Raw genomic sequence first — 49,422 nt, 5'->3', positions numbered from 1 at the left:
GTCCACGTGGGCGTAGTGGCGGTTCGCGGTTTCGTATTCAACGTGGGCGGTATTAATCGTAATACCGCGCGCTTTTTCTTCGGGCGCCGCGTCAATTTGGTCGTAGCCCTTGGCTTCGCCGCCGAACTTGGACGCCAGAACGGTCGTGATCGCCGCCGTCAGCGTCGTCTTGCCATGGTCCACGTGGCCGATCGTGCCTACGTTGACGTGCGGCTTGGTCCGCTCAAATTTGCCTTTTGCCATTTTTCAACTCCAGAAATTTATAAAGAGTTACAAAACCAGTGAATCACTACCGCCGGCCGCAGCGCTTTGCGCGCTGCGCCGGCTCAAAATATGGTGCCCTTTGCGGGAATCGGACCCGCGACCTCTCCCTTACCAAGGGAGTGCTCTACCACTGAGCCAAAAGGGCCTAAATTCTTCAAAAAGTCAAAAGACTTCAAAACTCTCTCACTGCAGTCCGGCGCAAGATCAACCAGCAGAGCCCGCAAACACCCCAAAACCGGAGCCTCGTGGAGCGGGAGACGGGAATCGAACCCGCGTCATTAGCTTGGAAGGCTAGGGTTCTACCATTGAACTACTCCCGCGCAGCTCTGCCAAATTCAACTCACATCAAACCACTCACAGCCCAAAACCCGCTTTACGCGACTGCCTTGCACTGGCCGCTTGCCAAAAATCAAACAAAATCTGGTGGATGAGGCTGGATTCGAACCAGCGTAGGCGTTAGCCAACAGATTTACAGTCTGCCCCCTTTAGCCACTCGGGCACCCATCCTTCAAGCGAACCTCGGATTATGCCACGGTTTTATGTCGGACGAAATGCCGGGGCCCCGCAAAAACATTAAAAAATGCCGTCCGGGCTGCTTCCGGGGCCGGTGGGACTTTGCGCCTGTCAAACTAGCGCCATGAGCGCCTCACTTCCCCCCTCTTCGCCACCAGAACCATCCTCCCAGCGCCGGGTCAACCTGGCGCTGCAGGGCGGCGGTTCCCACGGCGCGTTCACCTGGGGAGTCCTGGACGCCCTGTTGCAGGATGAACGCATCCAGTTCGATGGCATCAGCGGCGCCAGCGCGGGCGCAGTCAATGCCGTGGCGCTGGCGCATGGATTTGCCGTCGCCTCGCATAAAGACAGCGGGACACCGAATCCCCGGGAAGCGGCCCGCGCATCGCTGGCCCGGATCTGGCAGGGCGTGGCTGCCATGGGCAGCCTTGGCTCCATGGCCGACGGAATCAGCAAGATGTTGCTGGGTGGCTGGTCCTCAGACAAAGTGGGCGCTAACTTTTTTAATGGCGCAATGAGCCAGTGGCTCTCGCCCTACCAGTCCAATCCGCTGGACATCAATCCCCTGCGCAAGCTGCTGCAGGCGGAAATCGACTTTCACGCCATCGCCGGCCTGGAGGTGCCCAGGGCCTTCGTGTCCGCGACCCATGTGACCACAGGCCGGGCAGAAATCTTTTCGGGCAAACGCCTGACTTTGCAGGCCGTGATGGCCTCCACCTGCCTGCCCACGCTGTTCCAGGCGGTGGAAATTGACGGCCAGTCCTACTGGGACGGGGGATTTTCCAGCAATCCGTCCCTGCTGCCCCTGATCAGCGAATGCAGCAGCCGCGACATCATCGTGGTGCAGATCAACCCCCTGCGGCGGCCCGAGGTTCCCCACACGCCGCACGACATCATGGACCGGGTGAACGAGCTGACCTTTAATGCCAGCCTGCTGTCCCAGATGCGCACCATCGACTTCATCAACCGACTGCTGGCCGATGGGCGCCTGCAGGAGGGCGTGAAGTACAAAAGCCTGCTGCTGCACCGCATCGACGGCGGCGAGGCCCTGGAAGACCTGCCGTCGTCGAGCAAGATGTCGGCCGACGGTGCCATGATTGAAAAGCTATTTGACATGGGCCACGGCGCGGCCAAACGCTGGCTGCGCCGCCATTTTGAGGCGCTGGGCCAGCAAAGCACGGTCAATATCCGGCGCGACTACGTCGGCAGCCTTCCCCAGGAGTTTTAGCGGGGCCGCTTGGCGCCTCACGCTTCTTGTATTAGTGCTTGCCCGCCGCGCGCACTTTGCCGTGCCCGCTAACTTTTAGGGTGCGCGTCGCGCCACTCGCGCGCCTGCGAGAAATGGCCGCAGCCGATAAAAGGCAGCGGCGGCCGCAAGGCGGACAGCGGCGAGGGATGGTTGGCCACAAGTACCTTGTGGCGCTTCACATCGATCAAGGCCCGCTTGCTTTGCGCATGGGCGCCCCACAGCATGAAGACCACCGGATGGTCGCCGTCGGACACCTGGCGGATCAAGGTGTCGGTCAGCACTTCCCAGCCTTTGCCGGCGTGGCTGGCGGGCTGCGCTTCTTCCACCGTGAGGCAGGTGTTCAGCAGCAGCACGCCGTGCGTGGCCCACTTCACCAGGCTTCCGCCGGGCACCGGAAAGGCGGGAGGCGGCGTGCCCAGGTCGCGCTGCAATTCCTTGAAGATGTTGCGCAATGAGGGAGGCAAGGCCACGCCGGAAGCGACGGAGAACGCCAGCCCTTCAGCCTGGCCCCGGCCGTGGTAGGGGTCCTGGCCCAGGATCACGACGCGCACCTCATGGGGCGGCGTGAGTTCGAGCGCACGCAGCGGCTGGGGCGGAAAAATCACCGCGCCTTGCGCGAGCCGGCCTTGCAGAAAATCCAGCAGCCTGCGTCCGGTAGAGCTTTCAAAAAAAGCCTCCGTCGTGGGTCGCCAGCCTGGCGCGACCGGCCACTCCGCGGGGTCCGCGCCTGCCAGCTGGTCAGGTGGGCTTTTTGAGGTGCCGGGCGGGAAGTCCATGTGCTTGCCTAATCGGATTGCTTAATTTCCAAACAGCTGGGCCAGCGCCAGTCCCGGCTCTTCGGCCCGCATAAATGCCTCGCCGACCAGGAAGGCATTCACACCGGCAGCGCGCAGGCGTTTGACATCGGCCGGCGTGGCGATACCCGATTCGGTGACCAGCAGTCGGTCCGCCGGCACCTGGCCCAGCATGCCCAGCGTGGTGTCCAGCGAAACCTCGAAGGTCTTGAGGTTGCGGTTGTTGATGCCGATCAGCGGCGTCCTGAGCTTGAGCGCGCGCTCCAGTTCACCCTTGTCGTGGACTTCGACCAGCACCGCCATGTCCAGTGACATCGCCAGCGCCTCGAGCGACTTCATCTGCGCGTCGTCCAGGCAGGCCGCGATCAGCAGGATGCAGTCGGCGCCCATGACACGCGCTTCGTACACCTGATAAGGATCGACCATGAAGTCCTTGCGCAGCACCGGCAGGCTGCAGGAAGCCCGGGCCTGTTTCAGGTAATCGATGCTGCCCTGGAAGAACTGCTTGTCCGTCAGCACCGAAAGGCAGGCCGCGCTGAGGGTGCCGTCGCCCTCGGCATAACTTTGTGCGATATCGGCCGGAATGAAATCGGCGCGCAGTACGCCTTTGGACGGGCTGGCCTTTTTGACCTCGGCGATCACCGCGGGCTGGCCCGCCGCGATCTTGGCGCGCAGCGCGCCCACGAAGTCGCGTGTCAGCACACGCGACTCGGCGTCTTCACGCATCACCGCCAGCGGTTTTTTGCGAATCGCTTCGGCGATTTCCTGGCGCTTGACGGCGATGATTTTGTCGAGGATGTCGGACATGTTGTTCAGGCTGCCAGTTGTTGGGTGGTGGAAATCAGTTGCTGCAGGCGGGCCTTGGCCGCGCCCGACGCCAGCGCCTCGCGGGCCAGCACGATGCCGGCCTTCATCGAGTCGGCCACATTGGCGGCATACAGCGCCGCGCCGGCATTGAGGATCACGATATCGCGCGCCGCGCCGGGCTGGTTGTCCAGCACGCCCAGCAGCATGGCCTTGGACTGTTCGGGCGTCTCCACGCGCAGCGCGCGGTTGCTGGCCATGGGCATGTCGAAGTCTTCGGGATGGATCTCGTATTCGGTGATTTCACCGTTCTTGAGTTCACCGACCACGGTGGCGGCGCCCAGGCTGACTTCGTCCATGCCGTCCTTGCCGTAGACCACCATCGCATGCTCGGCGCCCAGGCGTTGCAGCGCACGGACCTGGATGCCCACCAGGTCGGAATGGAACACGCCCATCAGGATGTTGGGCGCGCCGGCCGGGTTGGTCAGCGGGCCCAGGATGTTGAAGATGGTGCGCACGCCCAGTTCCTTGCGGATGGGTGCAACGTTTTTCATCGCCGGGTGGTGGTTGGGCGCGAACATGAAGCCCACACCGACCTGCTCTATGCACTTCGCAATGGCTTCAGGGGAGAGGCCGATGTGGATGCCCAGGGACTCGATCACGTCGGCGCTGCCGGACTTGCTGCTCACGCTGCGCCCGCCGTGCTTGCTGACCTTGGCGCCCGCGGCCGCGGCCACAAACATGGAGCAGGTGGAAATGTTGAAGGTGTGCGAGCCGTCGCCGCCGGTGCCGACGATGTCGACCAGATGGGTCTTGTCGGCGACGTTGACCTTGGTGGAGAACTCGCGCATCACCTGCGCGGCGGCGGTGATCTCGCCTATGGTCTCCTTCTTCACGCGCAGGCCGGTGATCAGCGCAGCCATCATCACGGGCGACATTTCGCCGCTCATGATCAGGCGCATGATGTGCAGCATCTCGTCATGGAAGATTTCGCGGTGCTCTATGGTGCGCTGCAGCGCTTCCTGCGGGGTGATCTTGTGGGTATGGGGCATGGCGTGTCTCGTTTGCAGTGTTGCTTTATGGATGCTGGACGGGATGGCTCAGTTCGCCGGATTATCGGTAAAGGCAAGCTTGAGGCCAAACGCGATGAACATGACGCCGGCCGCGCGGTCCAGCCAATGCATGCCGCGCTGCACGGCATCGCGTTTGGCCATCCAGGCGGCCGCCAGGGCCCAACCCGAATTGACCGGGATGGCGTTCAGGTTGAACAGCACGCCCAGCAGCACAAAGGCAAGGGCTTTGTTGTCGGTGTCGGGAGCGATGAACTGCGGCACGAAGGCCAGGAAAAATATTGCGACCTTGGGGTTCAGGACATTGGTCCAGAAGCCCCCCATAAAGACCGCTTTCAGGCGCCGCTCCGGCTGGGCGGCAGCCGCCGCGACAAGATCGGTGGTGGCCTGCGGTGCTTTGGAAAACAGGATCTTCGCGCCTACCCACAGCAGGTAGGCCGCGCCTATCCACTTGAGCACGGTAAAGGCCATCGCTGAAGTGGCCAGCAGCGCGCCGACGCCGACAGCCGCTGCGAAAATGTGGACAAAGCAGCCGGCCGTGATGCCCAGGCCGGCCACGATGCCGGCGCGCGCCCCCGAACGCAGCGAGTTGGTCACGATGTACAGCACATCGGGGCCCGGCGTCAGGTTGAGCAGCCAGCCGGCCGCAATGAACAGCAACAGGTGTTGGAAGTCGGGCATGGCGTTGTCCTTTCAAGCCTTGAGATGGAAGAACTGCCGGATGGCGGCCACGGCACGGTCCACGCCGGCGGCGTCCACATCGAGGTGCGTCACAAAACGCAGGCGATACAAGCCCGTCGCCTGTATGCCCTGGCTGCCCAGGTGCTTGAGCAACGCCGCCGATTGCTCGCGCGCCGCGCCCGTCAAATCGACAAACACGATGTTGGTGTGCGGCGGCTCGACCTGCAAGCCCTCGATGCCGGCCAGCCCGTCGGCCAGGTGTTTGGCCAAAGCATGATCCTGCGCCAGGCGACCGACGTGGTGGTCCAGCGCATGCGATGCCGCAGCCGCCAGCACGCCGGCCTGGCGCATGCCGCCGCCCGCCATCTTGCGGATGCGATGCGCCCGCGCGATGAACTCGCGCGAGCCGCACAGCGCCGAGCCGACGGGCGCGCCCAGCCCTTTGCTGAAGCAGACGGAGACGCTGTCAAAACAGTCCGCAATGCGGCGCGCTTCGGCCAGCGGGTTGCTGCCCGTTTGCGCGGCCTGCGCCACCGCGGCGTTGAACAGCCTGGCACCGTCCAGGTGGCGGGCCAGGCCATGTTTTTTTGCGAGCGCGGTGGCCTGCTGCACGTAGTCAAACGGCAGCAGCTTGCCGCCCAGGGTGTTTTCCAGCGCCAGCAGCCGGGTACGCGCGAAATGCGCGTCATCGGGCTTGATGGCCGCCTCGATCTCGGACAGGGCCAGGGTGCCGTCGCTGTGGTGGTTCAGCGGCTGCGGCTGCACGCTGCCGAACACCGCCGCGCCGCCGCCTTCCCAGCGGTAGCAATGCGCCATCTGGCCGACGATGTACTCGTCGCCGCGCTGGCAATGGCTCAGGATGCCGCAAAGGTTGCTCTGCGTGCCGGTGGGCACAAAAAGCGCGGCCTCGAAACCCAGCAGGCCGGCGATTTTTTCCTGCAGCGCGTTGACGGCCGGGTCGTCGCCGAACACGTCGTCGCCCAGCGGCGCGGCCAGCATGGCCTCGCGCATCGCGGCCGTCGGCCGGGTCACGGTGTCGCTGCGCAGGTCAACGAAAGCTTGGCTCATGCGGTCTGCTCCAGGAAGTTTTTCAGCATGGCGTGGCCGTGCTCGGTGAGTATCGATTCGGGGTGGAACTGCACGCCCTGGATGGGCAGCTCCTTGTGGCGCACGCCCATGATCTCGCCGTCGTCCGTCCAGGCCGTGACGACCAGGGCCTTGGGGCAGGAGGATTTTTCAATCGCCAGCGAGTGGTAGCGGTTGACGACGAACTGCTCGGGCAGGTCGGCGAACACCCCCTGCCGCGTGGTGGTGATCACGCTGGTCTTGCCGTGCATGAGCTGCTGGGCGCGGATGATGTTGCCGCCGAAGGCCGCGCCTATCGCCTGGTGGCCCAGGCAGACGCCCAGGATGGGCAGCTTGCCGGCGAAGTGCTGGATCGCCGCGACCGAGATGCCGGCCTCGGCGGGCGAGCACGGCCCGGGCGAGACCACCAGCAGGTCGGGCGCGCGTGCGGCGATGTCGGCCACGCTGATTTCATCATTGCGGAACACTTCGACCTCGGCGCCCAGTTCACCGAAGTACTGGACGATGTTGTAGGTGAAGCTGTCGTAGTTGTCGATCATCAAGAGCTTGTTGCGCTTCATGGTTCAGGCCTCCTGGCGCAGGCGTTGGAATTCGCCGCGCTCAAAATCAATGGATGCGGCAATCATGGCGCGGTAGGCCGCTTCCAGGATGGCCTCGGGGGCGCCGGCCGCACGAGCCTGGGCACGCACGCGGTCTACGATGAATTCGATGCGCGCCCGGTCGACGATGTCGCCGGCGCTTTGTTTGATGCGCGCCGCTTGCGCGACATAAGCGCTGCGCTCGGCGACCAGCGCCACGATGCGGTCGTCAAGCGCGTCGATGTTGCGGCGCACGTCGGCCATGCTGCGGCAGTGCTCGACGGTTGGACGGTTGGACGTGCTCATTCCAGGCCCTCCTCGACGAGTTCGGAAGCCCGCAGCAGCGCGCGCGCCTTGGCCTCGGTTTCCTTCCATTCGAGCTCAGGCACCGAATCGGCGACCACGCCGGCCGCCGCCTGCACATAAAGCGTCTGGTCCTTGATGATGCCGGTGCGGATGGCGATCGCAACGTCCATATCGCCGGCATAACTGAGATAGCCGCAGGCGCCGCCATAGAGGCCGCGCTTGGTGGGCTCGAGCTGGTCGATGATTTCCATGGCGTGGACCTTGGGCGCGCCGGTCAACGTGCCGGCCGGGAAGGTGGCCTTGAGTACGTCCATGCTGGTCATGCCGTCCAGCAGCACGCCTTCGACGTTGCTCACGATGTGCATCACGTGGCTGTAGCGCTCGACGGCGAAGGCCTCGGTGACCTTCACCGTGCCGGTCTTGGCGATACGGCCTATGTCGTTGCGCGCGAGGTCTATCAGCATGACGTGCTCGGCGCGCTCTTTCGGATCGTTGACCAGTTCGTGCTCGACGGCCTTGTCGGCCTCGGGCGACGAAGCGCGCGGGCGGGTGCCGGCAAGCGGCCTGATGGTGATTTTTTGCCCTTCGCTGACTTGCTCCTGCCGCACCAGAATTTCGGGCGAAGCCCCCACCACATGGAAGTCGCCGAAGTGGTAGTAATACATATAGGGCGAGGGATTGAGCGAACGCAGCGCGCGGTACAGGCTCAGCGGCGACTCGGTATAGCGCTTTTTGATGCGCTGGCCGACCTGCACCTGCATGAAGTCGCCGGCTTCGATCAGGCGCTTGGCTTTTTCCACGGCGGCGATGTAGTCGGCCTTGGCGAAATCGCGTTCGGCGGGGTAGCCCTGCGAAGGCTTGACCACCGGGGCGCTGACCGAATACTTGAGCTTTTCCCTGAGTTCGCGCAAACGCTTCTTGGCGTTGGCATAGGCCTCGGGCTGGGCCGGGTCGGCATAGACGATCAGGTAAAGCTTGCCCGAGAGGTTGTCGATCACCGCCAGCTCTTCGCACTGCAGCAGCAGGATGTCGGGACAGCCCAGGGTGTCGGGCGGACAGCTGGCTTCGAGTTTTTTCTCGATGTGGCGCACTGCGTCATAGCCGAAATAACCGGCGAGGCCGCCGCAAAACCGCGGCAGTCCAGGCCGCAGCGCGACCTTGAAGCGCTTCTGGTAGTCGGCGATGAAGTCCAGCGGGTTGGCCGCCGAGGTCTCCACGACACGGCCGTCCGTCACCACCTCGGTGACCCGGTCGGCGCCAAAGCCCGAGGCGCGCACCAGCGTGCGGGCCGGCAGGCCGATGAAGCTATAGCGGCCGAAGCGTTCCCCACCGACGACGGACTCCAGCAGGAAGCTGAATTTTCCGCCGTCCTTGGAGTGCGCGAGCTTGAGGTACAGGGATAGAGGCGTTTCAAGGTCGGCAAACGCTTCCGCCATCAGTGGAATACGGTTGTAGCCCTGGCCGGCCAGGCTTTTGAATTCGAGTTCAGTGATCACGGTCAATCCTTTTCAGGGAGGCAAGACGCATAAAAGCGCTGCCGCCTGTCATTCAACACGCCCCGAAGACCGGGGCCGGGATGCTCCCGCGGGCTGCGGAGGGCATCAACAAAGAAAGGGGGGTGTCGCAGAACCTGCGGCAAGTGCACGGGCCGGGGCAGCGCTGTCAGCGTGCCGGCCCGCATGCGCCTCAGGCGAGCGGGAAATGACAGGTACGCCAGGGCCAGGCTCCCCGGTCGCCACAACCTGTTTGAATGACGCGATGAATGAACATGTAGGCCAAAGTGTAGCAAAGACCGGAGCCGGCCAAACCTCGCCGGACATCAAAAAAACCGAACGGCACCTGACAGGAGTCGGTGGACGGGTCCCTAGTACTAATGCTTATCTCGCAAACCCTCTTGCGAGGGGCTGCCCCTGAACTCGAAAATGAGGAGATAAAAAAGAACGCTCGTTCTATTCCAACCATTCTTTGGAGACAACCCATGACTTTGACAACGCGATGCCTTGCGGGCCTGGCCGGCCTGATGCTCTCATTCGGCGCCTTTGCTGCGCCGATGGAGGTGTCGGGCGTCAAGCTCGACGACCCGATCGAGGTTCACGGCACCAAACTGCAGCTCAACGGGGCCGGCATTCGTTACAAGGCGGTGTTCAAGGTCTATGTGGCCGCGTTGTACCTGCCCAAAAAGGCCGCTACCCCCGAAGAGGTCTACACCATGGCCGGCCCCAAGCGCATCAGCATCACCCTGCTGCGCGATATCGACTCCAATGAACTGGGCAAGAGCTTCACCACGGCCTTCACCGAAAACGCACCCAAGGCGGAAATGTCCAAGCTCATCCCCGGACTCATCAAGATGGGCCAGCTCTTTGCCGACCAGAAGAAGCTGGTGGCCGGCGAGGGCTTCACCATCGACTGGATTCCCGGAACCGGAACCGTCATCTCGGTCAAAGGCAAACCGCAAGGCGAGCCCTTCAAGGAAGTCGAATTTTTCAATGCCCTGGTGCGCATCTGGCTGGGCCCCCAGCCCGCCGACTGGAAACTCAAGGATGCGATGCTGGGCAAGACGAACTAAACAGCTGTTCACGGTCCAAAGCGACCGCGGCTTTCACACGATCAACGGGGCGCAAGCCCCGTTGCCGTTTTTACCGCGTCATTTTTGAAAACGCAGCCCGGCCAGCGAGTCGAGAAAGCCGTCGGCGTCCACCTCTCGCACCGGCTCGCCATGGTTATAGCCATAGGTCACCAGCAGCACGGGACAACCAGCCGCCCGCGCGGCCCGCGCGTCATTGCTGGAATCACCGATCATCAGCGTGCGCGCAGGGGCGCTGCCCAGCGCCTCGCAGGTCTTGAGCAAGGGCAAGGGATCGGGTTTCTTGCGCGCGAAGGAATCACCACCAAAAACCTCGCTGAAAAATCCGTCCAGGCCCTTGAGCTTGAGCAGTTGGCGCGCCATGGCGAGCGGCTTGTTGGTCAGGCAGGCCAGCTTGAGCCCGGCTTGCTGCAAGGTGTGCAGCCCTTCCAGCCCACCCGCATACACCGTCGAGTGCAATCCGTTGATGGCCGCGTAATGCCGCTGGTAGCTGGCAAAGGCTTCGGCATAGCGCGCCGGCAAGTCCGCCGCCGCATGCGCCAGCACCGCCCTCACGAGGTTTTCAGAGCCCTTTCCCACCATGCGCTCCACGGTCGCCGCATCAAGTTGATGGTGCGCCTGGCCCGGCCGATGCAGGTCGGCCAGCATCGCGTTCACGGCGGCCACGAAGTCTCCGAGCGTGTCCACCAGCGTGCCGTCCAGGTCCACCATGGCGGCATCGAAGTGAGTGCGGGTCAGAACAGGAGGATTCATGCGACAGACTGAGAAGGGTATAGCTTGAGCGGCTCTCAAGAGGCGCTCTGCCTGGCGCGGCGCCTTGCCTCTATCGCGCGGTCCAGGCTGTCGAGCAGGCGTTGCTCATCGAGGGGCTTTTCCAGCCAGCCCGAGATGCCCAGCGCCTGACTGCCGGCATGCTGGCGCGCCTCCGCAGCGGTGACCGACAGTACCAGCACAGGCAGGCGCGCCGTGTGCTTGTTCGCCCGCAGCTCACGTATCAGCGAGAACCCGTTCTCGTAGGGCAGCCTGACGTCCACCGTCATCGCCGCGTACGATTCCATCTTGAGGTAGTCGCGCGCCTGTTCGGGGGTGTGCGCCATGTCTGCGTCATAACCGCCCTTGTCCAGCATCATGCCGATGAGCTTGGCCACGTCGGGGTCGTCTTCGTATACCAGCACGCGCGGGCGCATTACGCCGTCGAGCCCCATGGGCGCCGTGACCGGCGGCGCTTCCCGCCACACCGGCAGCTCGAAAAAGAATGTGCTACCCACCTGGCTTTCCGTGGTGAAGCCTATGGTGCCATCCATGCGCTCGATGATGGCTTTGGAAATGCTCAGGCCCAGGCCGGTGCCGCCTTTTTTCCGCGTGTCGGAGGAGTCGGCCTGGGAAAATTTCTGGAAGATTCGCTGGCGGAATTCATCCGGAATGCCGGGGCCGTTGTCGATGATTTCCACCCGGGCGCGTCCCGCATCCGTGCGCAGCGCCACCTGCACGGCGCTGCCAGGCATCGAAAACTTGATGGCATTGGACAGCAGGTTGGTCATCACCTGGATCAGCCGGTCGCTGTCGACGCAGACCTGAACAGGCGCTTCCATCCTGCCCATCACCAGCTTCACGCCGTGCTGCTCCGCGAAACCTTCATTGGCGGCAAGGGCCTGCTCCAGCAGAGGTTCCAGTTCCATCGGCCGCAACTCAAAGCTCATCTTGCCGGACTCGATCTTTTCGCTGTCGAGAATGTCGTTGATGAGCCGGATCAGGCGCTCACAGTTGCTCTGGGCGATGCCCACCAGGTTTTTGGCCTGCGCCGGCAGCTCGCCTGTCACGCCGCCCCAGACCAGGCCCAGCGAACCGCGTATGGAGGTCAACGGTGTGCGCAGTTCATGGCTGACGGTGGAGACGAACTCGCTCTTCATGCGGTCTATGCGTTTGAGTTCGGTGACGTCGTTGCCCAACGAGGAGAAGCCGATGACGGTGCCCTGCTCGTCTCCCTCGCCGTAGCGCGGAAAATAACTCATGACGTATTCGCGCCGTTCGCCGCCGAGGGGCGCCAGCTCAAATTCGTAGCGCACCGAATAACCGGCCAGCGCCTCCTCGACATGGCCTTTGACCTGGTCGTACAGCTGCGGTCCCAGGACTTCCAGCAGGGTCCGGTTCTGTATCTGCTCGCGCCCGAGGCCCAAGGCCTCTTCATAGGCCCGGTTGTGGAACTGGAAGCGCTCCTCCCTGTCGACATAGGCGATCAGGGCCGGCACGGCGTCGGTCAGCTCGCGCAACTGGGCCTCGCTGTCGCGCAGGGCGTCGCTGATGCGGTTGCTTTCGGTGATGTCGTGAATGATGGCCGTGAACAGCCGGCTGCCGCCCACGTTGACGTCGCCGAACGATGCGTTTACCGGGAACTCGGTGCCGTCGTGGCGCAGGCCCAGAACCTTGACGTCCCATTCGCGAAAGCCGCGCTGGCGGTTTGTCAGGCTGGCGAAGAAGGCCTGGAAACCCATGCGGTAGCGCGTGGGCAGCAGCATGGTCACCTCCCGGCCCACCAGGTCGTCGAGCCGGTAGCCGAAGAGGTGGCGGGCGGCGCTGTTGGCATTGACGATGATGCCTTCCTGGGTGGCGGTCACCAGGCCTTCGGCCATGCTTTCAGTCACGGCCCGGCTCATGGCCTCGCTGTCGGAAAGCCTGGCCTCGACGCGGCGGCGCTTTTCCTGCGACCGGACAATCATCTGGATGGCCCAGCCGAACACGCTCAGGCACAACAGCCCGCCCAGCAGGATCAGTTGCTTGACGGTCTGGGCGCTTTGCCGCGTTTCCTCTTTCGAACGCTCCAGGGCCTGGGTTTCCGCCGTCTTGATACGCGTCACCAGCGTTTCGATCTCGTCATAAAGCCGGCGGTTGGGCTCGCCGCCGATGATGGCGGCAGCCGCTTCCAGTCCGGTTTGCTGCCGGACGGCGATGGCCTGCTCCATCAGCGCGAAGCGGCGCGTCATGGCGTCCTCCAGCGTGCGCCAGTCCTGGCTGGTGCCGGCGGCCGCGTGCACCCTCTGCTGCGCCTGCTGGCTCAGCGTGCGGGCCTCCTGGTATGCGGCGAGGTCGGTGGCGGTATTGGTCAGCAGGTAGCGCCGCTGCGAGGACTCCGCCGCCTTGAACTCCGCGACGACCTGCTCCAGAAGCAGCACTGTTTCACGCGCCTGCGTTTCGCTTTGCGTGCCGCTGAGCAGCGTATTGATGGTGAAGTAGGAAGCCGCGATGCTCAGGATGATCAGGATCATCCCGGTGAACAGGGCGACATTGATGGTCGCGCGAAAAGGCGACTTCATGGCGCTTGAGCCGGCAGGCCTGGTTTGCCAGAAAAGCGGCTCATTTCGCCATGCCTGTGCGCTACTGCGAGCCCAGCACGGTGCGGACCGCCTGGATCAGCGATTCAGTCTCCACGGGCTTGGTGATGTAGCCGTCCGCGCCGCTGGCCAGGCCCTTGAGCACCGCCTCGCGGGTCGCCTTCGCCGTGAGCATGATCACCGGGATGTCCTTGAGCTGCGGGTGCGAGCGGATGCGCAGCAGGATGTCGAACCCGTCGGCATCGGGCAGCATCACGTCCAGCAGCACCAGGTCTGGAATCGGCGGTTTGCGGAACTCGGCCACCACTTCGGCGCGGGAGCCCGCCACCCGTATGTCAAAACCCTCGAAGGTCAGGTAGTGGCTCAGAAACTTTGCCAGGTGCTCATCGTCGTCCACGACGATGGCCGACAGGCGTTCGCCGGGCGCGCGCTGGCGCGGCTGCTCGCGCTTGCGTGCGATGCGGACGTAGTAATTGGATTTCTTCAGCGTGGCCGCGCAGAAATCGGCCTCGGCGCCGGCCTCGGTGAGCGCCGTGGGGCTCAGCTGGAACTGCAGGGAGGCGGCGAACGGGTCCGGCTCGACCTGGGTCACGAGCCCCTTGGCCAGCAGCAGTTTCACGGTGTTGTCGAGCGTCGCGCCGACAGCTTCGCCCACGCTCTGGCGGATCTGGGCCAGGGACAGGATGCCGTCGAGGCGCACCAGCAGCTCCAGTTCAGGCGGCGAAATCGTGGTGGCGGCGCTGCGCAATTCCTGCTGGCCTTTGGGCGTGACGGCGTAAATATCGTTGTATTGCACGGTGTAGCTCCTCTCTGTGGTAAGGGGCATGACATACGCCGAAGCGCTGCCTGATTCTAAGGTCCGGGGCCCGCTCAAATGGTGCACGCCCTCAGGAAGAAGATACACCAACTGGGTGGGCCCCGGCATTCACGGCGATTCCGCGGGCGGCGGCGGCAAGGCGGACCGCAGCGCCGCCATCAATTCCCCCAGCGAGGCCTCCATGCGCAGCAGCAGGTCGTCAATGCCGGCGCGCGGCCCCTTGTCATGAAGCGCCTGCTCCAGCGCGCCTGCGTCCAGCGGCAATTGCGTGGCGCCGATCTGCGCCGAAACACCGCGCAAGGAATGGCTGAGCAACTCCGCCGCCTTCAGGTCATCTGCCGCCAGCGCCTCGCGGATGCGTGCCGGCGTGTCCGCGCGGCCGTCCACGAAGCGGCGCAGCATCGAGATGTAAAACCCTTTCATGTTCATCGCCCGGCTCAGCCCCAGGGGCACGTCGAGCCCGGCGATGCTGTCGGGCAGCGCCTCCTCGGCGGAACCTGCCGCATCCGCCGCCTGCACGGCGGCGAGGCGGGCCGCCGGTGTGCCGGTTTCGGCCACCGGGGCCGGCCCGTCGGCGCCCTTCCCGGCCTCGCTGTTCCCAGCCTCCGCAAGCGCCTCCAGGCTGCCCAGCGCCCTGCGCAACTCGGCGGCGGCGTCCACGCGCTGCTCGGGCGTAAGGCGTCCCGGATCCAGCTCCAGGCGCAGGCCGGGCCGGTCGCATTGGATGACCCCCGCCCCTGCTGGCGCCGCCGGGGTTTTGCGGACCGCATAGACCGTGATCGGTTCGGCGAATCCCTTGGCGACGACCGGCTCGCGCGCCTCGACCTCGATCTCGTCCTGCACAAGGTCGTGGGTATCCCTCGAAATCAGGATGCCGCCGGGCTCCGCGGCCTGTTCGAGCCGAGCGGCCAGGTTCACTTCACGGCCGATGATGGTGTAGTCCATGCGCAGATTGCTGCCGAAGTTGCCGACGTCGCAGAAGCCGGAGTTGATGCCTATGCGTATCTCGAAGGCCTTGGGAATGCCCATGGCCTTCCAGCGCCGCTGCAGCTCGGCCATGCGCTGCTGCATGGCGACGGCCATCTTCACGCATTGCACAGCGTCCTGGCGCGGGCCCAGGGTGTGGGGGTCGCCGAAGAAAATGACAATGGCGTCGCCGATGAATTTGTCCAGGGTTGCGCCGTATTCGGCGGCGATCTGCGACATTTCCTCAAAGTAACTGTTGAGCAAAAAGGTAACTTCTTCGGGCTGCCACTGCGCCGTGGAGGCCGTGAAGTTCTTGATGTCCGAGAAAAACACCGTCAGCCGCTTGCGCTGGGTCTGGATCTCGGCCTGGCGGGAACCGTCAAACAGCGACTGGTAGACCTGCGGCGCGAGGTAGCGCGACAGCTGCTCGGACAGGGTCTTCAGGCGCTTGGCATTGGCGCTGCGCTCCAGGTGCAGCCTCACGCGTGCCAGCAGCACGGGCGGGCTGATGGGTTTGGTGATGTAGTCGGTGGCGCCCAGGTCCAATCCGAACTGCTCTTCCTCCACGCTGCTGAGCGCCGTGAGAAAGATGACGGGAATGTCGGCCGTGCGCGAATCGCGCGCCAGCCGCCGCATGACCTCGTAACCGTCCATACCGGGCATCATCACGTCCAGCAGGATGATCTCGGGGCGCCTGTCGGACAGCGCCACCTGCAAGCCCTCTTCACCCGACTCGCAGGCCTCCACCTCATAACCGTCCCGCAACAGGGCCACGAGGAAAAACCGGACGTCCGCCGTGTCGTCCACCACCAGGATGCGGGAGCGGCGCGCGGGGCCCCGCCCGGCTTGCTCGCTTACGGCTTCAGTCATGCGGCTCCTCCATGGGTGGCGAGGCCGGCATCCGGCCCGGCCGGTTACCGGGGTTGGCGCGCGCGGGTCCGCATCGACGCGCGCCGGCCTATTTCACCAGTTCCGCCCGCATGGCGTCAATCACCGCCTTGTAATCGGGTTTTCCAAAAATAGCGCTGCCCGCCACAAAAGTGTCGGCGCCCGCGGCGGCCACGCGCGCGATGTTGTCGGTCTTGATGCCGCCGTCGACTTCGAGGCGGATGTCCTTGCCCGAGGCATCGATGCGCTTGCGCGCCTCCTCGATCTTGCGCAGCGCGGAGTCGATGAAGCTTTGCCCGCCGAAGCCGGGGTTGACGCTCATGATGAGAATCAGGTCGATGTCCTCGATCACCCAGTCCAGCACGTCCAGCGGCGTGGCCGGGTTGAACACCAGCCCGGCCTTGCAGCCCTTGGACTTGATGGCCTGCACGCTGCGGTGCACATGGCCGGAGGCTTCAGGGTGGAAGCTGACCAGGTCGGCGCCCGCGTCGGCAAAGGCCGCGGCCAGCGCATCGACGGGCTGCACCATCAGGTGGACGTCCACCGGCACCGGCGTGCCGTCGGCTTTTTTGGCGTGCGGCTTGAGCGCCTGGCAGATCATGGGCCCGAACGTCAGGTTGGGCACATAGTGGTTGTCCATCACGTCGAAGTGGATCCAGTCGGCGCCGCCGGCGACGACGGCCTTGATCTCGTCGCCCAGTCGGGCGAAATCGGCGGACAGGATGGAAGGGGCGATGCGGTAGGTGGGCGGCTGGTTTTTAGGCATGTCAGGATTGTCGCAGCAAGCCGCGGCCCGCGCCGGGCCTCGACGGCGCAGGCTGTTTCGCCCGGCCAACAGCCGCAGCAGGCGGTTAACATGGTCGCTGAGAACCTGTTCACGGTCTAAACGGGGCCTCGTTTAGACCGTGAACAGGTTTCAATACTTTCAGCCATGCCCAAATACCAATTTTCCTGCGAAGCCGTGCCCCAGTACCTGCCCGAACAGTCGGCGCCGGAAGACCACGTCTACGGGTTTTCCTATACCGTCACGGTCACCAACACCGGCGAGGTCACGGCCCAGCTGATCTCGCGCCACTGGGTCATCAGCGATGCCAACGGCCACAACGAAGAGGTCAAGGGCCTGGGCGTGGTCGGCCACCAGCCGCTGCTCAAGCCCGGCGAATCCTTCCAGTACACCAGCGGGTCGCGCCTGCGCACGCCCAGCGGCACCATGCACGGCAGCTATTTTTGCGTGGCCGAGGACGGCGAGCGTTTCGAGGCGCCGATTCCCATGTTCGTGCTGGAGGCGCACAGCGGCAACGGCAACGGCGCCACCCCGCCCGGCCGTGTCCTGCATTGAGCCCACGGCCCTGACTGCCCGATGAAAGACCTGGCCTCCCTGCTCAAGGCGCTGGACCCGGACGCCGGACTGGCACAGCGCCATGTCTGGCTGATCAAGCTCTTCGAATGGATACGCGGCGACGAGACCTCCGTCGCGGCCGCCGTCTCGCGGGTGCAGGCCCTCATGGATGCCGTCGAGCGGCAGCCCGAGATCCAGGCACGCATGCGGGCCTGGTGGCAGACACTGATCCAGACGGTCGACATCACCACCTTGCTGGCCGATTTCGGCTTCGCGCCGCGCACGGCTTTTGTCAGTGAACTGGCCGAGCGCCTGCGCCGCAAACTGCTGCCCGGCACGCCAGAAACCGTCGACGCCTCCGAGCTGTTCCCCCTGGTGGCGCCCACGCGCTTCGACGCGCAATGGATGGGCGCGCTCGAAGAGCTGCAGGTCGCCCGGCTGGCCCTGATGCTATCGGCCAGTCCCGACATGGACACGCTGCACTGGCACTACAGCCTGATGGACGCGTTGACCTACTGCACGGCCCAGATACGCGCCACGGGTTTCGCGCCAGAGCTGCGCCTGCGCATGAACCGCGCCACACCGCACGCGCGCGCCTTCCACGCGCTGCCGGCCGACATCGACGGGCTGCGCAACGCCTTCTTCAAGCCCGAACGCGACGAGGCACAGCTGCAGGCCGCGATCGCGCAATACCGTGAGCGGCTGGACGCCTGCCGCCAGGCCGTCAACAGCATCTACACGCACCTGGAGGACAACGGCATCTCGGTCGGCATGGTGTTTCGGCTGCGCCAGCTGCGCGAGCGCATGCTGCGCGTGCGCGAACTGCTGGACAGCCTGGTCTCGCCCAAGCCCGCCATGGCGGCCGTCAAGCTGCTGGGACGCCGCGTCATCACGGCGCAGGAAGGCAAGAGCATCAGCGCGCTGATCAGCGCCAACTCCACGCTGCTGTCGGCCAAGGTGGCCGAGCGCAGCGCCGAAACCGGCGAAACCTACATCACCCGCACGCGCGGCGAATACCGCGAAATGCTGGGCAAGGCCATGGGCGGTGGCGCCATCACGGCCTTTACCACGCTGCTCAAGTTCATGATCGTGGCGGTGGGCCTTTCGGCCTTCTGGAGCGGCTTCTGGTCCGCCGTCATGTATTCCGCCAGCTTCATCCTGATCCAGTTGCTGCATTTCACGCTGGCCACCAAGCAGCCCGCCATGACGGCGCCGGCCATGGCGGCCAAGCTCAAGGACCTCGGCTCGGCCGATGCGAGCAGCACCATCGCGGCCTTTGTTGACGAGGTCACGCACCTGGTGCGTTCGCAGGTGGCCGCGGTCTTCGGCAACGTCTTCATGGTGGTGCCGGCTGTGCTGCTGGTCAACACGCTGGTCCTGCTGCTGCTGGGCCGGCCCATGATCAGCCACACCGAGGCCGAGCACGTGCTGGGCACGCTGACGCTGCTGGGCCCCACGTTGATGTGGGCGGGTTTCACCGGCGGCATATTGTTCGCGGCCAGCATGATCGCGGGCTGGACCGAAAACTGGTTTGTGCTGCATCGCCTGGACTCGGCCATGCGCCACAACCCGCGCATCACCGCATTCCTCGGCAGCGAGCGCGCGGCGCGCTGGTCCGCCTTCATGCGCGACAACATCTCCGGCTTCGCCTCCAATATCGCGCTGGGCTTCATGCTGGGACTGATCCCGGCCTTCACCGGCTTCTTCGGCGTGGAGCTTGAAGCGCGCCACGTCACGCTGTCGACCGGCCAGTTGGCCGCGGCCGGCGCCTCGCTGGGCCTGGAAGCGTTCAAGCACCTGACCATCTGGTGGTGCATCGCGGCCATTCCGCTGATAGGCGCGCTGAACCTCGGCGTGAGTTTTTACCTCGCGTTCCGCCTGGCCCTGCAGGCGCACAACGTGAGCAATGTCGACCGTGCGCGTATCCGCGCCGCCATCTGGGCGCGATGGCGCAGCCACCCCCGCAGCTTCTTCATGCCTGAGTAACTGGCGCCCCCCTGTCCAGGCTCACTGCGTGTAGCCTGTTCTCCCCTCGAGGGGACGGCGCCTGCGGTCTGGCAAAGCCAGTCCCGCGGCCCCTGCTGGTCTGTTCACTGGACTCTTCGAGCAACAAGCGTGGGGCCAGATTTCCGGCCTTGTCCTACAGGCCTGGCAACAGCGCGCCTGTAAATTAATGCAACAACTTTTCTTTCGCGCAAACCCACCGGGCCTCACGCCACCAGGCTGGCCGACCAACGTGCAACATGCCGCCTTCAAGGGCTTGTCTGCAGAAGTTCCCATCAGAGTGGAGACCCCTTCCTCATGAACGAAATCCTGGCCATCTGGGCTGAATGGATCAAGCCTTCGGCGGGCTTGCCGACCGTGCAGTGGTCCGTGCTGCTCGCGCTGGCTGCCGCCGCGGGCCATCTCCTGAACCGCTACACCGGCCTGCCCAAGGTGGTCGGCTATTCGCTGGTCGGCGGCTTTGCCGGCCTGGCCGGTTTCAGCGGCGCGGCCTGGCCGCTCCAGGGCACCGGGCTCTTCCTGCTGGAATTGGGCGTGGCTGTGGTGCTGTTCGAAGCCGGTGGGCGCATTCCGCTGCGCTGGTTTCGCCACAACCCCATGGTGCTGGTTCAAAGCCTGGCCGAAGCGTCCTTGACCTTCATCCTGGTGTACTGGGCCCTGCACGCGATGAGCGTGCGTGAGGCCGTGGCAGAACCGCTGGCCCTGCTGGCCATGGCCGCCTCGCCCGCCGTGCTGTCGCGCGTGGCCATAGACACTCGCGCCGCCGGCCCCGTCACCGAACGTGCATTGGTGCTGTCCACGCTGGGCACGCTGTATGCGCTGACGCTATGCAGCGCACGCGCCGGCATGATGCACCGGCCCGACTCGGGCGTGGCCGGCGTGCTCAGCACGCTGTACCCGGTGCTGGTGGTACTGGGCCTTTCCGTGGTGGTGGGCGCGGCGTTGGCCCTGATGCTGCGCACCGCGCTGCGCGTGATGAGCCCCACCAGCGAGAACACCGCCATCCTGCTGCTGGCCCTGATCGCCGCGGGCGCCGCGCTGGCCGCCCACTTCGGCGGCTCGGCGCCGCTGGCGGCGCTGCTGGGCGGCATGCTGCTCAAGCAGCTCAATCCGCGCCCCTGGTCGTGGCCGCGGCAGATGGGCACGGCCTCGTCCATGCTGACCATGCTGATGTTCGTACTGGTCTCGGTGGTGGCGGCGCAGGCCGACTGGAGCGGCCCGGTGGCGGGCCTGGTCATCGCCATGGTCGTCGCGCGCATGGTGGCAAAGATCGCCGGTGTCGCTCTCGGCAACGTCGGCAGCGGCGCCAGCTGGAAGCAGGCCCTGTGGGTGGGCTGCGCGATGTCGCCGATGTCCTCGGTCGCGCTGCTGCTGGTGTCGCAGTTCGCCACGGCCTCGGGCGCTTTGGGCCGCCAGATCGCCAGTGTGGCCCTGCCCGCCATCCTGCTGATGGAGGTGCTGGGCGCGGTGCTGGCCACCTTGGCCATTTACCGCGCCGGCGAAAGTTCCAAACCCTGGGCGCCGCTCACGCGCGGCCCCGCATCCGGACCCGTCCATGAGCCTTGAACCCTTTCACAAATCGGCCGCATTGTCGCTGGGCGTGGAGCTTGAGCTGCAGCTGGTGAACACGCACGACTACGACTTGGCGCCTTACGCCGAGGACATGCTGCGCCTGATGTCCAAAATCCCGCTGCCGGGCGCCGTGGTGCCCGAGATGACCTCCAGCATGATCGAGATCTCGACCGGCGTGTGCCGCAACGCGTCGGAGGTGCTGGGCCAGCTCTCGCAGATCCGCGATGCGCTGGTCAAGAGCGCTGACAAGCTCAACATTGCCGTGGTCGGCGGCGGCACCCATCCCTTCCAGCAGTGGCATGAGCGCCGCATTTACGACAAGCCGCGCTTTCGCGAGTTGTCCGAGCTCTACGGCTACCTTTCCAAGCAGTTCACGATTTTCGGCCAGCACGTGCACGTGGGTTGCCCCGACGCCGACAGCGCGCTGCTGACGCTGCACCGCATGTCGCGCTACATTCCGCACTTCATCGCGCTGTCTGCCTCCTCGCCCTATGTGCAGGGCCAGGACACGGCCTTCGATTCGGCCCGGCTCAACTCGGTGTTCGCCTTTCCGCTGTCGGGCCGTGCGCCCTTCGCGCTGACCTGGGACGACTTCACCGTCTACTTCGACAAGATGACGCGCACCGGCGTGGTCAAGAGCATGAAGGATTTCTACTGGGACATCCGGCCCAAGCCGGAATTCGGCACCATCGAAATCCGGGTGTTCGACACGCCGCTCACGGTGGAGCGCGCCACCGCGCTGGCCGGCTTCGTGCAGTCGCTGGCTTCCTGGTTCATGCACGAGCAGCCCTTCATGCCCACCGAGGACGATTACCTGGTCTACACCTACAACCGTTTCCAGGCCTGCCGCTTCGGCCTGGACGCGGTCTATGTGGACCCTGCCACCGGCGGCCACATGCCGCTGCGCGAGCACATCCTGTTGACCATGGCACAGATCGAGCGCCATGCCACCGGCATGGGCGCGGGCGCCTCGCTGCACCTGCTGCGCAACAGCGTGGAGCGCGGCGACAACGACGCCCGATGGCTGCGCGAAAAACAGGGCGAGGAGCACCTGCTGGCCGAAGTCATACGCCAGGCGGCCGACCGCTTCCGCGGCGGCGTCGCGCACCAGCAATATCCCTGACCCTGGTGCCCGGGGCGCAGCCTGTATGCTCTGCGCCATGGGTGAATTTGACCTGATCGCACGCTACTTCACACGCCCCGCCGCGCGCGCCGCGCTGGGTGTGGGCGACGACTGCGCGCTGCTGCAGCCGGCGCCCGGCACGCAGACAGCCATCTCCAGCGACATGCTGGTCGAGGGCCGGCACTTCTTCGCGGACGTGGATCCTTTCACGCTGGGCCACAAGGCGCTGGCCGTCAACCTCAGCGACCTGGCCGCCTGCGGCGCCAAGCCCCTGGCCTTCACGCTGGCCCTGGCCTTGCCGCGGGTCGACGAAACCTGGCTCGCCGCGTTTTCGCAAGGCCTGCTGGCGCTGGCCGATACGCATGGCTGCGAACTGGTGGGCGGCGACACTACACAAGGGCCGCTCAACATCTGCATCACCGTGTTCGGCGAAGTCCCGGTGCTGAACGGAAAGAGCCAGGCGCTGCTGCGTTCGGGCGCCAGACCCGGTGACGACGTTTATGTCAGCGGCACGCTGGGCGACGCCCGGCTGGCGCTGGAGGCGCTGCGTGGCGCCTTGACCTTGCCGTCCGGCATGCTGGCCCAGGCCAGGCGAAGGCTGGAGCAGCCCACGCCGCGCATCGCATTGGGCCAGGCGCTGCGCGGTATTGCCTCGGCGGCCATCGACGTGAGCGACGGTTTGCTCGGCGACCTTAGCCACATCCTGCACGCCTCGAAAACAGGCGCCACGCTTGAAACGGCACTCGCGCTCAATCTGGTCGCTGCTTCTTCACGTTCCGATTGGGCAGCGGCCGGAATCGATGCTGAAAAGCAGATGGCGTTCGCGCTGGCGGGCGGCGACGACTACGAGCTCGCCTTTACCGCTCCGGCCTCGGCCCGTGAGGCCGTGCGGGCCGCTGCTCGCCAGGCACAAACACCCGTCAGCCGGATAGGCCGCATTGACAAGGATCCCGGCCTGCGCCTGCTGGATGCGGGGGGGGCGCTGCTGGAGCGGCACTACGCCTCCTTCGATCACTTCGCCTGAGGGCGCGGATTGGCCCCCAGCTGCGTGCGGTGCGCAAGCCGACCGGCCGCGCTGCAGGCCCAGTTGACAATGGCGGACCAGAACTCAGCCGCGGCCAAGGCGCGCAAACGGCGGGCTTCGGTTTCGGCGGCGGTTGCCAGGCGGTTTTCTTCGGCTGCGGTGTAGAGGTAGTTCATGAACGTGTCCTTTCGAAGTAGCCCGTTTTCCTGATAACGGGGCTACAGGGCTACTGTGCGCAAAACAGCCACCGGCGGAAACCACCCGCGCCGCAAATCCGTCTTGCACCAGACGCAAAACAGAAAACCCCGGCCCTGGGTAATATGGCCGGCATGCGGAACCTGAACTTTGACGACATGCACTTGTTCGCGCGCGTGGCCGAACTGGGCAGTTTCTCGGCCGTAGCCCGTGCGCGGGATGTGCCTGTCAGCCAGGTATCACGCGCCATCGCCCGCATCGAGAAAACCTGCAATGCACGGCTGGTGCAGCGCAGCACGCACGCGCTGACCCTGACGCCCGAGGGCGAAACCTTCCTCGGCTATTGCCGGCGCATGACACAGACGCTGGACGACCTCGAAGGCGAGTTCGCCAGCCAGAGCGGCGAGGCCAGCGGCTGGGTGCGGGTGGCGGCCAGCACTGTCATGGCCGAATACCTGCTGGTGCCCAGCCTCGAAGGGCTTCACCAGCGCCACCCGCATGTTCGCGTGGAACTGAAAGTGGACGACCGCCTGGTGGACATGGTGCGCGACGGTGTCGACATCGCGATCCGCAGCGGCATGCATACGAACGAAAACTCGGTGATGCGCCAGATAGGCACACATGGGCGGCGGCTGTACGCCACACCGGCTTACCTGGAGGCCCATGGTACGCCGGAGCATCCCGACGACCTGGGCCGGCACCGCCTGATCAGCAATAGCGCCGCGACCTCGCTCAACCGCTGGCCTTTCATCATCGAAGGCCAGCCCGTGGTGGTCACGGCAGACGGCTGCTGGCGCGCCGACTCCACCGGCACGACCAGCCAGCTGGCCCTGCAGGGCCTGGGCATTGCGCGCTTTGCCATGCTGGCGGCCGAGCCGCTGGTGCGGCGCGGCCTGCTGGTGCCGGTGCTTGCGGGCTTTGTCGACGAGCAGCCCGTGCCCATCCACGCCGTGACGCTGGGCGGGCGCCACCGGCTGCCGAAAATCCGGGCCTGCATCGACTATTGGGCCGAGTGGTTCAGCCGCGAAAGAGACCTGGTGAGCGGCCCGCCCGCCAGTTGACCGATTCGCTTATTTGGCCTCAATCAGCGCACGGATATCCAGCAGGGTCAGCTCATTCGCATCGGGCTTGCCGATCTCGCGGCCGGATGAAAACGGGAAATTGTTGTCGTTGACCAGCACGATGTGCGTGGCATCGACCACCGCAAGCCCTTCGGGGCCCAGGTGCGGCAATGCAAAGACCGCTTCGTTAGAGCCCAGTTTGGCCAGGCGCTTCGGGTTGGCGATGCGAGTCAGGTCGATGTAGGCGACCTTGCGCACAAAGCCGTCCGCATCGGCGGCTGCCAGGTCGATCTTGTAGACGCGCTTGAAACGCGCGGGCCGGGTAAAACAATCGGTGCGCGCTTCATTGGGGCATGCCGGCGCGATGCCTTCGGTGCTGTCGTCACGCTCGATAACCAGGCCTGTGGTGAAGTCCAGCAACTGAAAGTCGGCGGCCACATTGCCCACTTCTTCGAGCAGGTATTTCCACTGCTTGCCGGTGTAGCTGTGCGTGGCGACGTCCAGTTCATTGATGCGCACATAGGTTTTGTCGCCGGCCTTCTCCACGCTTTTGGTCGCGGCATCGAACAGCGGGCCTTCAAACATCGGGTAGAGCTTGCTGCCGTCGGGTGATTTGGCCATGGACTCAAAGCCGTTGGAGCGGCGCACCTCGAACAAGGCCTCGCCGGGGAGATTCGGCAGCCGCCCCTGCATATAGTGGTCTGGCGAGGCGTGCAACTTGCCGCTAATGACCGTCTCGATCACGCCCAGCACGCGGCCCTGGAAGTCGGTGCGCAGCACGTAAGGACCGAACTCGTCGCCTATCCACCATTCGTTGCCCACCACTTGCAGGGATTCGGGATCGAAGTCGATGCCGGTGAGATAGCGGCGCTGGGTGTTTTCATTCTGGATGTGAAAAGGCACGCGCTTGTCCGGGTCGCTCAGGAAGGTCGTGCCGCGGCGCAGAACCTGGCCCTTGTTCCAGTCGGCCGAGAGCCGGTGCACCATCAGCAGCGCGTCCTGCGAGTTGACCTTGTTGCCGAAGCCGTTGTCGGTCAGCGCCAGGAACTCGCCCTTGCCCAGGAAGACGATGCCCGAAAATCCCTGCACCGACTGGCCTTTCATCGGCAGCGTGCCGCCGGAAGCGCGCGGGTATTTGGGGTCTCCGACAAAGGTGTTGGCGCTTTCGCTGCCGAGCTGCTCATTGCGCTGGCGCCTGGCGTTGGCGAATTTACCCGCCGTGGCGAAGAAGGCGCCCGCATCGCGAGGGGCGGCCACCGAGGCATCGGCAGCCAGCGCCGCATGGCCCGCCAGCGTGGCCTCCACCGCCGGTGCGGTTTGCGCCCGGCCGCTGCCGGCCGCGAGGCACAGCGCGCAAGCGGCGGCCAGGGTCAATGCGTTCATCTTGCTTAAAACCTGCTTGTGTTTGCTCATCCGAAATCCCTCTTGCTGGTGAATCGCTGGACTGTGCAGGCAGCGTGTGAAACCGCTGTGACAAAATCAGCCAATAGCCCGGGGCCTTCCCGGGCATCCGCGCCTGGCAACCCCCACCATGACCGACACCACGCCGCCGCCCGCCTTCCGGCCCACCGCGAAATTTTTGCTGTCGCATCCCGCGCATTTCATCGCCCTGGGCTTTGGCGCCGGCCTGAGCCCGGTCGCGCCCGGCACGGCCGGCACGCTGTGGGCCTGGCTGGCCTTCCTGGTGCTGCAGCAGTGGCTCACGCCGGCTGAAATGGGCTGGCTGATCGCCGCCTCCACCCTGGTGGGCTGGTGGGCCTGCACCGTAACGGCCAAGGCCATGAACGTCCTGGACCCGGGCAGCATCGTCTGGGATGAGGTGGTGGCCTTCTGGCTGGTGCTTTGGCTGGTGATGCCCGCGGACTTCTGGTCGCAGCTGGCCGCTTTTGTGCTGTTCCGCTTTTTTGACGCCGTGAAACCCGGTCCCGTGGCCTGGGCCGACCAGGCCTTCAAAGGCTTTAACTGGCGCGGCGGTTTCGGCATCCTGTTTGACGATTTTGTCGCGGCCTTTTGCGCGCTGCTGGTGATCGCCCTCTGGAGGTTCTGGTGAACGGCGTACTCGAGCTGGCCGGACAACTCGCCGTCCTGCTGCAGGCCCAGGGACGGTTGCTCGCCACCGCCGAGAGCTGTACCGGCGGCATGATCTCCGCCGCCTGCACCGACCTGGCCGGCTCCAGCAACTGGTTTGAGCGCGGCTTCGTCACTTATTCCAACGAGGCCAAGACGGAATTGCTGGGCGTCCCGGCCCCACTGATCGCCAGGCACGGCGCGGTCAGCGAAGAAGTGGCGCGCGCCATGGCCTCCGGCGCGCTGGAGCGTTCACGCGCCCAGGTGGCTGTGGCCGTCACGGGCGTTGCCGGCCCGACGGGCGGTAGCGCGGCCAAACCCGTGGGTACGGTATGGTTTGCCTTTGCGCTGCCGGGGCGGCTGGTGTCGGAGGTCCGGCGTTTTGACGGCGACCGGGCCGCGGTGCGCAGCGCCACGGTGCGTCATGCGTTGCAGCGGCTGCTGGAGTTGCTGGAAGAACCGGGGGAACCGGAAAAGGCCGGCTGACGCGTGAGCGACGCTTGCATGGCAGCGAGCGCTATAGAGTTCGCGGACCCGTCCATCACCCGAGACCCCGACAATCCCGACCAGGAGACAGCATGCATCCCAACCAGATCACCCTCGAACACTTCTACGCATCCTTCGCCCGCCTCGACTCCGATGCCATGGCCGCCTGCTATGCGCCCGACGCGCAGTTCGATGACGAGGCCTTTTCGCTGCGGGGCCACAAAGAGGTCACCGGCATGTGGCACATGCTCTGCGACGTGACCAAAGCCAAGGGCGCCGACGTCTGGAAACTCAGCTGGAGCGGCATTGAAGCCGATGCGCGCAGCGGCAAGTCGCACTGGGAGGCCGACTACCGTTTCAGCACCACCGGGCGCATGGTGCACAACGTGATCGACGGCGAGTTCGAATTCAATGAACAGGGGCTCATCAGCCGCCACCGCGACCACTTTGATTTCTGGGCCTGGTCGCGCCAGGCGCTGGGCGCGCCCGGCCTGCTGCTGGGCTGGACGCCCTTTCTGCGCACCAAGGTGCGGGCAGGGGCGGCGGCAAATCTGCAAAAATACCTGTCCCAACGCAAGACTTAACCCCGACGGGAGTTGCCCATGACCTGGTTTGACGGTTTTGAATCGCGTAGTTTTGAGGTCAACGGCGCCTCCATCAATGCGCGGGTCTCTATAACCACGCTGGGCGAGCCGCAGCGACCAGCGCTGCTGCTGTTGCACGGCTTTCCGCAATCGCACGTGATGTGGCACCGCGTGGCCCAGCGCCTGGCCGGTGATTACTTCCTGGTGATGCCCGACCTGCGCGGCTACGGCGACTCCTCCAAAACCGCAGGCCTGCCCGACCACAGCAACTACAGCAAGCGCAACATGGCGCACGACATGACAGGCGTGATGGACGCGCTGGGTATCAACCGTTTTTTCCTGTGCGGCCACGACCGCGGCGGGCGTGTGGCGCATAGGCTGGCCCTGGACCACGCCGCGCGCGTGCACAAGCTGTGCGTCATCGACATCGCGCCCACGCTGGACATGTACGAGGGCCGCAGCATGACCGAGCCCTACATGGCCTTTGCCCGCGCCTACTACCACTGGTTCCACATGCTGCAGCCGGCGCCGCTGCCCGAGATCATGATGGGCGCCAACCATCCCGAAACCGCCAAAGCCTATTTGCACGCCAAGCTGGGCGGCTGGGGCAGCGCGGGCATGAGCTACATCGAGCCTCAGGCGCTGGCTGAATACGAGCGCAGCTTTTGCAACGCCGAGGCGCTGCACGCCGCTTGCGAGGACTACCGCGCCAGCGCCGGCATTGACCTGGAGCACGACCGCGACGGCCGCGCGCAAGGCCTGAAGCTGGCCTGCGACCTGCTGGTGCTCTGGGGCGAGCGCGGCGTGGTGCACCGGATGTTCGACCCGCTGGCGCTGTGGCAGGCCCAGTGCAGCGGCGAAGTCACCGGCCGGGGCATGCCGGCCGGCCATTTCATTCCCGAAGAGCAGCCCGAGGCGACAGCCCGGGCGCTACGGGATTTTTTCAACTGATTCACTCCGGACCTTCAGACCATGTCGCACTACGCCGCAGAAACCTTGTGGGAACGCAAGGACGCCGACTTCCTGGACAACCGCTACAGCCGCCGCCACCTGCTGCGCTTTGACGGCGGGCTGGAGGTGCCGGGCTCATCCTCGCCGTCCGTCGTGCCGCTGCCCATGTCCGACGCGTCGGCACTGGACCCGGAAGAAGCGTTTGTGTCTTCGCTGTCGAGCTGCCACATGCTGTGGTTCCTGACCATGGCCGTCAAGCGCAAGTTCCGCGTGGACCGCTACTTCGACGCGGCGACCGGCGTGATGGAAAAGAACGCCGAAGGCAAGGTCGCCATGACCATCGTGACCCTGCACCCCGAGGTGACGTTCTCCGGTGAGCGCCAGCCCAGCCGCGAGGAGCTGGACAAGCTGCACCATGACGCGCACGAGGCCTGCTTTATCGCCAACTCGGTGAAGACCGAGGTGCGCTGCGAGCCGGTATACGCAGGCGCCTGAGCGCCGCGACTACTTCAGCCAGCCGCGCTTCCTGAAGTACCACATGGGCACCACGGCGCTCGCCACCATCAGCAGGATGGCGTAGGGATAGCCCAGCGACCAGTCGAGCTCGGGCATGAGCTTGAAGTTCATGCCGTAGACGCTGGCGATCAGCGTGGGCGGCAACAGCGCGACGCTGGCCACCGAGAAGATCTTGATGATCTTGTTCTGGTTGATGTTGATGAAACCGACCGTGGCGTCCATCAGGAAGTTGATCTTGTCGAACAGGAAGGCGGTGTGCGAGTCCAGCGAATCGATGTCGCGCAGGATCTGCCGCGCTTCCTCGAACTGCTCGGCGTTGAGCATCTTGCTGCGCATCATGAAACTGACGGCGCGGCGCGTGTCCATCATGTTGCGGCGTATGCGGCCGTTCAAGTCCTCGTGGCGGGCGATGGCGCCCAGTACCTCGCCGGCCAGCGCGTCGGTCACGTCGCCCGACAGCACCTGGGCACTGACTTTTTCGAGCTCGACGTAAATGCCTTCGAGCGTGTCGGCCGAATATTCGGCGTCGGCGTCGAACAGCTTGAGCAGCACTTCCTTGGCATCCTCGATCAGGCCGGGCGCGCGGCGCGCGCGCATGCGCAGCAACCGGAACACCGGCACGTCCTCGTCGTGGATGGAAAACAGCACGCCCTTGCTCTTGAGGTCGTCGTTGACGAGGTTCAGGATGAAGGCCACGCGGACGGTGCGCGGTTCGGCGTCGTCGGCGATCAGGAAGTCGGAACGTATGTGCAGCTCGCCGTTGTCTTCCTCGTAAAACCGCGCGGACTCTTCGATGTCCTCATCCATCGCGTCTTCGGGAATGGACAGGCCGTAGTACTGCTTGATCCAGCGTTTTTCTTCGAGGGTGGGGGATTCCAGGTCCACCCAGATCGGCTGGAACTTGGAGAGTTCTTCCAGGGATTCGATTTCTTCCTGGAAAAGCCGGCCGTTGGCGAGCGTGAAAATATTGAGCATGGCTGACTGCCTATCGGTTCAAGGGCCCGCGCAAGGCATGCGCTCGGGGCCTTGCGCGAAAGCGGGGTAAAGGGGCGGTGGGATGGTGCATCGCTTTCAACCCCCTTTTTGAACGTGAGCTTTTGCAAGCCTGCGTCAGTCTGCGGCGTTGAAAGCTAGCGACTAGGGCTGCTTTCCAAGGATTTCTCCGTAATTGAATCAGCGGCGATTATGGCATTTCAAGCCCGGCTTATCCACCGCTCAAACTACATAAAAAAGGCCAGCAACTCGTCCTTGCGCGCATAGGCGTCGTGCTCGCCCAGCGCCATCAGCGCCTTCACAAAACCCGGCTCGAACAGCAGGTAACTGGCCAGCGCGGCACCGCCGGGACTGCCCTTGGCGCCCAGCGCACCAAGGCCCGCGAGGGCGTTGTAGGTACCCGTGGGCAACTCGGCCGCATGGGCCTGCGCCAGTGCGTCCAGCGACTGCGAAGGCGCGATCGCGAGGATGTCCACCGGGCGGTAGGGCATGACGGCCGCGATTTCCCGCGGCATCTGGCGCACGGTCTTGCTCACGCGCTGGGCCTGCTCCACGTCGGCCTGCAGCGTGTCCTGGAAAACGCTGGCCATGGCATGGCCGGCGATGGCGCCCAGCGTGGGCCGGCCGGTGACGCTGGCGCCGTTGCCGCCGCCGACAAAACCGGCCCGCTCGGGCTGGCCGACGCCTATCACCAGCACCTTGCCGGCGCCCAGGTGCAGCGCGGGTGACAGCGGTGAGCTCTGGCGCATGGAACCGTCGCCGAAAAATTCGGGATGGCCGTCCACCCACAGCGGCGTGGATGGAAACAGGAAGGGGATGGCGCTGGACGCCATCAGGTGCTCGATGGTGATGGGCTGGAATTCGGCACGGCGGCCGGGCCGGCTCCACAGGTCGGACTGGCGGCCCGCCGCCATCTGGCAAAACGTCCAGTGCACGCCGCTGCTGTAGCTGGAGGCCGTGACAGCCAAGGCGCGCAAGGTCCTGTCCTGCAGGGCCTGCTCGATGCGGCCCAGCGAAATCACGCGATGCAGCGTGTCCACCAGTGGTGTGTTATCCAGCAGGGCCTGCTGCGCCCGCATTTGCTGCGACAAAAACAGCGCCGCCGCAATGCGGCTCGAGCGTATCCACGCCGGCACCTTGAGCTTGTAAACCTGCGAGGAACGCAGCGTGGTCCAGAAGCTCGCGAGTTGGGAAAAGGCCTGCAGGCCTTCGCCGGCGCGGCTGGCCAGGAAGGCGGCATTGAGCGCGCCGGCCGACGTACCCACCAGGATGCTGAACGGAAAACGTTCGCCGGCCCCACCGCCCTGCAGGCTCAGCATGGTCGACAGCGCGTGCAACACGCCCGCCTGGTAGGCGGTGCGCGCGCCGCCGCCCATCAGCACCAGGGCGTTGCGATCCTCGTCGGGCCGGGTCAATGCGGAGGAAATAATGGTCTCAAGCGACATGGCCGGGCCGGGTCTGCGGCGAATGGGATAGGAACGGGCGATGCATGGTCGTGAAGAGGCCGGTTGTTATGGTTTCCTGCTGCCCGCGGACAGGCCCGCTCCGTCCTTGCCCGGAGCTTGTCCTGGCACGGATAGACACGCGTCAATGGTGTCCGCATGATGCCGTCCGCACGGATTTCCCGCAAGCCCGGCACCCGTTCGCGCGCCGCACCGACCGCGAAAAAATCAGTGAAATCAAGTGCTTGCCGCGCCCACGCGGATGGCTCGCCGACACGGCACTGCGCTGCGGAATGCAGGGTCAAGGGGTTTTTCACAAGGTTTCATTATTTATTGCAAGCCCGGTTGCAATTGGAGGCCTTCGGGCGCATAGTAAATCCAAGAGCGTTGTCCCCGTCTGCCGCCCTTCCCTCACGGGCCGGGTGGTGTTTTCAAACCCCAGCTCCAACCCTGGAAAAGGAGTCTCTTTATGAACTTGACGATCAGCGGTCACCATCTTGAAGTCACCCCCGCGCTGCGCGGCTATGTGACCAGCAAGCTGGATCGGATTACCCGGCATTTCGACCAGGTAGTGGACGTAAAAGTCCTGTTGACAGTGGACAACATGAAAGAAAAGGAAAGACGCCAGCGGGCCGAGTGCAATGTGCACGTCAAGGGCCGCGACCTGTTTGCCGAGAGTTCCCACGCTGATCTTTACGCCGCCGTCGACGAGTTGACCGACAAACTGGACCGCCAGGTCGGACGTTACAAAACCAGAACCCAGGACCATCACCACATTGCCGCCAAGCGCCAGGCCTGAAGGGCCTTCCCGTTTTCTGCCTCAGCCGGTGCGGTCCGGCGGAATCTTCCGCCCCGGCCGCCCTGTACAGAGCTCGCGCAAGTTGTGTGACAGAAGCCGCTTGAAGCCTCAAGCGGCTTTTTTATGCCTCTTTTTCCAGCAAACCCGCTGCAAAGTGCATAATTCGGCGACTAAAAGATTGTTATGAACCGTCTTTCGCAAATATTGCCCCCCTCCCAAGTGCTGGTCAGCGTCGAAGCGACCAGCAAAAAACGCGCTTTTGAAGAAGCCGGGCTGCTGTTCGAAAACCAGCACGGCCTGAACCGCGCGTTGATCACCGACAGCCTGTTCGCCCGTGAACGCCTGGGTTCGACCGGCCTGGGCCACGGGGTGGCGATCCCGCACGGCCGCATCAAGGGACTCAAGGCGCCTATGGCGGCGGTGTTCCTGCTGCAGTCGCCGATCGGCTTTGACGCGCCGGACGAGCAGGCAGTGGGTTTGCTGATTTTTCTGCTGGTTCCCGAAGCCGCCACGCAAAAACACCTCGAAATCCTCTCGGAAATCGCCGAGTTGCTCAGCGACAGCACCCTGCGCGAGCAGCTCAAGACCAGCACCGATGCCGCTGGACTGCACCACCTGATCGCTTCCTGGCACTCCGTCCACGAAGTCAGCTCCTAGGCCGCGCAGGCCTCCTTCCCGAATCGCAGGCAGGCATGAAGCCCACCGTCGTCAGCGCTGACGTTTTATTTGAAGACCACCGCGCTTCCCTGAAATGGGAATGGGTCGCCGGCCTGGGGGCCTCCGAGCGGCGCTTCGACGAAGTGGCCGTGCGGGCCGCGCGTTCCGGCGCCGATCTGGTCGGTTACCTCAACTACATCCATCCCTACCGCGTGCAGATCCTGGGCGAGCGCGAGGTTGCCTACCTGACCAATGCCAGCCCCGAGGATTGCGCCCGCCGCATCTCCCGCATCATCACGCTGGAGCCGCCGGTGCTGGTCGTGGCCGACGGCCAGGTGGCGCCCGACACGCTGCTGTCCATGTGCGAGCGCGCGCAGCTGCCGATGTTCTCCACGCCGGAGTCGGCCGCCTTCGTGATCGACGTGCTGCGGGCCTACCTGTCCAAGCACTTTGCCGACCGCACTTCGATGCACGGCGTGTTCATGGACATCCTGGGCCTGGGCGTGATGATCACCGGCGAGTCGGGCCTGGGCAAAAGCGAACTGGGCCTGGAGCTGATCTCGCGCGGCCACGGCCTGGTGGCCGACGACGCGGTGGACCTGTACCGCATCAACCAGACCACCATCGAGGGGCGTTGCCCCGAGCTGCTGCAAAACCTGCTCGAAGTGCGCGGCATAGGCCTGCTCGACATCAAGGCGATCTTCGGCGAGACGGCGGTGCGCCGCAAGATGCGCCTGAAGATGATCGTGCACCTGGTGCGCCGCGAGACATTGGAGCGCGACTACGAACGCATTCCCTATGAGCCGCTGACACAGGACGTGCTGGGCATTCCGGTGCGCAAGGTCATCATCCAGGTCGAGGCCGGCCGCAACATCGCCGTGCTGGTGGAAGCCGCGGTGCGCAACGCGATTTTGCAGCTGCGCGGGATCAATACCTACCAGGAGTTCGTCGAAAGGCACAGACGCGCCATGGAACAGGATGATTAGCCCCCACGCTTTTCACTTCGTGTAATACGCTGCCCCCCCCCGAGGGGGAGCTGCGCCTGCGGCCCGGCAAAGCCGGTTCCGCGGCCCCTGCTGGAACTGGAACAAGACCCCGGCAACTTCCGGCTCCGGTCCTCAGTGCGACCTCGGACCGCTCGCTACGGTTTCTTCGCGCCTTCAGGCCGCCCTGCTTGTTCCTCGTTCAACAGACCGGGATTCCTCGAACCATCAAGCGTGGTGATGCCTCACCGGCATGCCGTTGCGGTTGGGGCATTTGTCCTTGGTGCAGTTGGCGTAGATCGACAGGGAGTGGTCGGCGATGGTAAAGCCCTTGGACTTGGCGACCGACTGCTGGCGTTTTTCGATCTCGGCATCGTAAAACTCCTCGACCTTGCCGCAATCCAGGCAGACCAGGTGGTCGTGGTGCTGGCCTTCGTTGATCTCGTAGACCGCCTTGCCGGACTCGAAATTGCTGCGATTCAACAGGCCGGCCTGCTCGAACTGGGTCAGCACGCGGTAGACGGTGGCCAGGCCGATGTCCGAACGCTCTTCGAGCAGCACCCGGAACACGTCTTCGGCCGTCATGTGGCGCTGTTTGCCCGCCTGAAAAATCTCCAGGATTTTCAAGCGCGGCAAAGTTGCCTTGAGGCCGGTATTTTTCAGTTCGTCGATGTTGCTCATGGGAAAACTCTCTGGGTGAAACCGGTGTGACGCGGCGGTTGTGACCCTTCAGGGCAGGCGCAGGCCGGGAGCCCCCAGCCGCTACAATGAACAATCATATCGCTACACCCCCTTACTATGTCAGCCATGCCTGCAAATCATCGTTACAGCGCCCGAACCGCTTTCCTGCTCCTGGCTTGCACGGTGCTGGCGTCCTGCGGCGGCATGGGCGGCAGCTCCATGAACCCGGTCAACTGGGTGACCCCCTACAAGATCGACGTCATCCAGGGCAACTTCGTCTCCAAGGAGCAGGTCGAACAGCTGAAAGCCGGCATGACGCGCGACCAGGTCAAGGCCACGATGGGCACGCCGCTGATGGCCAGCCTGTTCCACGCCGACCGCTGGGATTACGTTTTCACCCTGAAGCGCCAGGGCGTGGAGCCCCAGTCCTACAAGTACACGGTGTTCTTCAAGAACGACCAGCTGGAGCGCTTTGAAGGCGACGCCATGCCGAGCGAGACCGAATTCATCTCCAAGCTGGGCAACCGGCGCAAGCTGGGTGACGTGCCTGTGCTGGAAGCCACCGAAGCGCAGCTGAAGGCCGCCGAAAAACCCAAATCCGCCTCGGCCAGCGCCGCGGCGCCCGCCAGCGTGCCCGCCGGCACGCCGGCCACCAGCTACCCTCCCCTCGAAGGCCCGAAACAGTGAGCGGGGCGGCCCTCAACCAGGCCCGCCGTCACAGGGTCGCGGTGGCGGGCGCCAGCGGCCGCATGGGCCAGATGCTGGTCGAAGCCATCGCCGCCAGTACCGATTGCCAGCTGGCCGGCGCGCTTGACCTGGCCTCCAGCCCGGCCGTGGGCACCGACGCCGCTGCGTTCTCGGGCCGCGCCAGCGGCGTGCTCATCAACGCCGACATCCGCCAGGGTTTAAAAGACTCCCGCGTGTTGATCGACTTCACCCGCCCCGAAGGCACGCTGGCCCACCTGGCGGCCTGCCGCGAAATGGGCGTCAAGCTGGTCATAGGCACCACGGGCTTCTCGGAGGCGCAGAAAGCAGAAATCGCCGCCGCCGCCAAAGACATCGCCATCGTCATGGCGCCCAACATGAGCGTGGGGGTCAACGTCACGCTCAAGCTGCTCGAGATGGCGGCACAGGCCCTGTCCACCGGCTACGACATTGAAATCGTCGAGGCGCACCACCGCCACAAGGTCGACGCGCCTTCCGGCACCGCACTCAAGATGGGCGAGGTGATCGCCGGCGCGCTGGGCCGCGACCTCAAAGACTGTGGTGTCTATGCGCGCGAAGGCGTGACGGGCGAACGCGATCCCCTGTCCATCGGCTTTTCCGCCGTGCGCGGCGGCGACGTCGTCGGCGACCACACCGTGATGTTTCTGGGCACCGGCGAACGCATAGAGATCAGCCACAAGTCGTCCAGCCGCAGCAACTATGCCCAGGGCAGCCTGCGCGCCGCCCGCTTCCTGGACGGCCATGCCACCGGCCTTTTCGACATGTTCGACGTGCTGGGCCTCAAAAAATAAACGCGGCGCAGGCCGCGGCAGCTTCAAAGGTGTAACCGGATGGACTTCTTCAGCCTCATGACCCAAGGCGGTATCGTCAGCCAGCTGGTGGCCATCCTGTTGCTGGGCATGTCGGTCGCGAGCTGGGTCGTGATCCTCTGGAAAACCTGGCTGCTTCGCCGTGCCGGTGGCGACGTCGCGCGCAGCACCGCCGCCTTCTGGCAATCGGCCTCGGTCGAACAAGCCCGGGAAAAAGTCGCCGCTTTCGACCGCGAAGCCCTGGTGCTGCCGCTGATCGCCGCGACGGCCCTCCCGGCCGGCGGCACGCTGGCCACGGCGGGCGACAAGTCCCAGCAATTGACCCGTGTGCTGCGCGACGCGCTGCACGCCGTGCTGCACAAGCTGCAGTTCGGCCAGGTCCTGCTGGCCACCGTCGGCTCCACCGCGCCTTTTGTGGGGCTGCTGGGCACGGTCTGGGGGATTTACCACGCGCTGGTCGGCATCGCTTCGGCCGGCCAGATCACCATCGACAAGGTCTCAGGTCCCGTCGGCGAGGCCCTCATCATGACGGCCGCCGGCCTGGCCGTGGCCATCCCGGCCGTGCTGGCTTACAACATCTTCGGCCGCTACATAGGCCGCATCGAAGCCGACCTTGAGGGCTTCGCCCGCGATTTGCGCGAGCTCCTGGCGCACAAGGCCTGACCATGGCTTTCGGACGCCTTGAACGCACGCCTGGGCCCCAGCCCATGAGCGACATCAATGTCACCCCGCTGGTGGACGTGATGCTGGTGCTGGTGGTCATCTTCATCATCACCGCGCCCCTGCTGGCCAGCAGCATACGGCTGGACCTGCCCAAGACCGACGCCGCCAAACCAGCCGATGCCCCGAAATTCGTCACCCTGGTGGTCGACAAAACCGGCCAGGCCTTCCTGAACGACAAGCCCCTGAACATGGACGAACTGGCCGGCCGGCTGGCCGAAACCTCCGCCCAGAACCCCGATACGGAGGTCCAGCTGCGGGCCGACGAGGGTGTGCCTTATGGCAAGGTGGTCCAGGTGATGGGCGTGGCGCAAAAAGCCGGGCTCAACCGCATCGGCTTTGTGGCCGACAACCCTTCCGGCCCGGCGGTGAGCCGCTAAGCGGCGCGGATACCGCCCCTGCCCCTAAAATCGGGGATTCGCGGCAATCGGCCGCGCGCCCGCGCCGCCGGGCTTTCTCCCTGTTTCCTGTTCCGTTTTCTTTCCGTTTTCCGCTTTCCGCTTTCCGGTTCTCCATGCAAGACAAATACAACCACCTCGACGTTGAGCGCGACGCTCAAGCCCATTGGACCGCCGCCGACGCCTACCGCGTGACGGAAGACGCCGGCCGCAAGAAGTACTACGCCTGCTCCATGCTGCCCTACCCCAGCGGCAAGCTGCACATGGGCCATGTGCGCAACTACACCATCAACGACATGCTCACGCGCCACCTGCGCATGAAGGGCTACAACGTCTTGATGCCCATGGGCTGGGACGCCTTCGGCCTGCCGGCCGAAAACGCCGCCATGAAAAACAAAGTGCCGCCGGCGCAGTGGACCTACGACAACATCGCCTACATGAAAAAGCAGATGCAGGCGATGGGGCTGGCCATCGACTGGAGCCGCGAAGTCGCGACCTGCGACCCGTCTTACTACAAGTGGAACCAGTGGCTGTTCCTCAAGATGCTGGAAAAAGGCATCGCCTACCGCAAGACGCAGGTCGTGAACTGGGACCCGGTCGACCAGACCGTGCTGGCCAATGAACAGGTCATAGACGGCAAGGGCTGGCGCACCGGCGCCGTGGTGGAAAAACGCGAGATCCCCGGCTACTACCTCAAGATCACGGCCTATGCCGAAGAGCTGCTCGACAGCGTCAGCCACAAGCTGCCCGGCTGGCCCGAGCGCGTCAAGCTGATGCAGGAGAACTGGATCGGCAAGAGCGAAGGCGTGCGCTTTGCCTTCACGCACGACGTCCAGGATGCCTCCGGCAAGCTGATCGGCGATGGAAAGATGTACGTCTTCACCACGCGCGCCGACACCATCATGGGCGTGACCTTCTGCGCCGTGGCGCCCGAACACCCGCTGGCCCTGCACGCCGCCGCCTCCAGCCCCACGGTCGCGGCCTTCATCGAAGAAAGCAAGGCCGGCGGCACGACCGAAGCCGAACTCGCCACGCAGGAGAAAAAAGGCGTGCCCACCGGCCTTTTCGTCACGCACCCGCTCATCGGCGGCAAGGTCGAAGTCTGGGTCGGCAACTACGTGCTCATGAGTTACGGCGACGGCGCCGTGATGGGCGTACCCGCGCATGACGAGCGCGACTTCGAGTTCGCCAAAAAATACGGCCTGCCCATCAAGCAGGTGGTCGACGTCAAAGGCCAGGCCTACAGCACCGACGCCTGGGCCGACTGGTACGGCGACAAGCAGCAGGGCGTGACCATCAACTCCGGCAAATACGACGGCCTGGGCTGCAAGGCCGCCGTCGACGCCGTCGCTGCCGACCTCGCCGTCAAGGGCCTGGGCGAGAAAAAAACCACCTGGCGCCTGCGCGACTGGGGCGTGAGCCGCCAGCGCTACTGGGGCACGCCGATTCCCATCATCCATTGCGAAGAGCACGGCGCGGTGCCGGTGCCCGAAAAAGACCTGCCCGTGGTGCTGCCGCAGGACTGCGTGCCCGACGGCTCGGGCAACCCGCTGCACAAGCACGCGGGCTTCCATGCCGGCGTGGTCTGCCCCGTCTGCGGCAAGCCCGGCCGCCGCGAGACCGACACCATGGACACCTTTGTCGACTCGTCCTGGTACTTCATGCGCTACTGCGACCCGAAGAACAGCGAGAAGATGGTGGCCGACGGCGCCAATTACTGGATGCCCATGGACCAGTACATAGGCGGCATCGAGCATGCCATCCTGCACCTGCTGTATGCGCGCTTCTGGACCAAGGTCATGCGCGACCTGGGCCTGGTGACGGTCGACGAGCCCTTCACCAAGCTGCTGACGCAAGGCATGGTGCTCAACGAGGCTTTTTCGCGCACCACCACCGGCAAGCAGTATTTCTGGGCGCACGAACTCGACATCGTGCGCGACGAACACGCCAAGGTGATCTCCGCCACCGCCAAGGCCGACGGCCTGCCGGTGCCCTACGAGGGCTGGACCACCATGTCCAAGTCCAAGAACAACGGCGTGGATCCGCAAGACCTGATCGAGAAGTACGGCGCGGACACCGCCCGGCTCTACACCATGTTCACCGCGCCGCCCGACACCACGCTTGAATGGAACGATGCCGCGCTGGAAGGTTCTTACCGCTTCCTGCGCCGCGTCTGGAATTTCGGCGTCAAGCTCGGCGCCGGCAAGCAGCCCGAAGGCGGCGCGCCCGCGTTCGACAAGGACACCAAGGCCTTGCGCCTGGAAATCCACACCGTGCTCAAGCAGATCGACTACGACTACCAGCGCATGCAGTACAACACCGTGGTGTCGGGCAACATGAAGCTGCTCAACGCACTGGAAGACTTCAAGGGCGCGGCATCGGCCGGCTCCGACGCCGCGCTGCGCGAAGGCTTCGGCATCCTGCTGCGCTGCCTGTACCCGGCAACACCTCACCTGGCGCACGCGTTGTGGTCGCAGCTCGGTTATGCCGCGCAGCACGGCGAGTTGCTCGACGCCCCCTGGCCCCAGGTGGATGCCGCCGCGTTGCAGCAGGACGAGATCGAACTGGTGCTGCAGATCAACGGCAAGCTGCGCGGCGCCGTCACGGTGCCGGCCGGCGCCGACAAGGCCGCCATCGAGGCGGCCGCGCTGGCGTCGGAAGCTTTCACCAAACAGGCCGCGGGCGCGCCCGCCAAAAAGGTGATCGTGGTTCCCGGCCGGTTGGTCAACATCGTCATCTGAGACCGTTTCAACGAAGAGAAGGCAAGCCATGCAGCGTCGCGCATTCCTCTCCCTGTCGGCAACCGCCGCCGCCCTGAGCCTCAGCGGCTGCGGCTTCGCGCTGCGCAAGGCGCCCAATTTCGCCTTCAGCACGCTGTACTCCTCCCTGGGCGAAAGCTCACCGCTGGGCGTGGAACTCAGGCGCTCGCTGCAGTCCACCCGCAAGGTGGAAGTGATCTCCGACCCCCGCCGCCTCAACGAAGCGCAGGTGGTTCTCGACGTGCTGGGCGACCAGCGCGAAAAAGTGGTGCTCAGCACCAACGCCTCGGGCCAGGTGCGCGAGTTCCAGCTGCGGCTGCGCTTTCGCTTCAGGCTGCGCACGCTCGCGGGCAAGGAGTTGATTCCCGACACCGAAATCCTGCAGCAGCGCGACATCAGCTTCAACGAATCCGCCGTGCTGGCCAAGGAAGCCGAAGAGGCCCTGCTTTACCGCGACATGCAGGGTGACGTGGTCCAGCAAATCATGCGCCGCCTGGCGGCCGTGACGGAGCTGTAAATCGGGCCCGCGGGCATCAAGCCCGCATCAGCGTGCTCTTGCCGAACAGGCTCTCGATCAGGTCCACCGCGACTTCGGCCGTGCCGTTGCGCACGTCCAGCGCCGGGTTGAGTTCCATCACGTCGAGCGAGCCCAGCAGGCCGGTGTCGGCGATCATCTCCATGCACAGCTGGGCCTCGCGGTAGGTCGGCCCGCCCTTGATGGCGGTGTCTACGCCCGGCGCGATGGACGGGTCCAGGAAATCCACGTCGAAGCTCACGTGCAGGTGGGTGCCGGCATCCATGCCGGCCAGCGCCTTTTCCATGGTGTGGCGCATGCCCATCTCGTCGATGTAGCGCATGTCGAACACCTCCAGCCCCTGCTGGCGCACAAAGCGCTTTTCGCCTTCGTCCACGCTGCGGATGCCGATTTGCCGGATGGCCGAGGGGCTCATGGCCGGCGTTGTGCCGCCTATGCCGGTGAGCTCGGCCGGGCCGTGGCCGCAGAGCACCGCCACCGGCATGCCGTGCACATTGCCGGTGGGCGTGAGGGCGTTGGTGTTGAAGTCGGTGTGCGCGTCCAGCCAGAGCACCCGCAGTTTCTTGCCGGTGGCGCGGCAGTGCCGCGCCACCGCGCTGATGGAACCTATGCCCAGGCAATGGTCACCGCCCAGCAGGATGGGCAGGCGGCCGGCGGCCAGGCTCTGGTACATGGCTTCATGCACGGACCTGTTCCAGTCGACCACTTCATCCAGGTGCCTGTAACCGTCGGCTGGCGGCAGCCAGGGGTTGGTCGGGCCGGCCAGGTTGCCGGTGTCGGCGACCTCCAGGCCGCGCGCCTGCAGCGCTTCGCGAATGCCGGCCACGCGCAGGGCCTCGGGGCCCATGGACGCGCCGCGGCTGCCCGCGCCTATGTCGGTGGGCGCGCCTATCAGGTCAACGGTGATGCTCATCAACGGGCCATTTCGGGGGTTGTGTCCAGACGGGTAGCCTTGACTGTACGGGCTGCGGCCGGGGCCARCAAGCCGAACAGGTCCTTGGGGTTGTCCAGATGCGGCACCAAGTCGATTTGTCGGCGATTCGCAGCGTCGGCCAGCTGCAGCTTGTGCAGGTAGCGCAGGGCCGAGTAGTCCTCCAGCGCGAAGCCGACCGAGTCAAAAATCGTGACCTCAAGAGGCGACGCGCGCCCCACGGCCGTACCCTTGAGCACGTCGGCGAATTCGGCCACCTTGAAGTCCTCCGGCATCTGCTGGATCTCGCCTTCGATGCGCGACTGCGGCTCGAACTCGACCACCACACGCGTGTCGGAACGCAGCAGGATGTCGGCGTGCAGCTCGGTCTTGCCGGGGCAGTCGCCGCCGACGGCGTTCAGGTGCATGCCGGGTTTGATCATCTCGGGCGTCAGGATGACGGCGTTGCGCTTGTCAGCGGTGATGGTGGTCACGATGTCGGCGCCTTTCACGGCTTCTGCCGCGGACCGGCAGATCGTCACGCGCAAATCGCGCAGCGCCATCGCATGCAGGTTACGGGCCAGTTTGTCGCTCGCGGCCGCGTCGATGTCGAACAGCCGCATCTCGCGTATGCCCAGCATGTGGTGAAAGGCGATCGCCTGGAATTCGCTTTGCGCGCCGTTGCCGATGATGGCCATGACGCGGCTGTCCGGCCTGGCCATCCATTTGGCAGCCAGTGCCGAGGTGGCGGCGGTGCGCAGCGCGGTGGTGATGGTGAGCTCGGACAGCAACAAGGGGTAGCCGGTGTCCACGTCGGCCAGCACACCGAAGGCGGTGACCGTCAGCAGGCCCAGTTCGGTGTTCTTGGGATGGCCGTTGACGTACTTGAAGGAATACTGGTGGCCGTCGCTGGTCGGCATCAGTTCGATCACGCCGTCGGGCGAATGGATGGCGTGGCGCGCCGACTTGTCGAAATCGTTCCAGCGCCGGTAGTCATGCTCGATTTCGCCGGCCAGGCCCTCGATGAAGGCGGCGGCGCCGCGCTGGCGCACGATTTTCTGGATGCTCTCAATGCCAATGTAGTCAACCATGATGGGGCTCCCGGTCCTGTGTTGATTTCGATTGTCCGCAGTGCTTGTGCCAAATAAAAGTCAGTAAGTTGATCAGATTTATCCATTGTTTGAACAAATAGCCAGCTTCAATTGGCGTTATGCCAATAAAATGCGCGCATGGACGATACCGACCGCCAACTGCTGTCCCTGCTGCGTGACAACGCCCGGGCCTCCGTCGCCTCGCTGGCCAAGGTCTTGCGGGTCTCGCGCGGTACGGTGCAGAACCGGCTGGCCCGGCTGGAGGCCGACGGCACCATCACCGGCTACACCGTGCGCCTCAAACCCCAGGCCGAAGGCCACCGCATACGCGCCTTCATGACGGTGGCGGTGGAAGGCAACCGCACGGCGGCCGTGCTGGCGGCCTTGCGCGGCGACCCGGCCGTGAGCGCGCTGCATACCACCAACGGCCGCTGGGACATGGTGGCCGAGCTGCAGGCCGACAGCCTGGAAGCCTTTGACAGCGTGCTGAGCCGCATACGCCTGCTTGAAGGCATCGCCAACACCGAAACCAGCCTGCTGCTGTCGACCAGCAAACTCTGAACGCCCGCACAAGCCCAACCGCTAAACTCCCTCCCATGAATCTGGCCCCCGCCCAACTCCAGGAACACCTCAAGCGCGGCTTGAAGAGCCTGTACACCCTGCACGGCGACGAGCCCCTGCTGGTGCAGGAGTTCGCCGACGCGCTGCGCGCCTCGGCTCGCGCCCAGGGCTACACCGAACGCACCGTGCACACCGTGGCCGGCGCGCATTTCGACTGGAGCGAGGTGCTGGCCAGCGGCGGTTCGCTGAGCCTGTTCGCCGACAAGCAGATTGTGGAAATCCGCATCCCCAGCGGCAAGCCCGGCAAGGACGGCTCGGTCGCGTTACAGCAGATCGCCGAGCGCGCGCAAGGCGACGACTCCACCCTCACTTTGGTCATGCTGCCGCGGCTGGACAGCATGACGGCCAAGGGCGCCTGGTTCGGTGCGCTCGAGAGCTTCGGCGTCACCGTCAAGTTCGACCCCATCGACAGGCGCAACCTGCCGCAGTGGATCGCCCAGCGCCTGCAGCAGCAAGGCCAGCGCGTGGCCGCCGGCGAGGAAGGCCAGCGCACGCTGCAGTTTTTCGCCGACCGGGTCGAGGGCAACCTGCTGGCCGCGCACCAGGAAATCCAGAAGCTGGGCCTGCTCTACCCGGCCCAATCCGGCGGCAGCGACGGTATCCTCAGTTTCGACCAAGTGGAAAACGCCGTGCTCAACGTGGCGCGCTATGACGTCTTCAAGCTCTCCGAAGCCGTGCTTGGTGGCCAGTCGGTGCGCGTGGCGCGCATGTTGGACGGCCTGCAGTCCGAAGGCGAATCCGAAGTGCTGGTGCACTGGGCGCTGGCCGAGGACATCCGCAGCATGAAACGCGTGAAAGATGCCATTAGCGCCGGCCGGCCCATGCCCATGGCGCTGCGCGAAAACCGCGTCTGGGGCATCAAGGAAAAATTGTTCGAGCGCGTGCTGCCGCAGATTGGCGACACCACCCTGGCCAACCTGCTGCACGCCGCCCACAAGGTCGACGGCATCGTCAAGGGCCTGAAGCAGCCCGACTGGCCTGCCGACGGCTGGCAGGCCCTGCACCGCCTGGCCGGCATGGTGTGCGAGCAATGCGCTATGCAAGGACCGGGGCGCACCAGGCAGGCATAACCCGTGCGCCGCGGGGCCCCTCCGGCAGGCCTAAAATGGTCCGGATGAACGCGCCCGACCTCCAAAAAGCCCTTTCCTCTTCCAGCGATATCGCCAGCGACGTCCCGCGCTTGATGGAATTGCTGGGAACCCGGGCTAAAGCGGCTTCGGCTGAGCTGGCGCGCGCGCCGGCGGCCGTCAAGAACAAGGCCTTGCTGAACCTGGCCAAGGCGCTGCGAAAAAACACGGCAGCGCTGGAGACGGCCAACCAGCGCGACCTGGAGCGCGCCCAAACCGCCGGCCTGGCCGGCCCCCTGCTGGACCGGCTCAAGCTCACCCCCAAGATCATTGACACCGTGGCCCAGGGCTGCGAGCAGCTGGCCGCCATGGCCGACGTGATCGGCGACATCATCGGCATGAAGGAGCAGCCCAGCGGCATACGCGTCGGCCAGATGCGCGTGCCCATCGGCGTGTTCGGCATGATTTACGAAAGCCGGCCCAATGTGACGATTGAAGCCGCGTCGCTGGCGATCAAAAGCGGCAACGCCTGCATACTGCGCGGCGGCTCGGAAGCGATCGAATCGAACAAGGCGCTGGCGGCGCTGGTGCAGCAGGCCCTGGCCGACGCCGGCCTGCCGCCCGATGCCGTGCTGCTGGTGCCTACCACCGACCGCGAGGCCGTCGGCCACCTGATCGCCATGCCGCAGTATGTGGACGTCATCATCCCGCGCGGCGGCAAGGGCCTGATAGAGCGCATCAGCCGCGACGCCAAGGTGCCGGTCATCAAGCACCTGGACGGCAACTGCCATGTGTACGTCGACGACCCCTGCGACCTGGAGATGGCCGTGAACGTGGCCGACAACGCCAAAACCCAAAAATACAGCCCCTGCAATGCCAGCGAAGGTTTGCTGGTGGCGCGCGGCGTGGCCGCCGCTTTCCTGCCGAAAATCGGCGCGATCTACGCCGCGAAAGGCGTAGAAATGCGCTGCGACCCGGACGCGCTGGCCATCCTGTCCGGCATCAAAGGCGCCAACACCACGGCCGCCAGCGAGCAGGACTGGTACGAGGAATACCTGGCGCCCATCATCAGCATCAAGGTGGTGGACGGCATTGATGAAGCCATCGCCCACATCAACCACTATTCCAGCCACCACACCGACGCCATCCTCACGCGCGACCACATGCATGCCCAGCGCTTCATGCGCGAGGTGGACTCGGCCAGCGTCATGGTGAATGCGAGCACCCGCTTCGCCGATGGCTTCGAGTTCGGGCTGGGCGCCGAAATCGGCATCAGTACCGACAAGTTCCATGCGCGCGGGCCGGTCGGCATTGAAGGGCTGACCTCCCTTAAATATGTGGTGCTGGGGCAGGGCGAAGTGCGCTCCTGAGGGCATGCCGGGCCGCGACCCCGGCCCACGGATTTTTGGATGGCTTGCGTTGGCGTTACCCCTTGTAACCCGGGTATCCCATCCCAATATCCCTAAAATTCGGTCAGCTATAACCGAAGCAAATAACAGATTCCCCTATCGAAAGTGGCCGAATGGTTCCGCACCTCATCACCGCCCTGAACGGCCCCATCAACGAACTCGAACAACGCGTCCTGGACTCCACCCCCGCGATCGAGCGCTGGTTCCGGTTGGAGTGGATGGAGCACACGCCGCCGTTCTACAGCTCGGTCGACATCCGTAACGCGGGCTTCAAGCTGGCCCCGGTGGACACCAACCTCTACCCCGGCGGCTGGAATAACCTCACGCCCGAGATGCTGCCGCTGGCGGTGCAGGCCGCCATGGCCGCGATCGAGAAAATCTGCCCGGAAGCGCGCAACCTGCTGGTCGTGCCCGAGAACCACACGCGCAACAGCTTTTACCTGTCCAACGTGCTGCAGCTCAAGCGCATCTTCCACCAGGCGGGCCTGAACGTGCGGTTCGGCTCGCTGAGCGCCGACATCAAGGAACCCACCACCTTAAACCTGCCGACCGGCGAGACCATCACGATAGAGCCGCTGATCCGCACCGACCGGCGCCTGGGCCTGAAAGACTTCGACCCCTGCACCATCCTGCTGAACAACGACCTGTCGGCCGGCATCCCCGGCATCCTGGAAGACATCAACGAGCAGTACCTGTTGCCGCCACTGCACGCGGGCTGGTCGGTGCGTCGCAAATCGCACCACTTCAAGGCCTATGAAGAGATTTCCAAGCGCTTCGGCAAGCTGCTGGGCATAGACCCCTGGCTGATCAACCCGATGTTCGCGCAATGCGGCGAGGTCAACTTCGCCGAGAACACCGGCATGGAGTGCCTGACCACCAACGTCGACGCGCTGCTGACCAAGATCAAGCGCAAGTACAAGGAATACGGCATCAACGAAAAGCCTTTTGTCGTCGTCAAGGCCGACAACGGCACTTACGGCATGGGCATCATGACGGTACGCGACGTGAAAGACCTCGAAGCGCTGAACCGCAAGACCAAAAACAAGATGAGCACCACCAAGGACGGCCAGGCGCTGTCAGAGGTGATCATCCAGGAAGGCGTGCTGACCAACGAGCGCGTCAACGACGCCGTGGCCGAGCCCGTGGTCTACATGATGGACCGCTACGTCGTCGGCGGCTTCTACCGCGTGCATGCCGAGCGCGGCGTGGACGAGAACCTCAACGCGCCCGGCGCCAGCTTCGTGCCGCTGGCCTTCGCCGACAGCGGCCGCCTGCCGCAACCCGGCGAGAAGCCCGGCTCCAGCAACCCCAACCGCTTCTATATGTATGGCGTGATCGCGCGGCTGGCCATGCTGGCCGCGAGTTACGAACTCGAAGCCACCGACCCGGACGCCGAGGTTTACGACTGAAAAAGCCCCCGCGAGGGGCTTTTTTCATGGCTATACCGGTTTTTGGCCTGCCAGGCCGGGCATGGCGCACTCTTAAATAGATAGCATTAACCGGCACGAGGCGACGCATCGGCTTTAGCCCTCTATCGGGCTGCTCTGTTACAAGTTGTTGCGGTGCAACAAAATAGGGATTAGTTGGATTTAGGCATGCCCGCCCACTTGCAAGCCCGGCACCTGGGCGCAAAATAGCACTCCCAAAGGTAACCATTCCCGCCGCTTTGGACCCGCTCGAACGGGCCAAGCGCAAAGACGGGAAGTTTTTGTGTCCAGTAAAAAATCATCCCTCGCGGCGCTCACCCTGGGCGCCATCGGTGTCGTCTACGGCGACATCGGAACCAGCGTCCTGTATGCCGTCAAGGAAGTTTTCGGTTCCGGGCACGTCCCCTTCACCCCCGACAACGTCTACGGCATCCTGTCCATCTTCTTCTGGACGCTGACCGTCATCGTTTCCATCAAGTACGTGGCACTCGTGCTGCGTGCCGACAACAACGGCGAAGGCGGCCTGATCGCCATGCTGGCGCTGGCGTCCACTGCGGTGAAAGACAAGCCGCAGCTGCGCAAGACCCTGCTGATCGTCGGCATCTTCGGCACCTCGCTGTTTTACGGCGACGGCGTCATCACACCGGCGATTTCAGTGCTGTCGGCCGTCGAGGGCCTGGAAGTCGTCTCGCCGGCCTTCAAACAGGGCGTGATCCCGATCACACTGGTGATCCTTTTTGCCCTCTTCGCTGTGCAAAAGCACGGTACGGCCGGCATTGGCAAATTTTTCGGGCCCATCACACTGGTCTGGTTCGGCGTGCTGGCGCTGCTGGGCATTTCGCAGATCGCGACCAATCCCCATATCCTGGTGGCACTCAGCCCGCATTACGCCCTGATGTTCATGTGGGCCAACCCCGGCACCACCTTCATCATCCTGGGCGCGGTGGTGCTGTGCGTGACCGGCGCCGAGGCGCTCTACGCCGACCTCGGCCATTTCGGCAAGAAGCCGATACGCCTGGCCTGGTTCTCGGTGGTCATGCCCTCGCTGGTGCTCAACTACTTCGGCCAGGGCGCCCTGCTGATCAGCAATCCGGCGGCCGTGAAAAATCCGTTCTTCCTGATGGCGCCCGAGTGGGCGCTGCTGCCGCTGGTGGGCCTGGCCACCATGGCCACGGTGATCGCCTCCCAGGCCCTGATCACCGGCGCCTTCAGCGTGACCAAACAGGCCATCCAGATGGGCTATTTGCCGCGCCTGAACATCCAGCACACCAGCGTGCGCGACACCGGTCAGATCTACATGCCTTTCGTCAACTGGGGCCTGTTCATCACCATCGTGCTCGCGGTGGTGATGTTCCGCTCGTCCAGCAACCTGGCGGCCGCCTACGGCATCGCGGTCTGCACCGACATGCTGATCACCACCATCCTGACCTTCTACGTGATCCGTTACGGCTGGAAGTACCCGCTGAGCCTGTGTATCGCGGCCACCGGTGTTTTCTTTGTCGTCGACTTCGCCTTCTTCGCCTCCAACCTCATGAAGCTGTTCGCCGGCGGCTGGTTCCCGCTGGTGATCGGCGGCGCGGTCTTCACGCTGATGATCACCTGGAAAGAAGGCCGCCACCTGCTCAATGAAAAGCTGCGCGCCGACGCGATCGACCTGCCCAGCTTCCTGGACGCCGTTTTTGTCAGCCCGCCGGCCCGTGTCGAAGGCACGGCCGTTTTCCTGACCGCCGAACCCGGCAGCGTGCCCAACGCGCTGCTGCATAACCTCAAGCACAACAAGGTGCTGCACGAGCAGAACCTGTTCGTGACCGTGCGCAACCACGAGATCCCCTGGATAGGCATGAACAAGCGCCTGGAGATCCACGCGCTGGGGCATGACTGCTGGCAGGTCAATGTGCACTATGGTTTCAAGAACGACCTGGACCTGCCCAAGGCCTTGCAGCAGATCAAGGGCCGGGGCTGCGAGCTGGAGTCCATGACCACCAGCTACTTCCTTTCGCGCGACACCGTGATCCCGACCATCGGCAGCGGCATGGCGCCGTGGCGTGAGAAGCTGTTTGCGCAGATGCACCATAACGCGAGTGGGGCGGCGGATTTTTTGAATTTGCCTAATAACTCTGTTGTGGAGTTGGGTAGCAAAATTGAGATTTGAGAGCGGGTCTTGCGCCGGCTTGCGCGCTTTCCCTCTCTCCGTCTTCTGCTCAGACCTGCTGGCCGGGGGTAGCCCGGCGGCTACTCACTTTTCTTTTGCTTCGCCAAAAGAAAAGTAAGCAAAAGAAAAGGCGACCCGCAGTCTGGGTCCCCTACGCTTCGCTGCGGGGCAACCTGCGGTGCTCGACTACGGCGGGGTCTCGCTAAACTCGCTTCGCTCAGACAAGCGCGATCCCTGATCCGTCTGGCCCTGCGCTCCTCGGCGCATCCACAAGGGGTGGGGAAGGAATACCAAATCCAAATACTGAAAACCACAAGGACTCGCCGTGGCGAGTCCTTGTTTGTCTTGGTTTGTTCTTTGTGTTTTGTCCCCGATCCCGATTGCCCCGTCCC

Annotated in this window: 48 protein-coding genes and 3 tRNA genes; 27 read left to right on the top strand and 24 right to left on the bottom strand. The window is 64.6% G+C overall.

Going from position 1 to position 49,422, the window contains the following annotated elements; translation table 11 throughout:
* The 4 genes from AC1D0O_RS24715 to AC1D0O_RS24700 all read right to left on the bottom strand — a co-directional run.
* On the bottom strand, positions 1 to 243 hold a 243-nt coding region (locus tag AC1D0O_RS24715), incomplete at its 3' end, for a GTP-binding protein (protein WP_477650650.1).
* A gap of 91 nt (positions 244 to 334) precedes the next feature.
* Positions 335 to 409 (bottom strand) — tRNA-Thr (locus tag AC1D0O_RS24710).
* Positions 410 to 510: 101 nt separating this feature from the next.
* Positions 511 to 584 (bottom strand) — tRNA-Gly (locus AC1D0O_RS24705).
* A gap of 101 nt (positions 585 to 685) precedes the next feature.
* Positions 686 to 771 (bottom strand) — tRNA-Tyr (locus AC1D0O_RS24700).
* 130 nt (positions 772 to 901) lie between these two features.
* Here AC1D0O_RS24700 and AC1D0O_RS24695 point away from each other — a divergent pair.
* Positions 902 to 2,005, top strand: a complete 1,104-nt coding sequence (locus AC1D0O_RS24695) for a patatin-like phospholipase family protein (RefSeq protein WP_477656125.1) — start codon at positions 902 to 904, stop codon at positions 2,003 to 2,005.
* A 68-nt stretch (positions 2,006 to 2,073) separates the two neighbouring features.
* Here the strand turns inward: AC1D0O_RS24695 and AC1D0O_RS24690 are convergent, their stop codons facing one another.
* From AC1D0O_RS24690 to trpE, 8 genes are read right to left on the bottom strand one after another with little or no spacing between them, the layout of a single operon-like run.
* Positions 2,074 to 2,802: a uracil-DNA glycosylase gene (locus AC1D0O_RS24690; protein ID WP_477656124.1), complete on the bottom strand. Its 729-nt coding sequence runs from the start codon at positions 2,800 to 2,802 to the stop codon at positions 2,074 to 2,076.
* Positions 2,803 to 2,823: 21 nt separating this feature from the next.
* Entirely contained in the window at positions 2,824 to 3,627 is an 804-nt protein-coding gene (gene trpC / locus AC1D0O_RS24685; protein WP_477656123.1) for an indole-3-glycerol phosphate synthase TrpC, read from the bottom strand.
* 5 nt (positions 3,628 to 3,632) lie between these two features.
* Positions 3,633 to 4,676 carry an anthranilate phosphoribosyltransferase gene (trpD, locus tag AC1D0O_RS24680; protein WP_477656122.1) on the bottom strand — a complete coding sequence of 348 codons (1,044 nt, stop codon included), beginning with the start codon at positions 4,674 to 4,676 and terminating at the stop codon, positions 3,633 to 3,635.
* 48 nt (positions 4,677 to 4,724) lie between these two features.
* Positions 4,725 to 5,375 carry a LysE family translocator gene (locus tag AC1D0O_RS24675; RefSeq protein WP_477656121.1) on the bottom strand — a complete coding sequence of 217 codons (651 nt, stop codon included), beginning with the start codon at positions 5,373 to 5,375 and terminating at the stop codon, positions 4,725 to 4,727.
* A gap of 12 nt (positions 5,376 to 5,387) precedes the next feature.
* The gene (ltaE, locus tag AC1D0O_RS24670; protein WP_477656120.1) at positions 5,388 to 6,443 is read right to left on the bottom strand and encodes a low-specificity L-threonine aldolase; all 1,056 of its coding nucleotides are present in this window, start codon (positions 6,441 to 6,443) and stop codon (positions 5,388 to 5,390) included.
* Positions 6,440 to 7,021 carry an aminodeoxychorismate/anthranilate synthase component II gene (locus tag AC1D0O_RS24665; protein WP_477656119.1) on the bottom strand — a complete coding sequence of 194 codons (582 nt, stop codon included), beginning with the start codon at positions 7,019 to 7,021 and terminating at the stop codon, positions 6,440 to 6,442. The genes ltaE and AC1D0O_RS24665 overlap by 4 nt, the downstream gene beginning before the upstream one ends.
* A gap of 3 nt (positions 7,022 to 7,024) precedes the next feature.
* On the bottom strand, positions 7,025 to 7,345 hold the full coding sequence (locus AC1D0O_RS24660) for a chorismate mutase (protein ID WP_477656118.1): 321 nt from the start codon (positions 7,343 to 7,345) through the stop codon (positions 7,025 to 7,027).
* The gene (gene trpE, locus AC1D0O_RS24655) at positions 7,342 to 8,841 is read right to left on the bottom strand and encodes an anthranilate synthase component I (protein ID WP_477656117.1); all 1,500 of its coding nucleotides are present in this window, start codon (positions 8,839 to 8,841) and stop codon (positions 7,342 to 7,344) included. Before trpE ends, AC1D0O_RS24660 begins: the two co-directional genes overlap by 4 nt.
* 482 nt (positions 8,842 to 9,323) lie before the next feature.
* Between trpE and AC1D0O_RS24650 the strand changes: the two genes are divergently transcribed.
* Positions 9,324 to 9,911, top strand: a complete 588-nt coding sequence (locus tag AC1D0O_RS24650; RefSeq protein ID WP_477656116.1) for a chalcone isomerase family protein — start codon at positions 9,324 to 9,326, stop codon at positions 9,909 to 9,911.
* Positions 9,912 to 9,989: 78 nt separating this feature from the next.
* On the opposite strand, the gene gph is transcribed toward AC1D0O_RS24650, so the two are convergent.
* The 5 genes from gph to rpe all read right to left on the bottom strand — a co-directional run bounded on the left by gph (position 9,990) and on the right by rpe (position 16,695).
* Entirely contained in the window at positions 9,990 to 10,682 is a 693-nt protein-coding gene (gene gph / locus AC1D0O_RS24645) for a phosphoglycolate phosphatase (protein WP_477656115.1), read from the bottom strand.
* A 35-nt stretch (positions 10,683 to 10,717) separates the two neighbouring features.
* Positions 10,718 to 13,240, bottom strand: coding sequence for a PAS domain S-box protein (locus AC1D0O_RS24640; protein WP_477656114.1), 2,523 nt, complete (start codon positions 13,238 to 13,240; stop codon positions 10,718 to 10,720).
* A 61-nt stretch (positions 13,241 to 13,301) separates the two neighbouring features.
* Positions 13,302 to 14,054, bottom strand: a complete 753-nt coding sequence (locus tag AC1D0O_RS24635; RefSeq protein WP_477656113.1) for a response regulator — start codon at positions 14,052 to 14,054, stop codon at positions 13,302 to 13,304.
* Positions 14,055 to 14,183: 129 nt separating this feature from the next.
* Positions 14,184 to 15,911 carry an adenylate/guanylate cyclase domain-containing protein gene (locus AC1D0O_RS24630; protein WP_477656112.1) on the bottom strand — a complete coding sequence of 576 codons (1,728 nt, stop codon included), beginning with the start codon at positions 15,909 to 15,911 and terminating at the stop codon, positions 14,184 to 14,186.
* Between the two features lie 88 nt (positions 15,912 to 15,999).
* Positions 16,000 to 16,695: a ribulose-phosphate 3-epimerase gene (gene rpe, locus AC1D0O_RS24625; protein WP_477656111.1), complete on the bottom strand. Its 696-nt coding sequence runs from the start codon at positions 16,693 to 16,695 to the stop codon at positions 16,000 to 16,002.
* A gap of 165 nt (positions 16,696 to 16,860) precedes the next feature.
* Between rpe and apaG the strand changes: the two genes are divergently transcribed.
* From apaG to thiL, 5 genes are all read left to right on the top strand, one after another.
* On the top strand, positions 16,861 to 17,268 hold the full coding sequence (gene apaG / locus AC1D0O_RS24620) for a Co2+/Mg2+ efflux protein ApaG (protein WP_477656110.1): 408 nt from the start codon (positions 16,861 to 16,863) through the stop codon (positions 17,266 to 17,268).
* A 21-nt stretch (positions 17,269 to 17,289) separates the two neighbouring features.
* Positions 17,290 to 19,254 (top strand): site-specific recombinase, encoded by a 1,965-nt coding sequence (locus AC1D0O_RS24615; protein ID WP_477656109.1) that lies wholly within the window; start codon positions 17,290 to 17,292, stop codon positions 19,252 to 19,254.
* A 315-nt stretch (positions 19,255 to 19,569) separates the two neighbouring features.
* A complete protein-coding gene (locus AC1D0O_RS24610) occupies positions 19,570 to 20,838 on the top strand; it encodes a cation:proton antiporter (protein WP_477656108.1) in 1,269 nt (422 codons plus the stop codon).
* Positions 20,828 to 21,967, top strand: coding sequence for a YbdK family carboxylate-amine ligase (locus AC1D0O_RS24605; protein WP_477656107.1), 1,140 nt, complete (start codon positions 20,828 to 20,830; stop codon positions 21,965 to 21,967). Before AC1D0O_RS24610 ends, AC1D0O_RS24605 begins: the two co-directional genes overlap by 11 nt.
* Before the next feature lie 37 nt (positions 21,968 to 22,004).
* Positions 22,005 to 22,991 (top strand): thiamine-phosphate kinase, encoded by a 987-nt coding sequence (thiL, locus tag AC1D0O_RS24600; protein ID WP_477656106.1) that lies wholly within the window; start codon positions 22,005 to 22,007, stop codon positions 22,989 to 22,991.
* On the opposite strand, the gene AC1D0O_RS24595 is transcribed toward thiL, so the two are convergent.
* Positions 22,979 to 23,167 (bottom strand): hypothetical protein, encoded by a 189-nt coding sequence (locus tag AC1D0O_RS24595; RefSeq protein WP_477656105.1) that lies wholly within the window; start codon positions 23,165 to 23,167, stop codon positions 22,979 to 22,981. The two genes, thiL and AC1D0O_RS24595, sit on opposite strands and share 13 nt — an antisense overlap.
* 153 nt (positions 23,168 to 23,320) lie before the next feature.
* Between AC1D0O_RS24595 and AC1D0O_RS24590 the strand changes: the two genes are divergently transcribed.
* Positions 23,321 to 24,247 carry a LysR family transcriptional regulator gene (locus AC1D0O_RS24590; protein WP_477656104.1) on the top strand — a complete coding sequence of 309 codons (927 nt, stop codon included), beginning with the start codon at positions 23,321 to 23,323 and terminating at the stop codon, positions 24,245 to 24,247.
* Positions 24,248 to 24,256: 9 nt separating this feature from the next.
* Here the strand turns inward: AC1D0O_RS24590 and AC1D0O_RS24585 are convergent, their stop codons facing one another.
* On the bottom strand, positions 24,257 to 25,660 hold the full coding sequence (locus AC1D0O_RS24585; RefSeq protein WP_477656103.1) for an esterase-like activity of phytase family protein: 1,404 nt from the start codon (positions 25,658 to 25,660) through the stop codon (positions 24,257 to 24,259).
* A gap of 118 nt (positions 25,661 to 25,778) precedes the next feature.
* On the opposite strand from AC1D0O_RS24585, the gene AC1D0O_RS24580 reads away from it, so the two are divergent.
* The 5 genes from AC1D0O_RS24580 to AC1D0O_RS24560 all read left to right on the top strand — a co-directional run bounded on the left by AC1D0O_RS24580 (position 25,779) and on the right by AC1D0O_RS24560 (position 28,830).
* Positions 25,779 to 26,297, top strand: a complete 519-nt coding sequence (locus tag AC1D0O_RS24580) for a phosphatidylglycerophosphatase A family protein (RefSeq protein WP_477656102.1) — start codon at positions 25,779 to 25,781, stop codon at positions 26,295 to 26,297.
* Positions 26,294 to 26,800 (top strand): CinA family protein, encoded by a 507-nt coding sequence (locus tag AC1D0O_RS24575; protein ID WP_477656101.1) that lies wholly within the window; start codon positions 26,294 to 26,296, stop codon positions 26,798 to 26,800. The genes AC1D0O_RS24580 and AC1D0O_RS24575 overlap by 4 nt, the downstream gene beginning before the upstream one ends.
* A gap of 92 nt (positions 26,801 to 26,892) precedes the next feature.
* Positions 26,893 to 27,384, top strand: coding sequence for a nuclear transport factor 2 family protein (locus AC1D0O_RS24570; protein ID WP_477656100.1), 492 nt, complete (start codon positions 26,893 to 26,895; stop codon positions 27,382 to 27,384).
* Between the two features lie 18 nt (positions 27,385 to 27,402).
* Positions 27,403 to 28,335, top strand: a complete 933-nt coding sequence (locus AC1D0O_RS24565; protein WP_477656099.1) for an alpha/beta fold hydrolase — start codon at positions 27,403 to 27,405, stop codon at positions 28,333 to 28,335.
* A gap of 21 nt (positions 28,336 to 28,356) precedes the next feature.
* Positions 28,357 to 28,830 carry an OsmC family protein gene (locus AC1D0O_RS24560; RefSeq protein ID WP_477656098.1) on the top strand — a complete coding sequence of 158 codons (474 nt, stop codon included), beginning with the start codon at positions 28,357 to 28,359 and terminating at the stop codon, positions 28,828 to 28,830.
* Between the two features lie 9 nt (positions 28,831 to 28,839).
* Here the strand turns inward: AC1D0O_RS24560 and corA are convergent, their stop codons facing one another.
* On the bottom strand, positions 28,840 to 29,826 hold the full coding sequence (gene corA, locus AC1D0O_RS24555; protein ID WP_436155921.1) for a magnesium/cobalt transporter CorA: 987 nt from the start codon (positions 29,824 to 29,826) through the stop codon (positions 28,840 to 28,842).
* A gap of 245 nt (positions 29,827 to 30,071) precedes the next feature.
* On the bottom strand, positions 30,072 to 31,289 hold the full coding sequence (locus AC1D0O_RS24550) for a patatin-like phospholipase family protein (RefSeq protein ID WP_477656097.1): 1,218 nt from the start codon (positions 31,287 to 31,289) through the stop codon (positions 30,072 to 30,074).
* Positions 31,290 to 31,755: 466 nt separating this feature from the next.
* Between AC1D0O_RS24550 and hpf the strand changes: the two genes are divergently transcribed.
* From hpf to hprK, 3 genes are all read left to right on the top strand, one after another.
* A complete protein-coding gene (gene hpf, locus AC1D0O_RS24545) occupies positions 31,756 to 32,085 on the top strand; it encodes a ribosome hibernation-promoting factor, HPF/YfiA family (RefSeq protein WP_411879632.1) in 330 nt (109 codons plus the stop codon).
* Between the two features lie 183 nt (positions 32,086 to 32,268).
* A complete protein-coding gene (locus AC1D0O_RS24540) occupies positions 32,269 to 32,742 on the top strand; it encodes a PTS sugar transporter subunit IIA (RefSeq protein WP_477656096.1) in 474 nt (157 codons plus the stop codon).
* Positions 32,743 to 32,777: 35 nt separating this feature from the next.
* Positions 32,778 to 33,728 carry an HPr(Ser) kinase/phosphatase gene (gene hprK / locus AC1D0O_RS24535; RefSeq protein WP_436155918.1) on the top strand — a complete coding sequence of 317 codons (951 nt, stop codon included), beginning with the start codon at positions 32,778 to 32,780 and terminating at the stop codon, positions 33,726 to 33,728.
* Between the two features lie 225 nt (positions 33,729 to 33,953).
* Here hprK and fur read toward each other — a convergent pair whose 3' ends face one another.
* Positions 33,954 to 34,406, bottom strand: coding sequence for a ferric iron uptake transcriptional regulator (gene fur / locus AC1D0O_RS24530; RefSeq protein WP_477656095.1), 453 nt, complete (start codon positions 34,404 to 34,406; stop codon positions 33,954 to 33,956).
* Positions 34,407 to 34,532: 126 nt separating this feature from the next.
* Between fur and AC1D0O_RS24525 the strand changes: the two genes are divergently transcribed.
* The 6 genes from AC1D0O_RS24525 to AC1D0O_RS24500 all read left to right on the top strand — a co-directional run bounded on the left by AC1D0O_RS24525 (position 34,533) and on the right by AC1D0O_RS24500 (position 40,335).
* Positions 34,533 to 35,093, top strand: a complete 561-nt coding sequence (locus AC1D0O_RS24525; protein ID WP_477656094.1) for an outer membrane protein assembly factor BamE — start codon at positions 34,533 to 34,535, stop codon at positions 35,091 to 35,093.
* Positions 35,090 to 35,923, top strand: coding sequence for a 4-hydroxy-tetrahydrodipicolinate reductase (dapB, locus tag AC1D0O_RS24520; RefSeq protein ID WP_477656093.1), 834 nt, complete (start codon positions 35,090 to 35,092; stop codon positions 35,921 to 35,923). Before AC1D0O_RS24525 ends, dapB begins: the two co-directional genes overlap by 4 nt.
* 39 nt (positions 35,924 to 35,962) lie before the next feature.
* On the top strand, positions 35,963 to 36,604 hold the full coding sequence (locus AC1D0O_RS24515; RefSeq protein ID WP_477656092.1) for a MotA/TolQ/ExbB proton channel family protein: 642 nt from the start codon (positions 35,963 to 35,965) through the stop codon (positions 36,602 to 36,604).
* A gap of 2 nt (positions 36,605 to 36,606) precedes the next feature.
* Complete coding sequence (locus AC1D0O_RS24510) at positions 36,607 to 37,041, top strand: ExbD/TolR family protein (protein WP_477656091.1); 435 nt, start codon at positions 36,607 to 36,609, stop codon at positions 37,039 to 37,041.
* A 134-nt stretch (positions 37,042 to 37,175) separates the two neighbouring features.
* Positions 37,176 to 39,800: a leucine--tRNA ligase gene (leuS, locus tag AC1D0O_RS24505; RefSeq protein ID WP_477656090.1), complete on the top strand. Its 2,625-nt coding sequence runs from the start codon at positions 37,176 to 37,178 to the stop codon at positions 39,798 to 39,800.
* Between the two features lie 28 nt (positions 39,801 to 39,828).
* Positions 39,829 to 40,335 carry an LPS-assembly lipoprotein LptE gene (locus AC1D0O_RS24500; protein ID WP_477656089.1) on the top strand — a complete coding sequence of 169 codons (507 nt, stop codon included), beginning with the start codon at positions 39,829 to 39,831 and terminating at the stop codon, positions 40,333 to 40,335.
* A gap of 16 nt (positions 40,336 to 40,351) precedes the next feature.
* On the opposite strand, the gene rocF is transcribed toward AC1D0O_RS24500, so the two are convergent.
* Together rocF and AC1D0O_RS24490 are read right to left on the bottom strand one after the other, a co-directional pair.
* The gene (rocF, locus tag AC1D0O_RS24495) at positions 40,352 to 41,266 is read right to left on the bottom strand and encodes an arginase (RefSeq protein WP_477656088.1); all 915 of its coding nucleotides are present in this window, start codon (positions 41,264 to 41,266) and stop codon (positions 40,352 to 40,354) included.
* Positions 41,266 to 42,354, bottom strand: a complete 1,089-nt coding sequence (locus AC1D0O_RS24490; protein ID WP_477656087.1) for an ornithine cyclodeaminase — start codon at positions 42,352 to 42,354, stop codon at positions 41,266 to 41,268. Before AC1D0O_RS24490 ends, rocF begins: the two co-directional genes overlap by 1 nt.
* A 138-nt stretch (positions 42,355 to 42,492) precedes the next feature.
* Between AC1D0O_RS24490 and AC1D0O_RS24485 the strand changes: the two genes are divergently transcribed.
* The 5 genes from AC1D0O_RS24485 (at position 42,493) to AC1D0O_RS24465 (ending at position 49,030) form a co-directional block, all read left to right on the top strand.
* Positions 42,493 to 42,915: an Lrp/AsnC family transcriptional regulator gene (locus AC1D0O_RS24485; protein WP_436155908.1), complete on the top strand. Its 423-nt coding sequence runs from the start codon at positions 42,493 to 42,495 to the stop codon at positions 42,913 to 42,915.
* Between the two features lie 35 nt (positions 42,916 to 42,950).
* Positions 42,951 to 44,045 carry a DNA polymerase III subunit delta gene (holA, locus tag AC1D0O_RS24480; RefSeq protein ID WP_477656086.1) on the top strand — a complete coding sequence of 365 codons (1,095 nt, stop codon included), beginning with the start codon at positions 42,951 to 42,953 and terminating at the stop codon, positions 44,043 to 44,045.
* A gap of 44 nt (positions 44,046 to 44,089) precedes the next feature.
* Positions 44,090 to 45,412 (top strand): glutamate-5-semialdehyde dehydrogenase, encoded by a 1,323-nt coding sequence (locus AC1D0O_RS24475; protein ID WP_477656085.1) that lies wholly within the window; start codon positions 44,090 to 44,092, stop codon positions 45,410 to 45,412.
* Positions 45,413 to 45,564: 152 nt separating this feature from the next.
* Positions 45,565 to 46,860 (top strand): glutamate--cysteine ligase, encoded by a 1,296-nt coding sequence (gene gshA / locus AC1D0O_RS24470; RefSeq protein ID WP_436155906.1) that lies wholly within the window; start codon positions 45,565 to 45,567, stop codon positions 46,858 to 46,860.
* Between the two features lie 301 nt (positions 46,861 to 47,161).
* A complete protein-coding gene (locus AC1D0O_RS24465; RefSeq protein WP_477656084.1) occupies positions 47,162 to 49,030 on the top strand; it encodes a potassium transporter Kup in 1,869 nt (622 codons plus the stop codon).
* Positions 49,031 to 49,422: the final 392 nt, after the last annotated feature.

The sequence above is a fragment of the Polaromonas sp. P1_F2 genome, assembly GCF_056405735.1.
Note: the sequence above shows the minus strand (reverse complement) of the source record. Positions and strands in the feature narration are given on the sequence as shown.

Bases quoted from the DNA above. Each gene is read 5' to 3' on its own strand.
- AC1D0O_RS24695 (WP_477656125.1), top strand. From the start codon at position 902: ATGAGCGCCTCACTTCCCCCCTCTTCGCCACCAGAACCATCCTCCCAG.
- AC1D0O_RS24690 (WP_477656124.1), bottom strand. From the start codon at position 2,802: ATGGACTTCCCGCCCGGCACCTCAAAAAGCCCACCTGACCAGCTGGCA.
- trpC (WP_477656123.1), bottom strand. From the start codon at position 3,627: ATGTCCGACATCCTCGACAAAATCATCGCCGTCAAGCGCCAGGAAATC.
- trpD (WP_477656122.1), bottom strand. From the start codon at position 4,676: ATGCCCCATACCCACAAGATCACCCCGCAGGAAGCGCTGCAGCGCACC.
- AC1D0O_RS24675 (WP_477656121.1), bottom strand. From the start codon at position 5,375: ATGCCCGACTTCCAACACCTGTTGCTGTTCATTGCGGCCGGCTGGCTG.
- ltaE (WP_477656120.1), bottom strand. From the start codon at position 6,443: ATGAGCCAAGCTTTCGTTGACCTGCGCAGCGACACCGTGACCCGGCCG.
- AC1D0O_RS24665 (WP_477656119.1), bottom strand. From the start codon at position 7,021: ATGAAGCGCAACAAGCTCTTGATGATCGACAACTACGACAGCTTCACC.
- AC1D0O_RS24660 (WP_477656118.1), bottom strand. From the start codon at position 7,345: ATGAGCACGTCCAACCGTCCAACCGTCGAGCACTGCCGCAGCATGGCC.
- AC1D0O_RS24650 (WP_477656116.1), top strand. From the start codon at position 9,324: ATGACTTTGACAACGCGATGCCTTGCGGGCCTGGCCGGCCTGATGCTC.
- gph (WP_477656115.1), bottom strand. From the start codon at position 10,682: ATGAATCCTCCTGTTCTGACCCGCACTCACTTCGATGCCGCCATGGTG.
- AC1D0O_RS24640 (WP_477656114.1), bottom strand. From the start codon at position 13,240: ATGAAGTCGCCTTTTCGCGCGACCATCAATGTCGCCCTGTTCACCGGG.
- AC1D0O_RS24630 (WP_477656112.1), bottom strand. From the start codon at position 15,911: ATGACTGAAGCCGTAAGCGAGCAAGCCGGGCGGGGCCCCGCGCGCCGC.
- rpe (WP_477656111.1), bottom strand. From the start codon at position 16,695: ATGCCTAAAAACCAGCCGCCCACCTACCGCATCGCCCCTTCCATCCTG.
- apaG (WP_477656110.1), top strand. From the start codon at position 16,861: ATGCCCAAATACCAATTTTCCTGCGAAGCCGTGCCCCAGTACCTGCCC.
- AC1D0O_RS24615 (WP_477656109.1), top strand. From the start codon at position 17,290: ATGAAAGACCTGGCCTCCCTGCTCAAGGCGCTGGACCCGGACGCCGGA.
- AC1D0O_RS24610 (WP_477656108.1), top strand. From the start codon at position 19,570: ATGAACGAAATCCTGGCCATCTGGGCTGAATGGATCAAGCCTTCGGCG.
- AC1D0O_RS24605 (WP_477656107.1), top strand. From the start codon at position 20,828: ATGAGCCTTGAACCCTTTCACAAATCGGCCGCATTGTCGCTGGGCGTG.
- thiL (WP_477656106.1), top strand. From the start codon at position 22,005: ATGGGTGAATTTGACCTGATCGCACGCTACTTCACACGCCCCGCCGCG.
- AC1D0O_RS24595 (WP_477656105.1), bottom strand. From the start codon at position 23,167: ATGAACTACCTCTACACCGCAGCCGAAGAAAACCGCCTGGCAACCGCC.
- AC1D0O_RS24590 (WP_477656104.1), top strand. From the start codon at position 23,321: ATGCGGAACCTGAACTTTGACGACATGCACTTGTTCGCGCGCGTGGCC.
- AC1D0O_RS24585 (WP_477656103.1), bottom strand. From the start codon at position 25,660: ATGAGCAAACACAAGCAGGTTTTAAGCAAGATGAACGCATTGACCCTG.
- AC1D0O_RS24580 (WP_477656102.1), top strand. From the start codon at position 25,779: ATGACCGACACCACGCCGCCGCCCGCCTTCCGGCCCACCGCGAAATTT.
- AC1D0O_RS24570 (WP_477656100.1), top strand. From the start codon at position 26,893: ATGCATCCCAACCAGATCACCCTCGAACACTTCTACGCATCCTTCGCC.
- AC1D0O_RS24565 (WP_477656099.1), top strand. From the start codon at position 27,403: ATGACCTGGTTTGACGGTTTTGAATCGCGTAGTTTTGAGGTCAACGGC.
- AC1D0O_RS24560 (WP_477656098.1), top strand. From the start codon at position 28,357: ATGTCGCACTACGCCGCAGAAACCTTGTGGGAACGCAAGGACGCCGAC.
- corA (WP_436155921.1), bottom strand. From the start codon at position 29,826: ATGCTCAATATTTTCACGCTCGCCAACGGCCGGCTTTTCCAGGAAGAA.
- AC1D0O_RS24550 (WP_477656097.1), bottom strand. From the start codon at position 31,289: ATGTCGCTTGAGACCATTATTTCCTCCGCATTGACCCGGCCCGACGAG.
- hpf (WP_411879632.1), top strand. From the start codon at position 31,756: ATGAACTTGACGATCAGCGGTCACCATCTTGAAGTCACCCCCGCGCTG.
- AC1D0O_RS24540 (WP_477656096.1), top strand. From the start codon at position 32,269: ATGAACCGTCTTTCGCAAATATTGCCCCCCTCCCAAGTGCTGGTCAGC.
- hprK (WP_436155918.1), top strand. From the start codon at position 32,778: ATGAAGCCCACCGTCGTCAGCGCTGACGTTTTATTTGAAGACCACCGC.
- fur (WP_477656095.1), bottom strand. From the start codon at position 34,406: ATGAGCAACATCGACGAACTGAAAAATACCGGCCTCAAGGCAACTTTG.
- AC1D0O_RS24525 (WP_477656094.1), top strand. From the start codon at position 34,533: ATGCCTGCAAATCATCGTTACAGCGCCCGAACCGCTTTCCTGCTCCTG.
- AC1D0O_RS24515 (WP_477656092.1), top strand. From the start codon at position 35,963: ATGGACTTCTTCAGCCTCATGACCCAAGGCGGTATCGTCAGCCAGCTG.
- AC1D0O_RS24510 (WP_477656091.1), top strand. From the start codon at position 36,607: ATGGCTTTCGGACGCCTTGAACGCACGCCTGGGCCCCAGCCCATGAGC.
- leuS (WP_477656090.1), top strand. From the start codon at position 37,176: ATGCAAGACAAATACAACCACCTCGACGTTGAGCGCGACGCTCAAGCC.
- AC1D0O_RS24500 (WP_477656089.1), top strand. From the start codon at position 39,829: ATGCAGCGTCGCGCATTCCTCTCCCTGTCGGCAACCGCCGCCGCCCTG.
- rocF (WP_477656088.1), bottom strand. From the start codon at position 41,266: ATGAGCATCACCGTTGACCTGATAGGCGCGCCCACCGACATAGGCGCG.
- AC1D0O_RS24485 (WP_436155908.1), top strand. From the start codon at position 42,493: ATGGACGATACCGACCGCCAACTGCTGTCCCTGCTGCGTGACAACGCC.
- holA (WP_477656086.1), top strand. From the start codon at position 42,951: ATGAATCTGGCCCCCGCCCAACTCCAGGAACACCTCAAGCGCGGCTTG.
- AC1D0O_RS24475 (WP_477656085.1), top strand. From the start codon at position 44,090: ATGAACGCGCCCGACCTCCAAAAAGCCCTTTCCTCTTCCAGCGATATC.
- gshA (WP_436155906.1), top strand. From the start codon at position 45,565: ATGGTTCCGCACCTCATCACCGCCCTGAACGGCCCCATCAACGAACTC.